This is a genomic window from Mesorhizobium sp. 10J20-29 (genome assembly GCF_054130485.1).
Genome location: NZ_CP199156.1, coordinates 389,917 through 446,963 on the forward strand (window position 1 = coordinate 389,917; position 57,047 = coordinate 446,963).

Below are 57,047 nucleotides of genomic sequence, written 5' to 3' on the forward strand. Positions count from 1 at the left end.
CACGGCCTGGCTCCGGCGGCCAGCGTCGGGCTTGCCGGGCACGGCATCTGCGACCTTCTTCTTGTCCTGCCTGGCTACGGGTTTTCTGGGCATGGAAGTCTCCCTGTCCAAGAAAATTCTGCCTCGCCGACATGAGGCTTCGGCTTTCAACCATAGCACGAATGAAAAAGCCCGGCGCGCGGGCCGGGCTTTTCGAACATTGTCTGCCTTGGCAGGTCAGGCCTCGATAGCCTTGACGATCTCCTCGGTCATCTTCTTGGCGTCGCCGAGCAGCATCATCGTGCCGTCCTTGTAGAACAGCGTGTTGTCGATGCCGGCATAGCCGGAGCCGAGCGAGCGCTTGACGAACAGGCAGGTGCGCGCCTTGTCGACGTCGAGGATCGGCATGCCGTAGATGGGGCTGCTCTTGTCATCACGCGCGGCCGGATTGGTGACGTCGTTGGCGCCGATGACATAGGCGACGTCCGCCTGCGCGAACTCCGAATTGATATCCTCGAGCTCGAACACCTCGTCATAGGGCACGTTGGCCTCGGCGAGCAGCACGTTCATGTGGCCCGGCATGCGGCCGGCGACCGGGTGGATGGCGTACTTGACCTCGACGCCATGCGCCTTGAGCTTGTCGGCAAGCTCGCGCACCGCATGCTGCGCCTGCGCCACCGCCATGCCGTAGCCCGGCACGATGATGACCTTCGAGGCGTTGGCCATCAGGTAGGCGGCGTCGTCTGCCGAGCCCTGCTTGACCGTGCGCTCGATGCCGTCGTCGGCAGCAGCCGCCGTCTCGCCGCCGAAGCCGCCGAGAATGACCGAGATGAAGGAGCGGTTCATGCCCTTGCACATGATGTAGGACAGGATCGCGCCAGACGAGCCGACCAGTGCGCCGGTGATGATCAGCGCCAGGTTGCCGAGCGTGAAGCCGAGTGCCGCGGCTGCCCAGCCGGAATAGGAGTTGAGCATCGACACGACAACCGGCATGTCGGCGCCGCCGATCGGGATGATCAGCAGCACGCCGAGAAGCAGCGAGGCGGCGACGATCAGCCAGAAGACGGTAAAGCTCTCGGTGGTGACGAGCAGCACGATGAGCACCACGAGCGCGATGGCGAGCGCAGCGTTCACGACATGGCGCATCGGCAGCATGATCGGCTTGCCGGACATGCGGCCGTCGAGCTTCAGGAAGGCGATGACCGAGCCGGTGAAGGTGATGGCGCCGATGGCGACGCCGATCGACATCTCGACCAGCGCCTGGCTGTGAATGTCGGCGACGGTGCCGATGCCGAAGCTCTCGGGCGAATACATTGCCGCCGCTGCAACCATCACTGCGGCGAGGCCGACGAGGCTGTGGAAGGCGGCGACGAGCTGCGGCATCGAGGTCATGGCGATGCGCCGCGCGGTGACCGCGCCGACGCCGCCGCCGATGGCGAGCCCGAGCACGATCAGCGCGAAGCCGCCGAGGCTGGGCGTAGCCAGCGCCAGCGTGGTGGCGATGGCGATGGCCATGCCGATCATGCCGTACATGTTGCCCTGGCGGCTGGTCGTCGGATGCGACAGGCCGCGCAGCGCCAGGATGAACAGGATGCCGGAGACGAGGTAGAGGAAGGAGGCGAAGTTGGCGTTCACGTCACTTTTCCTTCTTCTTGTACATCGCCAGCATGCGCTGGGTGACGAGGAACCCGCCGAAGATGTTGACCGAGACCAGCATCAGCGCGACGAAGCCGAAGCCGGTGGCGAGGCCGGATGCCGAGATGCCGACCGCGAGCAAGGCACCGACGACGATCACCGACGAGATGGCGTTGGTAACGGCCATCAGCGGCGTATGCAGCGCCGGCGTGACCGACCAGACGACGTAGTAGCCTACGAAGATCGCCAGCACGAAGATGGCGAAGCGGAAGACGAAGGGGTCGATGGCGCCGCCAGACAGCGCATGTGCGGCGTCGCCCGCGGCGTCGGCAGTGCCCGGCGCGTTGGCGAGGTCCTGGACGCCCAGCCGGACGGCCGCGGCGGCCCGGTCCAGCTGGTCGAGAGCCTGTTCGAGAGCGGTCTTTTCCATCACGCGGTCCCTTTCGGTGCGGCTGGTTTCTTCGCGGCGGCCTTCTTCGGCGCTGGCTTCTTGGTTGCGGCCTTCCCGGGCGCTGCCTTCTTCGGCGCGACATCCAGGCCGGGCTCCGTGCCCTTGGCCGCCTTGGCAACGGCCTTGTCGGCCGGAGCGGCTGCGGCCGGCGCTGCCTTGGCGAAGTTCGCATGCACGACCTTGCCGGCGTCGGTCAGCATGGTCGCCTTGACGAGTTCGTCATCGCGGTTGATCGCGAGTTTCTTTGCTTCCTTGTCGACCAGCGTCTCGACGAAGGCGAAGAGGTTCTTGGCGTAGAGGAGCGAGGCAGACGCCGCCACACGACCCGGCACGTTGAGGTGGCCGACGATCTTGACGTCGTTCTTGGTGGTGACGACCTTGCCGGCCACCGCGCCTTCGACATTGCCGCCGCGCTCGACCGCGAGATCGACCAGCACCGAACCCGGCTTCATCGAGGCGACCATGGCGGCCGAAACCAGCCTGGGCGCCGGCCGGCCGGGGATCAGCGCCGTGGTGATGACGATGTCTTGCTTGGCGATGTGCTCGGCGGTCAGCGCGGCCTGCTTGGCCTGGTATTCCTTCGACATTTCCTTGGCGTAGCCGCCCGCGGTCTCGGCGGCCTTGAACTCCTCGTCCTCGACGGCGAGGAATTTTGCGCCGAGCGAGGCGACCTGTTCCTTGGCGGCGGGGCGAACGTCGGTGGCGGTAACCACGGCGCCCATGCGGCGCGCCGTGGCGATGGCCTGCAGGCCGGCGACACCGACGCCCATGACGAACACCTTGGCGGCCGGCACGGTGCCGGCGGCGGTCATCATCATCGGCAGCGCGCGGTCATATTCGGCCGCGCCGTCGACCACCGCCTGGTAACCGGCGAGGTTTGCCTGCGAAGACAGCACGTCCATCGACTGGGCGCGGCTGATGCGCGGCATGAACTCCATGGCGAAGGCGGTGATACCGGCCTTGGCCATTGCGGCGACTGCCGCATCGTTCCCGTAGGGATCCATGGTGGCGACGACAGCTGCGCCCGACTTGTAGCCCTTCAGCTCGGAATCGGTCGGGCGGCGAACCTTGAGCAAGATGTCGGCCTTGCCGGCGTCGGACGCCTTGCCGATAGTCGCGCCGGCCTTGGCGAATTCGTCATCGGTGATGCGCGAGGCGAGCCCGGCGCCCTGCTCGACCACGACGGTGAACCCCAGGCCGGAAAACCGCTTCACCGTATCGGGTGACGCAGCCACACGCGGCTCGTTGGAATCGATTTCCTTCGGAATGAAGATAGTCTGTCCCACCGCAAAATCCTTTCGGCTGGAACCGGTCCAGCTTACAGCCCGGGCATGGAGGACCGGACTTCAGTCGATATGACCTGATGTCTGGGGTCGGAGCCCCTTAACGCAGAAGGTACCAGCCGACGGCGCAGATGGCTATCAGCAGAACCGAGGCCGAGAAGAAGCCGGCGCTGGTGAAGAAGCCGAACGCCATGGCGATCAGCAGGGCCACGCAGAACAGCGTGATGTATTTTGTCAGCGCGAGAAATCCGGCATAGGTCTTGTTATGCTCGGGATAGTCCATCTTCGCGCCAGTTTCGATGGGTCCGGTCGGCGAGTGGTCAGCCATGAAATACCTCCAGGAAAGCCTCAAGGGCACATAACGAAAAGCCGCCGGGAGGGCAATGCCGCTCAGCGTCCCAACAGGCGATAGGTGTGCGAAAGCGAAAAGGCAGGTGGAGCGACCGCGACCGGGCGGTGCCCGATGAAGCAGGCTATCGGTCGAGGTCACATACCCTCTCAGCGAGACCGCGCAGGGTGGCGCGGTCATGCTCGATGGCGAGCGCTGCCTCTGCCCGTTCAAGCGCCAGCTGCGAATGCCGGATGGCATTGTCACGGAACCGCTCGCCCTCCATCCGGCCAAGCATGAGCAGCGCCTTCTGCAGCCTGATGTGCACCTCGACGACCGACGCCCCGTCGCGCGCGATCGGCGTAAAGATGTCGTCGAAGAGGTCGTCGAGCTCGACCGGACGCACGCGCAGCCTTGGATACACGACCTCCGCCTCGCCGTTCTGATCGGCATGGCCCGACCAGACGGACAGCACGCGCACCGCGCGGCCGATGACGTCGATCGCCGTGCCGGGATCGTTGAGCGCCGTCGACAGCGCACGCGAGGCGATTTCGCTCAGCACGCAGAGACCGAAGCGCGGGTCCTGGTCGAAGGAACGTTCGTCGCCGATCGTGAAGGCCTTGGCCGCCTCGGAGACGCCGTCCTCGTCGAGGCCTTCGCAATAGGCGAGCGGCCGGCTCGGATCGATGAAGGAGCCGGGCAGCGCGACAATATGAACCATGCCCCCGGCCGCCTCGGCGAGTTCCGAAAGCGCGCCCGCGTCGACGTGCTGGACGTAGCCTATCCGGTCGGCGAAGGCCGGCAGGACGGTGTCGGAGGGCGCGGCCTCGGCGTCCAGCCTCATGCCGCCGAGATAGGGCCTCTCGATGCGCCCCCGCATCGCCTTGACGGTAGCGTGTTCGACCTTCTCCGTCGTCTCGCCGACCCGACCGAGCCGCGACAGGTGGTCGATCCAGCGCAGCAGCGTCAGGACAATGACTATGATGACGCCGATGGTGACGATGAAGACGACGACGCGGCCGCCGTCGCCATAGGCCCCTGTGCTGAGCACGACGATGCCGACGACGCTGAACAGGAACGAGCCGATGAAGGTGGCGAGCGCATTCTGCGCCGTGGAATCCTCCATCAGCAGCTTGGTGGCGCGCGGCGACACATTGTTGGTGGCGGCGGTGAAGGCGGCGACCATGGTCGACAGCGAGAAGATGGTGACCGCCAGCATGCTCGACGCGATGATGCCCAGAACGTTGTCGACCGCGTCGGCGCCGATCTTGGTCTGGATGTCGTCGGGAATGTAGGGTTTGGCGAGGATCGCGACGAAGGCGGTCGCCACCGCCAGCACCGAAAACAGCGAGGCGCGAACCCACAGCTTGCGGCCGAACTGCAGCAGCACCCATTCCAGGCGGGAAGTGGTCATCACGCCAGCCAGCGCTTGCGGCGCTTGTAGTGCTTGACATCCTTGAAGGATTTTCGCCCCTCGCCGGCAACGCCAAGATAGAATTCCTTGACGTCCTCGTTCTCGCGCAGCGCCGATGCCTCGCCATCAAGCACCACCCGCCCCGATTCCAGGATGTAGCCGTACTTGGCGTAGCGCAGCGCAACGTTAGTATTCTGCTCGGCGAGCAGGAAGGAGACGCCCTGCTCCTCGTTGAGCTTGCGGACGATTTCGAAGATCTCCTCGACGAGCTGCGGCGCCAGGCCCATCGACGGTTCGTCGAGCAGGATCATCTTCGGCTTCGACATCAGCGCGCGGCCGATGGCCGTCATCTGCTGTTCGCCGCCCGAGGTGTAGCCGGCCTGGCTGGAACGGCGGACCTTGAGGCGCGGGAAATAGTCATAGACGAGTTCAAGGTCGCGCGTGATGGCGGCCTTGCCGTCGCGCCGCGTGTAGGCGCCGGTCATCAGATTGTCCTCGACCGAGAGATGGCCGAAGCAGTGCCGGCCCTCCATCACCTGGATGCAGCCGCGGCGCACCAGATTGTCAGGCGACAGCGACTGCACCTCGGCGTCCTCGAAGACGATGGTGCCCTTGGTGACCTCGCCCCGCTCTGCCCTGAGCAGGTTGGAGATGGCCTTCAGCGTGGTTGTCTTGCCGGCGCCGTTCGCGCCGAGGATGGCGGTAATGCCGCCGGCCGGCACGGTGAGCGAAACGCCCTTCAGCACCAGGATGACACGGTCGTAGATCACCTCGATATTATTGACCGAGAGGATCGGCGCGTCGGGCGTCTGGGCGGTTTGGTTCATGCTTTCTCCAGCTATAACGGCATCGCGCTTCGCGCGGGTGCCGGGAGACGAACGCAGCGGCGGGCGTTTCGATGCACCGTCTCCCGGTCCCGATGGAAAGATCGGCCCCCAACCGCTGCCGGCAAGGGGCCGAAGGCGACTACATCTTGCAGTCTTCGTTGATCGGCCAGGGCGCGTTGGCCTCAGCGTATTTCTTGGCTTCGGCTTCGACCAGCGGCTCGATCACGCTCTCGTCGGCCTGCAGCAGGTCGGACACCTTGACGAACTTCGCCCCGTCCCATTCGAGCATCCAGCCGCCGGCATGGCCGGCGTGGTTGGCGCAGGAGGTCGAGAAGGGCGCGATCATGCCGGTCATGCCGATCTCGGCCAGCTTGGCATCGTCGATCTTCAGGTTTTCCAGGCCCCAGCGAAGCTGCTCGGCGGTGACGACCTTGGTGTCGAAATGCTCCTGGGCGGCCTTGATGCCCTCGACGGTGAACATCGAGATCAGCACGCCGCGCTGGTAGAACACCCAGTCGAACTCACCTTCGCCGATTTCGGTCTTCTTGGGGTCGAGGACGTATTTCTTGATGTCCTGCATGACGGGAGAATCCGACACCGGCACGCTCCACGAGATCGAGCGGTAGCCCTTGCCGGCCTCGCCGACGCTTGCCATGTCGCCGTCGTGACCGGACCACCAGATGCCGACGAACTTGTCCATCGGGAACTTGGTCTTGGCCGCCTCGGTGAGTGCACCGGCGTTCATCGCGCCCCAGCCCCACATGACGACGAAATCGGGCTTCTCGCGGCGGATCTGCAGCCACTGGGCCGACTGATTCTGCATCTCCTTGAGGCCGACCGGGATCGGCAGCAGGGTGAAGCCGTGCTTCTCGGCCAGCACCTCCAGCAGCGGGATCGGCTCCTTGCCATAGGGGTGGTCGAGATGCAGCAGGACAATCTTCTTGCCCTTCAGGTTGTCGAGATTGCCGTCAGAGATGTTCTTCAGGATCATCGACGCACCATCCCAGTAGGAAGCCGGCATGTTGAAGGCCCAATGGAACACCTTGCCGTCCGCCATCGGCGAGAAGCCGTAGCCAGGGGCAAGAATCGGAATCTTGTCGACGTTCGACTTCGGCAGCACCTGCAGCGTGATGCCTGTCGACCAGGGCTGCGTGATGATGCCGGTGGCCTTGGTCTTCTCGTAGCACTCGACGCCCTTTTCGGTCGAATAGCCGGTCTCGCATTCCTCGTAGCCGAGCTTGACGCCGTTGACGCCGCCGTCGCGCTCGTTGAGCATCGTCATGTAGTCGCGCTGGCCGTTCATCAGCGGGATGCCGGTCGCGGCGAACGGGCCGGTCCGGTAGGACAGGTTGGGCAGGCTGACGCTGTCCTCGGACATCGCCGGCGCCGCCGACAGCATGCAGGCGGCAGCGAGGGCCGCCGGCAGCAGGAGATTGGTCCTCAGTCTCTTCATGTCATTTCCTCCACTTTTTTCATTTCACTATCCGGACCGGGCGGATTACCCCGAACCCGGCGGCCGCTGGCGGCCGCCTCTCAGGCTCATCAATGCGGAAACGGCCACATGATGAGCTTCTCCCTGATGATTTGCCAGAAGCGGGCGAGTCCGTGCGGCTCGATGACCAGAATGGCAATGATCAGCGCGCCGACGATCATGGTGTTGAGGTGCTCGACCATGGCCGACGAGATCGGGATGCCGAAGGTCGCCGGCAGCGTGTTGAGGATGACCGGCAGCGCGACGATCAGGATGGCGCCGAGGAAATTGCCGAGCACGGAGCCAAGCCCGCCGATGATGGCGATGAAGAGCACGCGGAATGACAGCGCGATGTCGAAGGCGACCGGCTCGGCCGCGCCCCGCCAGAGGAAGACGAACAGCGCGCCGGCAACGCCGACCACGTAGGACGAGACGGCAAAGGCCGACAGCTTGGCCTTCATCAAATTGATGCCGACGAGCTCGGCGGCGATGTCCATGTCGCGCACCGCCTTCCACATGCGGCCGATGCGCCCGCGCGTGATGTTGATGGCGGCGATGGTGATCAGCGTGACGACACCGAGCACGAAATAATACTGCACGATGGCAAGCGCGTTGGGGCCGAAGACCGGCGTGCCGAACATCTCGACCGTCGGCACCTGGATCGAGCCGGACGAGGCGTAGTTGCAGAGCCACGCCCATTTCTCGAACAGCCAGACGAGGAAGAACTGCGCGGCGAGCGTCGCGATGGCGAGATAAAAACCCTTGATGCGCAGCGACGGCAGGCCGAAGGCGACGCCGACGGCCGCCGAGAAGAAGCCCGACGCAAGGATCGCCACCAGCACGTTCATTTCGGGGAAGATGGTGATCAGCTTGAAACAGGCATAGGCGCCGACGCCCATGAAGGCGCCGGTGCCGAGCGACAATTGCCCGGCATAGCCAGTCAGGATGTTGAGGCCGAGTGCGGCCAGCGAATAGACGAGCACCGGGGTGAGCAGCGCCTTGAAGGTGAACTCGCTCGCCGTCAGCGGAAAGATGACGAAGGCAAACAGCAGGATGACGCCGAGCAGCCAGGCGTCCTGCCGCACCGGGAACAGCGCGTGGTCGGCGGCGTAGGATGTCTTGAACTGGCCGGCGGTGCGGTAGAGCATCTACACTCTCTCGATGATGCGTTCGCCGAACAGGCCTTGTGGCCGGAACAGCAGCACGATGAGGGCCAGGACGAAGGCGAACCAGGATTCGGTGTTGCCGCCGAGAAGCGGCTGGCCCCAGTAGATCTCGAACAGCTTTTCGAGGATGCCGATGGCGAGGCCGCCGACAATGGCGCCGGTGACCGATTCCAGCCCGCCGAGCATCAACACAGGCAGCGCCTTGTAGGCGATGACCTCGAGCGCGAAGGAGACGCCGGCCCGCGCACCCCAGACGATGCCGGTGGCGAGCGCGATGACGCCGGCGATGAACCAGACGATGACCCAGATGGTCGACAGCGAGATGCCGACCGACAGCGCGGCCTGGTGGTCGTCGCCGAGCGCCCGGATGGCGCGGCCGATGCGCGACTTGTTGAGGAAGAGAAGCAGCACCGCGACGAGCACGCCTGCGCCGACGACGGCGGTCAGGTCCTTTTGTTCGATCAGCAGGAAGCCGCCGAATGGCTCGAACTCGAAGCTGCCCGTCGGGATGTAGAGCGCCTCGGTGATCATCACCTTGTTTTCGCCGCCGAAGATGATCTCGCCGAAGCCGATCAGGAACAGCGTGATGCCGATGGTGGCCATGAACAGGATCATGTCCGGCTGGTTGATGAGCGGGCGCAACACAACGCGCTCGACGGCGACCGCCAGCAGGTACATGACGAGCAACGTCAGCGGCAGCGCGAGCAGCGCCGGGACGCCCTTTTCGTGCAGGCCGACCAACGTCAGCGCCGCGAACACGACCATGATTCCCTGCGCGAAGTTGAATATGCGCGAGGATTTGTAGATCAGCACGAAGCCGAGCGCGATCAGCGCGTAGAGCACGCCGGCGACCAGCCCTTCCCACAGGACCTGCAGCAGAAAATCGGGGGCCGCGACCATGTCGGCGAACGGTTTGACGAAAATTGCATCGAGAAGGTTCACAGTATCTCCTTCAGGCGCGCGTGGTAGAGCAGCAGGATCGTCTTGGCTTCAACGATAGCACCGCTGGCGACCATGGCCAGCGCATCGTCGAAATCGATTTCGAGAACCTCGATATTCTCGGTCTCGCCTGCGGCGCCGCCGCCTGCGGTCGGCCGGTCGGCCGGATCGTATTCCGCGAGGAAGAAGTGCAGCCGCTCGGTGACCGAGCCCGGGCTCATGAAGATGTCGAACACGCTTTCGACGTCGCCGATGCGGTAGCCGGTCTCTTCCGCAACCTCGCGGCGGATCGCGTCGCCCGGCGCATCGTCGTCGAGCAGGCCGGCGGCGGCTTCGATCATCTGGCCGTCGGCGACCCCGTTGAGAAAGGCAGGCAGGCGGAACTGGCGGGTCAGCACGACTGTCCGGTGCGCCCGGTTGTAGAGCAGGATGGTGGCGCCGTTGCCGCGATCATAGGCCTCGCGGACCTGCGGCTGCCAGCTTCCGTCCGGCAGGCGCAGTTCGTAGTCGTAGCGTTTGAGGTGATACCAGCCGGACGAGAGTTCCGTGGTGGCAAGCATGCGCACCCCGCTCTCCTCGGCGGGTGGAAAGGTGGTGGCCGCGGTGGGCCTGGGACGCACGCTCAAGACGCCGCCTCCCCGACCGGCGCGGCCACACGCCCGGTGCGGCCGGACCGGCCATGCTGCAAAGGGGTTGGTCCAGCCATCGCCGCCACTATGGCAGGAGCTGCGGGAACAGGCCGATCACGCCGATCAGGATGAGATAGAGCGCGACGATGTAGTTGAGCAGCCGCGGCATGATGAGGATCAGCACGCCGGCGACCAGCGATATCAGGGGTGTTATGGCAAGTTCGGAGAGGACCATTCGCGTTTCCTTCGGTTTCAGTGAGCGACGCCGAGATAGGCGTCTATGACCCGGCTGTCGGACTTGACGGCGTCGGGCGTTCCGTCGGCGATCTTTTCGCCGTAGTCGAGAACGACCACCCGGTCGGAAAGGTCCATGACCACGCTCATGTCGTGTTCTATGAGTGCGATGGTGGTACCGCGCTGCCGGTTCACGTCGATGATGAAGCGGCTCATGTCTTCCTTCTCCTCGAGATTCATGCCCGCCATCGGCTCGTCGAGCAACAGCAGCGACGGCTCCATGGCAAGCGCGCGCCCGAGTTCCACCCGCTTCTGCAGCCCGTAGGGCAGCTTGCCGACGGGCGTTCGGCGGATGTGCTGGATCTCGAGGAAGTCGATGATCTCCTCGACCTTCTCGCGGTGCTCGATCTCCTCGGCGAGTGCCGGCCCGTGCCACAGCATCTGCCAGAAAAGGTTGCGGTGCATGTGCACGGAGCGCCCGGTCATGATGTTGTCGAGAGTCGACATGCCCTTGAACAGGGCAACGTTCTGGAAGGTGCGCGCGATGCCCTGGCGAACCGCGTGATGCGGCCTCATGCCCTTGCGCTCCTTGCCGTGGAACCAGATCGTTCCCTCCTGCGGCGTGTAGAAGCCGTTGATGACGTTGAGCATCGATGTCTTGCCGGCCCCGTTCGGGCCGATGATGGCGCGGATCTCGCCCACCTTCACGTCGAAGGAGATGTCGGTGATGGCCCTGACACCGCCGAAGGAAAGCGAGACGTTGCGGACGTCCATCAGGACCTCGCCGGGGGCGGCACGACTGTCGGCGACTGCCGCCGGGTTGGCCAGGGTTGACGGCGAGTTCATGCCGCTTCCCTGCGCGGCGTATCTGCCGCGGGATAGGTCCTGGCGTCCATGATCCTGACCGTCGCCCGCACCACGCCCTTGCGGCCGTCCTCATAGGTCATCTCGGTCTCCACGTATTTTTCCGTCGAGCCGTCATAGAGCGCCTCGATCAGCGAGCCGTAGCGCTCGGCGACGAAGGAGCGCCTGACCTTCAGCGTGCGCGTGAGTTCGCCGTCGTCGGCGTCCAGTTCCTTGTGCAGCACCAGGAAGCGCCTGATCTGCGCTCCCGACATCATCGGTTCGCGCGACAGCCTCAGGTTGGTGGCATCGACATGGCCGGCGATGATCTCGGCGACCTGCGGATTGCCTGCAAGCTCCTGGTAGGAGGCGTAGGCGATGTTGTTGCGCTCGGCCCAGTTGCCGACCGCCTGCAGGTCGATGTTGATGAAGGCGGCGCAGAAATCGCGGCCGTCGCCGAAGGCCACCGCTTCCTTTATGTCGGGGAAGAATTTCAGCGTGTTCTCGATGTATTTCGGCGCGACGAGTTCGCCCGTCGTCAACTTGCCGACGTCCTTGGCGCGGTCGATGATTTTCAACTGGCCGTCCTTGTCGAAGAAGCCGGCGTCGCCGGTCTTCACGTAGCCGTCGCCTGTCATCGTCTCGGCGGTCGTCTCGTCCTGGTTGAAGTAGCCCGAGAACATGCCGGGCGAGCGGAACTGCACCTCGCCGCTGTCGGAGATGCGGATGTCGACATTGGGCGCCGCCGGGCCGACGGCGTCGGAGCGCACCGCGCCGTCCTTCTGCACGGTGACATAGAGGAATGCCTCGGTCTGGCCGTAGAGCTGCTTGAGGTTGATGCCGAGCGAGCGGAAGAAGGAGAACAGGTCCTGGCCGATCGCCTCGCCGGCGGTGTAGGCGACGCGGATGTTGGAGAAGCCGAGCACGTTCTTCAGCGGCCCGTAGATCAGGACGGAGCCGAGGGCGTAGGACAGCCGGCCCGAAAGCGGCACCGGCCGGCCCTCCAGGATCGCCTCTCCGTAGCGCTTCGCGACGTCGATGAAGTGACTGTAGAGCTTGCGCTTGATCCAGCTGGCGTCCTCCATGCGGATGGTCACGCTGGTGAGCAGTCCCTCGAAGATGCGCGGCGGCGCGAAATAGAAGGTGGGGCCGATCTCGCGCAGGTCCTGCGCCACCGTCTCGGCGCTTTCCGGGCAGTTCATGCACAGTCCGGAGACATAGCCCTGGGCGTAGTTGAGATAGTGGTCGCCGACCCAGGCGAGCGGCAGGTAGGCAAGCACGCTGTCCCGCTCGCTGAGATTGTCGAATGCCGCCGTGTCGCACGCAGCACCCACGGCGTTCCGGGCCTTCAGCATGACGCCCTTGGAGCGGCCGGTGGTGCCGGACGTGTAGAGCATGACGCAGATTTCGTCGCCGTTCGCGGCAGCAATGTCGGCGGCCCAGCGATCTGCCAGTTCGGGTTCGGCCGCGAGCAGCGCCCTGCCGTCCGCCTGCACGTCGGCGAATGCGTGCAGCCCTTCCATGTCGTAGTCCCCGAGGCCGCGCGGCTCATCGTAGATGATGGTCTTGAGGGCGGGGATGCGCTCGGCGCAGGAGTCGATCTTGTCGACCTGCTCCTGGTCCTGGACGACTGCGAAGCGGACACCGGCATGGTCGAGCACGTAGGCCATCTCGTCGGCCACCGCGTCGGCATAGACGGGGACCGGGACGGCGCCGAGCGACTGCGCAGCGGCGAAGGTCCAGTAAAGGCGCGGCCGGTTCGCGCCGATGACGGCGATCTTGTCGCCGCGCGAAAGCCCAAGCGCCTGTAGCCCGAGCGCCAGCGCCCTCACCTCGTCAAGCTGCGCGCGCCAGGTCCAGCTCTGCCAGATGCCGAAATCCTTGTGGCGCATGGCTGGACTGTCGCCCAACCTGTCGGCATTGCGCAGCAGGAATTTCGGAAATGTATCCAGTTCGCCGGCCGAGGCCGCCGCCGCTGTCATACTGCTCCTCCCGTTCCGCATTGTTCGCGGTTATTGCGACCATAATGCCAACGGCAGGCTCACGCGCAAGCCCGTCCTTTGTCCAATACACGCCTGTTGGCAGCCCTCAGGCAGCTTCGCGATAGTATTTCGCAGTCGGCAGGATTGTCAGTGGGCCCAGTTCGCCGCCCGCCGGGCGGGAGAACAGCAGGCGCTGTTCCATCGGCGTCGACTTGAAGAAGGGAAACCGCTTGAAGAAGCGTTCCTTGTTCGCGTGCGCGTTGGTGCGGTAGAGCACGACGCGGTTATAGACACCGGGATAGGAGCGCGGTTCGCTGATCTGCTCGGAGTAGTAGATGCGCTTGTAGAAGCCAGCGTGATCCTCGCGCACCGTCGACAGGCCGTATGGCGCTGCGAAGTGGAAGCAGGCCATAGGTGCCAGGCGCAGCACCACGTAGGGCAGATGCGGATAGATTCGCGTCCAGTCGGGATCGGATGCGAAGCGGCTGGGGCAGACGAAGCTGTCACCGCGTTCGAGCATCGGGCGCACGATATCGCCGAATGCCTTGGTGGACGGCGAAAGCGGTGTTTCCAGCGTGACGTGATGGATGCGCAGCGTGCTGACAAGCCGCTGGTCGACGTAGACGCCGAAGCGATAGACGTTCGGCGCCTCGTCGAGCTCGTCGCTGATCGTCTGGTTCTCGCTGTCGGGAACCATGTCGTTCGAGCGGTATGCCTTGTAGCGAAGCCTGTAGATGTCTTCGAGATCTTCACCCTTGTCGCAGCGCCGGTATTCGGTCCGGGCGAGCAGGCTTTCCACATGGTGGACGAAGGGAGAGGTCCTGGTCTCTTGTACGATGCTTCTGGCTGTGGGTGTCGAAACTGGTACTGTGGTCAATCCACCGGTCATTTTCCCGTCCCTACTCGACCCCATCGATCAGGTTAGGGAATCATTCTAATATGTAAAGATTAAATTTAATTTTCACTCAGTCACGTTACGTTAACCTTAACGCAGCAGTGCCAATACGGCACAACGTCTGCGATTTTTACGTCAGGACTGGCTAGATCAGTCGGCGGTGCCGGCGGAGATGGCGGCGCGCTTGGCGACGCGGATGTCCTTGGCGAACGGCCATACGGTACCGGTCATGGTCTGGATGCCGGCGGCCGACAGGGCCGAACCGAACAGGAAGCCCTGCACGAGGTCGGGCTTGACCTGGAGGGCCAGGATCTTGAGCTGCTCGAAGGTCTCGACGCCCTCGATGGTGACGGTCAGGCCGAGCGGCCGCGACAGGTTCACAATGCCCTTGAGCAGTTCGAGCGAACGGCTGTTCTGGCCGACGTCGATGAGGAAGCTGCGGTCGATCTTGACCTTGTCGAGCGGCAGCTTGTGCAGGTAGCTCAGGCTGGAATAGCCGGTGCCGAAATCGTCGAGTGCGATGCGCACCCCGATCTCCTTCAGCTCCTCGATATAGTCGCGGGTCAGCGACTTGTCGTCGAGCAGCGCGGTCTCGGTGACCTCGATCTCGAGGCGGTGCGGCGCCAGCCCGGTCAACTCGAGCACATGGCGAATCTTCTCCACGACCTGCCGGTTGCGAAAATCCTTTGCCGACAGGTTGACCGAGACGCTGATCTCGGAGGGCCAGCGTACGCATTCGGCGCAGGCCGCGTTGAGGACGAAGTGGCTGATCTCGGAAACGATGCCCATCTCTTCGGCCAGCGGGATGAATACAGCCGGTGAAATCGGGCCGAGGTCTCGGTGCTCCCAGCGGCAGAGCGCCTCGCAGCTGTCGATGCGCATCGTGTCCATGGCAACGATCGGCTGGTAGACGACGCGCAGTTCCCTCGCCTCGATGGCGGCCCTCAGATCGGCCTTCATGAGCTGGCGGTTGCGGAAGGCCGCGTCCATCGCCGCTTCGAACAGGCGCCAGCCGTTCTTGCCGAGTTCCTTGGCCTTGTAGAGCGCCAGGTCGGCCTTGACGATCATCGCGTCGACGTCGGTGTCCTTGACGCGCGACAGCACCGCGCCGCCACTTGCCTGGATGCGCAGGGAGTGGCCGGCGACATCGATCTCGCCCTGCAGACCGGCGAATAGCTGGTCGAGGATGCCGGCCAGATGGCTCTCGTCCTCGACATGGTCCACGAAGACCATGAACTCGTCACCGCCGAACCGGCTGACCTTGACCGAGTCGCTGGCAAAGGCCGCAAGACGCTCCGCGACGGCGTAGATCAGGCCGTCGCCGACCGGATGACCGAGCGTGTCGTTGACGCTCTTGAAGTCGTCGAGGTCGAGCACGGCCAGGCCGCAGCGGCGGTCCTGCTCGCCGGCCAGCATGGCCTCCACGACGATCTCGTGGAAATAGGCGCGGTTGGGCAGGCCCGTGAGGTTGTCGAAGCGCGCCATGGAGCGGATCTTCTCCTCGGCCTCGACGCGCTGCGAAACATCCTCGAAGGTGATGACGCCGAGTTCCTGGCTGCCCTCGCGCGCCGAGAACTCGTAGTGCTGGCCATTCGAAAACGAAACGAGGACCTTGCGGTCCCGGCCTTCGCGCAGAGCGCTGGTCAGTTGCGCCTCGACGTATCGGCAATCCTTGGCAGCGAGCATGCCGCCCGCCACCCCCCGCATCAGCAGGGCGTGGACCGATCGTCCGAGCAGCGCGTCCGGCGAACTCAAGAGCAAAAGTTCTGCCGCCTCGGCATTGGCCACGACGACCCGCCCATCGGGCCCGATCATGACGAGGCCGTGCGACATGGTGTTGAGAGCGCGGTTGAAACGCTGCGCGATGCGCTTGGCCTTGCGCTCCTCGAAGATCGCCGAGAACAGCACGTCGCGCACCGTGTCGGCGTAGCGATGGATGGCGAGCAGGAAGGGTGCCGAGAGGAGGCCGAGCGTGACGTGATAGAAGTCGCCGCGCAGGATGAAGCCGAGCGACATCGGGCAGGTCAGCGTGATGATCAAAATGATCACCATGCGCGGCGAGCCGTAGTTTCGTCCGGCAATGCCGGTGGCCGTCGCCAGCGATATGCAGACCGCCGCCGTCTCGGCAAAACTGTCCTGCACAAAGTAGATGGCGTAGAAGCAGAACAGGCCGAGCGTCAGCCCGTGCATGGCGCCGTACATGATGTAGGTATTTTCGCGCCTGCGCGCTTCCTCGCGCGTCACCAGAGGCGGCAGCGAGGAGTACTTGCGCATGTTGAGCACGCGCACGATGCCGACGCCGATCATGCAGACGACGAAGGCCCCGAAGGCCATGATTCCGGTCTTTGCCCACACCAGGCCGATCAGCGCAGTCTGTGCCGAAATGCCGATCGCCAGCGTAAATCCGTCGCGGAAAAGAGTTTCCACGAACGGAATGTAGACGTCGACCGGCAGGTCCTGTTTTCTCTTTGCAGTCACGACGGCTTCCGTTGTGGGAGTCAATTGCTGCCACAATCGCCTTAAGAAAGGCTTAGAAGGCGCCTCCCGCCGCATGCAACTGGCGCACGCAAGCCATGCAAAACAAAGGAAAGCGGCTGCCGAACCCGGCCGTCCGCTATTCGGCCGCCTGGAGAACCGGCTTTCCGGCGATTGCCGTCAGCCGGTCGACAAGCCGGTCGCGCTCGCCCGCCGCCTTTTCGGCGCTCGCCTGCCGGATATGGCCATAGCCACGGATCAGCGCCGGGACCGAGGCAAGCGCCGCTGCGGCGTCGATCGTCTCCGGCGCCAGCGACTTTTCGATGAGCTCGAGATCGCCCTCGTACTGCGCCAGCAGCGCACGCTCCATGCGTCGCTCGGCCGTGTAGCCGAAGACGTCCAAAGCCGTGCCACGCAGGCGTTTCATCGCCGCCAGCAGGCGGAAGCCCTTCATCATCCACGGCCCGAAGGTCGACTTGCGCGGCATGCCGTCGGCGCCCTTGCGGCCCATGATCGGCGGCGCCAGGTGGAACTCCAGCCGGTCCCAGGCCTGGAACTGTCCCGACAACTGTTTCGCGAAAGAGCCGTCCGTGTAGAGCCGGGCCACCTCGTATTCGTCCTTCATCGCCATCAGCCTGAAGAGCTGGCGCGCGGCGGCTTCGCTCACGAGCGTCGAACCGGGCGCGGACTCTTCCTCGGCGCTGCGGATGGCTGCGATGCGCTTGGTGTAGCGCTCGGCATAGGCCGCGTCCTGGTAGGCAGTCAGGAATTCGGCGCGCCTGGCGACGAGGTCGTCGAGCGTCTGTGACGGCTCGACGCCGTCGGCCTGCCCGGCGACGAGGTCGCGCACGAAGCCTGGTTCGTGCCCGGCACGGCGGCCCCAGCGGAAGGCAGCGACATTCATCGCCACGGCCTGTCCGTTGAGTTCGATGGCCTTTTCAACGGCCTCTGCCGACAGCGGCAGGCCACCATGCTGGTAGGCGATGCCGAGCATGAACATGTTGGCGCCGAGCGAATTGCCAAACAGAGCGGTCGCGGTGCGCGTGGCCTCGAAGAAATGCGCCTTCTCCTCACCGGCCGCGGCGCGGATCGCCTTCTTCAGCCGTTCGACGGGCAGCGAAAAGTCGGCGGAGCGGGTAAATTCGCCCGGCATGACCTCGGCCGTGTTGGCGACGAAGAGCGTGTGGTTCTCGCGCACGGCGGCGAGCACCTTCTTGGCGCCGGAGACGACCAGGTCGCAACCGAGGATGAGGTCGGCCTTACCGGCGGAGATGCGGATGGCATGAATGTCTTCGGGCGTGCGGGCGATGCGCACATGGCTGAATACCGAGCCGCCCTTCTGGGCGAGGCCGGCCATGTCGATCATGCCGCAGCCCTTGCCCTCGAGATGCGCCGCCATGCCGAGCACTGCGCCGATGGTGACGACGCCCGTGCCGCCGACACCGTCGATGATGGAGGCCCAGCCGTCGCGGTCGAGCGAAAACTGCGTCGGCTCCGGCACGCCGGAGAGCGGATCAGTCTGGCCGGCCACGCCCTCGGCCTTGCGGATCTTGGCGCCATGCACCGTTACGAAGGACGGGCAGAAGCCGTTGACGCAGGAAAAGTCCTTGTTGCAGCTCGACTGGTCGATGCGGCGCTTGCGCCCGAACTCGGTTTCGACCGGCTGGACGGACACGCAGTTGGATTTGACGCCGCAGTCGCCGCAGCCTTCGCAGACCAGTTCGTTGATGATGACCCGCTTGTCGGGGTCGGGATAGGTGCCGCGCTTGCGCCGGCGGCGCTTCTCCGCCGCGCAGGTCTGGTCGTAAAGCAGCACGGTAACGCCGGGAATGTCGCGCAGCTCCCGCTGCACCATCTCCATGTCGTCGCGGTGGTGGAAGGTAGAGCCGGCGGGAAACTGCTTGCGGTCGCCGTACTTGTCGGGCTCGTCGGTGACCACCGCGATGCGCTCGACCCCCTCGGCCCGCACCTGGCGCGCGATCATGTCGACGGTGAGGTTGCCCTCATGCGGCTGGCCGCCGGTCATCGCCACGGCATCGTTGTAGAGTATCTTGTAGGTGATGTTGGCGCCCGACGAGAGCGCGAAGCGCAGCGCCAGCACGCCGGAATGGTTGTAGGTGCCGTCGCCGAGATTCTGGAAGATGTGCCCGCGCTTCGAGAAGGGCGCCTGCCCGATCCACTGTGCGCCCTCGCCGCCCATCTGGGTAAAGCCGATGGTCGAGCGGTCCATCCACAACGCCATGAAATGGCAGCCGATACCGGCGCCTGCGATCGATCCCTCCGGAACCTTGGTCGAAGAATTGTGCGGGCAGCCGGAGCAGAAGAAGGGCGTGCGCGAGCCGATGTCCTTGGTGTCGGCGAGCATCGCCTGGTACTGCCTCAGCCGGCTGACATGGGCCGCGATGTCCTCCGACGGGCCGATGGTCTTGAGCACCCGCTCGCCGAGCGCGATGGCGATGTCGTTGGGGTCGAGCGCGCCCTTGGCGGGGAACAGCCAGTCGCCGCGCTCGTCCTTCTTGCCGATGACGGTCGGCTGCATCGCGGTGCCATAGAGGTCCTCGCGCACCTGAACCTCGATCAGCGAGCGCTTTTCCTCGACGACGATGATGGTTTCGAGGCCGCGGGCGAAATCCCTGATGTGTTCGATGTCGAGCGGCCAGGGGCAGCCGACCTTGAACAGCCTGACGCCGATCTGGTTGGCGCGCGCCTCGTCGATGCCGATGTCCTCCAGCGCCTGGCGCACATCGAGATAGCTCTTGCCGACGGTGATGATGCCGATCTTCGGGTTGGCGCCGCCGGAATAGATGGTTCGGTTCAGCCCGTTGGCCCGGATGAAGGCGGCGGCGGCCGCGCGCTTGTACTCGTGCAGCCGCGCCTCCTGGCCGAGGAAATCGATCTCGTGGCGGATGTTGAGCCCGCCGGGCGGCATGTCGAATTCGGGGATGACGATGTTCAGCCGCTCGAGCGAGGCATCGACGGAGGCCGTCGATTCGATGTTGTCCTTGACGCATTTGATGGCCGCCCAGGTGCCGGCGAAGCGCGACAGGGCGAAGCCGTAGAGTCCGTAGTCGATCAGTTCCTGCACCCCGCCTGGATTGAGGATCGGGATCATCGTGTCGACGAACAGAAACTCCGTCGCATGCGCATTGGTCGAGGATTCGGCGGTGTGATCGTCGCCCATCAGGGCCAGCACGCCGCCATGCTTCGACGAGCCGGCCAGATTGGCGTGGCGGAAGACGTCGCCGGAGCGGTCAACGCCGGGGCCCTTGCCATACCAGACCGAGAACACGCCGTCATGCTTGCCTTCGCCGAGAAGCTCGGTCTGCTGCGAGCCCCAGCAGGCGGTGGCAGCCAGTTCTTCGTTGAGGCCGGGCTGGAAGACGATGCCAGATCCGGCGAGCTGTTTCTTGGCGCGCCACAGCTGCTGGTCCAGCCCGCCGAGCGGCGATCCGCGATAGCCCGAGACGAAGCCCGCCGTGTCGAGGCCGGCCAGTCGATCGCGTTCGCGCTGCATCAGGAGCATGCGCACAACGGCCTGCGATCCGGACAGGAAGATGCGTTGCTTCTGAAGGTCGAACTTGTCGTCGAGAGCAACGTCGTGGAGCGTCATTGGCTGGTCCTCTGCGGAAGCCGAACGGACTTCTACGGCTAACGTTAGGTCGCTTTGTGACAGTGTTTCTTTGCTTTCGGGCGGCGTCAAACGAAAACCGGACCGCAAAGGCAATGCGCAATCGAGCAATCGGCCGACCGCGTTGGCGCGCAACAATCGGTCGCCCGGATGCAAGGACTCACAACTTTGTTACGGCGCAGAACCAAGGGAACAAGACCGCCGGCCGGGACCTCCCGCGGCGCTACAAGGGGTTTGGGCAATCAGCAGATTCGACGCTGTCGAGCTTGCCGTCGGGATGGCCGGCCATGTCGGGATTGAGCTCATAGACCGGGCCGATGACCAGCGGCCGGTCGGGCAGGATCGACTGGTCCAGGTTCGACGTCATGGTCACCGCCAGCCGCTGCAGCAAGTCGCCTTTCGGATCCTCGATGCGGATGTCTACGGCATAGGGCCGGTCCTTGACGACGCAAGAGAGCGGGGGGCTGGTCAGCGTCTGGTGGCGCAGTTTCGGCCACAGCTTCTGGCGCAGTTCGAGCGGCTCGCCCCCGGCCGGGTCCTCGAAGTGCACGACGGCGAAATTGCCCTCGCCGAACGGCTGCAGCGCGTCAAGCGTGATGACATAGGTGGCGATGCCGAGCCGGTAGTTGAACTCGAAGAGCTTGCCCTTGACTGCGAACCACTCGCCTTCCCCGCCGCTGTCGCGGCAGGCGGCGAGCGCCAGCAAACCGGCGACGATGGCTGCGGCAAACCGCAAGGTTGACCGACGGTGCTCAGGCATCGGCGGATTCCCGGTTGCGGTGGTAATGCCGCTTCGCCTTGTGGCGGTTGCCGCATACCGCCATGTCGCACCAGACGCGGCTGGCGTTGCGGCTGGCGTCAAGGAACAGCCAGTTGCAGTTCGGGCAGATCTTGACGCGGCCGAGACTGCCGCCCGACAGGAGCGAGAGCGCCGAAACGGCAAGCGCCGCCTCGAAGGCGAGCGGCCGCGACGGATCGCCGAAAGGCATGCCGGGTACGCCGAGCGCGCCCTCCCCTTCTTCGAGGCCGGCGGCGCAGGCGCGCAGCAGCGCCGGCAAATGTGCCGCCTCCATGCTGCCCGACAGCGCGGCCAAACGGAACAGCCGGTCGGACGCCTCGCGGATCGCCAATACCAGCGGCGCAGACCGCTCGGCGTCGTGCACCGCAAGCGGCCTGCCGCCGAGTTCGGCAGCGCGAAAGCTTGAGGCCGCGGCGGCGAAGCGGGAAATCTCCGAGGGATCGTCGAAACGGTCGAAGCTTCGCACGGCATCGCCGCGATGAACCACCGTATTGGTCGTGTCGAACACCAGTGCGCCGCCCGAGAAGCGATGTTTCGTCCAGGAAACCGTCATGCAGAATTATAACCGGCAACAGACGTTTGACAAGTTAGAATACATGGCTCACCCTGACCGCTCGCGCGGCGCTCTCGGCAGCTGGACGGCCATGCACTACTTCCTGCAGCAGTTCCTGAACGGCGTACATTCGGGCGCACTCTATGCACTGCTCGCCTTCGGCTACGTGCTGGCCAACGGCATGCTGAAGCGCACCAACCTGGCGCACGGCCCGGTCTTCGCCTTTTCCGGCCAGCTGCTGATACTGGTCGCCGTATTCGGCTGGCAGGTACTGTGGCTGACCCTGCCGGCAACCATAGCGCTCGGCACCGTCGCTGCGTTCGCCTATGCCGCGCTGGCCGCATGGATCCTGTCGCGCAGCGTTTTCCTGCCGCTCGCCAACGGCTCGCCCAACGCCGTCGTGGTCGCGACCCTCGGCGTCTCTCTGGTGCTGATGGAACTGGGCCGCATCGCAGCCGACACGCGCGACTTCTGGCTGCCGCCGACGCTCGCAACCGCCGTCACCTTCGCGGTCTCGCAAGACGGGTTCAGGGTGACGCTGACTGTCGTGCAGCTGATCGATTGCTCCGTCGCCACCGCCGTAATCCTGCTTGCGGGGCTGATCGTGGCGCGCTCGCGTTTCGGCCGCAACTGGCGCGCCGTCAGCGACGACAGGCTGGCCGCCGCGATGTGCGGCATCGACACGCGGCGCGTCTTTCTCACCGCCGTGCTTGTCGGAGCCATGCTTGCCGCGCTGGCCGGTATCATGGCCGCGCTCTACTACGGCAACATCAGCTTCGACACCGGAATGGTCTTCGGCCTGAAGGTGCTCTTCGTCACTGCCGTTGGCGGCTACCGCGACCCGCTGCGCGCGGCGGTCGGCGCCGCCGGTTTCGGCGTCGCAGAGTCCCTGTGGTCGGGATATTTCCCGCTCGAGTGGCGCGACGCCTGGATGTTCGCCCTGCTTGCCGCGATGCTTGTGCTGCGGGCATCGGACGCTGCTCCGGAGCGCCAACAGGCCCTGTCCTGAGGCATTTTGCCTCGCATTCGGGCAATCTTACCTAACGGCATGCACCAACCGTCTTGACGCCGTGGTGAAAATATTGACGTAGGCACTGCGTGCCGTCATACCGGCTGTTGCGGCGCGTCAGAAGAAACTTGGGAAAACCGGCGCTTCCGCCAGATCGGGGAGGAATGCATGGCAGGGCTGCTCGCTCTATCCAGTGCCATTGATCGCGTGAACGAATTCATCGGCAAATGGGTCTCCTGGCTGATCCTTGTCGCGATCCTCGTCAGCGCCGTCAACGCGGTGATCCGCAAGACCTTCAACATGTCGTCGAACGCCTGGCTCGAACTGCAGTGGTACCTGTTCGGCGCCGCCTTCCTGCTCGCCGCCGCCTACACGCTGCGCCAGAACGAGCATATCCGGATCGACATCATCTACGGCATGTGGTCGCGCCGGGTTCAGCACTGGATCGACCTCTTCGGGCACGTCTTCTTCCTGATGCCCTTCGTCGTGCTGATGATCTTCTACTTCGTCCCCTACGTCTCCCTGTCCTACAGGATAGGCGAGGTGTCGACCAATTCCGGCGGGCTGATCCTGTGGCCGGCAAAGATGCTGCTCTTGATCGGCTTCGTGCAGCTCGGCTTCCAGGGCATTTCCGAGATCATCAAGAAGATCGCCATCATGACCGGCAAGATGGATGACCCGACCCCCTTCATCTCGGCGCACGAGCAGGCCGAGATCGAAGCCAAGGCGCTCGCCGGAGACCTCCGTTCATGATCGAGTTTGTCGCGCACAACATGGCGCCGATCATGTTCCTGTCGCTCATCGTGTTCATGCTGCTCGGCTATCCGGTGGCATTCTCGCTGGCCGCCAACGGGCTGATCTTCTTCTTCATCGGCGTCGAGCTGGCGCCCTATTCCAACGAGATCTCGCTGGCCTGGCCGCTGCTCTACGCATTGCCGGAGCGGTTCTGGGGCATCATGTCGAACGACACGCTGCTCGCCATTCCCTTCTTCACCTTCATGGGCATCGTGCTCGAACGATCCGGCATGGCCGAGGACCTGCTCGACACGATCGGCCAGCTGTTCGGCCCGATCCGCGGTGGTCTTGCCTATGCCGTCATCCTGGTCGGCGCGCTGCTTGCGGCCACCACCGGCGTGGTTGCCGCCTCGGTCATCGCCATGGGCCTGATCTCGCTGCCCATCATGCTGCGCTACGGCTACGACCGCCGCATCGCGACCGGCGTCATCGCCGCGTCCGGTACGCTGGCGCAGATCATCCCGCCCTCGCTCGTCCTCATCGTCCTGGCCGACCAGCTCGGCCGCTCGGTCGGCGACATGTACAAGGGCGCCCTGATCCCCGGCCTCGTGCTCACCGGCCTCTATCTCGGTTATGTCGTTCTGATGTCGATCATCCGGCCGAAGTCCATGCCGGCACTGCCGAAGGAGGCGCGCACGCTTGGCTCGGGCGTCGCGTCGCTGTTCGTCGCCATGGCCGTCACCGTCATGGTGACCTACGCTGCGACACAATTGCTGAGCGGCTGGGCCGGCAACAATGCCGGCATCTGGGGCGCTGCCTCCGGCATCACCGTCATCTACGCGGCGGCCGTCGGCGACAAGGGGCTGGGCTTCGGCATCATGTCGAGGCTGACCCAGCAGGTCATCATCGTGCTGATCCCGCCGCTAGCGCTGATCTTTCTGGTGCTCGGCACGATCTTCCTCGGCATCGCCACGCCGACCGAGGGCGGCGCCATGGGCGCCGTCGGCGCGCTCGCCATGGCTGCCGGCAAGCGCCGCCTGTCGCTCGACGTCGTCAAACAGGCGCTCGCCTCGACGACGCGGCTGTCCTCCTTCGTGCTGTTCATCCTGATCGGCGCACGCGTATTCTCGCTCACTTTCTACGGCGTCAACGGCCATATCTGGGTCGAGCATCTGCTGACCTCGCTGCCCGGCGGCAATGTCGGCTTCCTGATCGCCGTCAACATCCTGGTCTTCTTCCTCGCCTTCTTCCTCGACTTCTTCGAACTGGCCTTCATCATCGTGCCGCTGCTGGCGCCCGCCGCCGACAAGCTCGGCATCGACCTGATCTGGTTCGGCGTGCTGCTCGGTGTCAACATGCAGACCAGCTTCATGCATCCGCCCTTCGGTTTCGCGCTTTTCTACCTGCGCTCGGTCGCTGCGCGCGTGCCCTATCTCGACCGGGTAACCGGCAAGAACATCCAGCCGATCACCACGGGGCAGATCTACTGGGGCGCCGTGCCCTTCGTCTGTATCCAGGTCATCATGATCGGCCTCGTGATCGCCTTCCCGGAGATGGTGATGCACTACAAGGGCAAGGTCGTCGATCCGGGCAGCGTCGAGATCGTCGTGCCGCCCTTCGGCGGCGGTGGCGGCCTCGGCGACGGCGGCTTCGGCCTTGGTGCGCCATCCTTCGGCGACCCACCGCCGGCCGATCCGGCGGCACCGGCCGATCCCGCGGCGCCGCCCCCGATCGACATGTCGAAGCCGCCAAGCTTCAACTGAGACTTCGCCGGCCTTGGGGCCGGAAACAAAAAACCCCGGAGCTCGCTCCGGGGTTTTTCTTGTCGGGTCGGGTCGATCCGATCAGAGCTTGCCGTTGCGCTGCTGGATCATCATGAAGGTGTCGTAGGTGTATTCCGACAGCTGCGCCCAGAGATAGGCGTCCTTCTTGAACGCCTGCTGGTTGTCGTAGATCTTCTTGAACATCGGGTTGCTGGCGTTGATCTCTTCATAGGTCGAGATCGCCGCGTCGTAGCAGGCCGACAGGATCTCCTGGCTGAACGGCTTGAGCTGCGCACCGCCCGCCACCAGCCGCTTGATCGCCGCCGGATTCTTGTGGTCGTAGCTCGCCATCATGTCGCAATTGGCCGCCTCGCAGGCCGAGGCCAGCACCGCCTGGTAGCTCTTCGGAAGCTCGTTCCACTTGCCGAGATTGACCATGGCGTGCAGCGCCGAGCCGCCTTCCCACCAGCCGGGATAGTAGTAGTAGGGCGCGACCTTGAAGAAGCCGAGTTTCTCGTCGTCGTAGGGGCCGACCCATTCGGCGGCGTCGATCGTGCCCTTCTCGAGCGACGGGTAGATGTCGCCGCCGGCGATCTGCTGCGGCACCAGCCCGAGCTTCTCCATGATCTTGCCGGCAAAGCCGCCGACGCGCATCTTGAGGCCCTTGAGATCTTCGACGGTGTTGATTTCCTTGCGGAACCAGCCGCCCATCTGGGCGCCGGTGTTGCCGCAGGGCATGCCGTAGAGGCCCTGCGTGGCGTAGAACTCGTTCATCAGCTCGTTGCCGCCGCCATAATAGAACCAGCCATTGTTCTGGCGTGCATTGAGGCCGAAGGGGATGCAGGTGCCGAAGGAATAGGTTGGGTCCTTGCCCCAGTAATAATAGGAAGCGGTGTGGCACATCTCCACGGTACCCGCGGCCGCAGCATCCGCTGCCTGTAGGCCGCCGACCAGCTCGCCGGCCGCGAAGACCTGGATATCGAAGTTGCCGTCGGTCGAATCGCGCACGAAGTTCGCCATCGTCTCGGCAGCGCCGAAGATGGTGTCGAGTGCCTTTGGAAACGACGACGTGCAACGCCACGACACTTTCGGCATAGACTGTGCAATCGCCGGCGCTGCCAGCGCCGTGGCTGCCGCGGTACCCGCACCGGCAAGACCGGCTTTCTTGATAAATGAACGACGATCCATGTAACCCTCCCAGATCGGTTGCTGGCGTCCGAGATCCGATGTTTCGGTTGTTCCCTCGCCATCGACCAATCAATGCATGCAGGACCCCGCAAGTCCAGCCGCATGACGGAACCCGCGGACCGGGGCGCAAGAAAAAGGCCCAGCACCTTTCGGAACCGGGCCTCTTCTATATCTGGACCGCAGCAGAAGGCCGCGGCAGCTCTGACTAGAGCTTGCCGTTGCGCTGCTGGATCATCATGAACGTATCATAGTTGTACTCTGCGATCTGCGCCCACAGGTAGTGGTCCTTGCGGAACGCTGTGATCGAATCCCAGATCTTCTTGAAGCCGGGGTTGGTCGACGTCATCTCGGCATAGACCTCGTTGGCCTTGTCGAAGCAGGCCGACAGGATCTCGGGGCTGAACGGACGCAGCTGCGCGCCGTTTGCCACCAGGCTCTTCACCGCAGTCGGGTTCAGGTAGTCGTACTTCTGCAGCATGTTGGCGTCGGCCGCCTGGGCGGCGGTGCGCACCAGCGACTGGTAGTTCGCCGGCAGGCTCTCGAACTTTTCCTTGTTGAACATCAGGTGGACGGTCGGGCCGCCTTCCCACCAGCCGGGGTAGTAGTAGTAGGGCGCAACCTTCTGGAAGCCGAGCTTCTCGTCGTCATAGGGGCCAACCCATTCTGCAGCGTCGATGGTGCCCTTCTCGAGTGACGGATAGATGTCGCCGCCGGCGATCTGCTGCGGCACGACGCCGAGCTTTTCCATCACCTTGCCGGCGAAACCGCCGATGCGCATCTTGAGGCCCTGCAGGTCGGCCACCGTGTTGATCTCCTTGCGGAACCAGCCGCCCATCTGCACACCGGTATTGCCACCTGGGTAGCCGACCAGACCCTGGGTGCCGAGGAACTCGTTGAACAGCTCGATGCCGCCGCCATGGTAGTGCCAGGCGTTCATGCCGCGCGCGTTGAGCGCGAAGGGAACGGCAGCACCCAGCGCCCAGGCAGGGTCCTTGCCCCAGTAGTAGTAGGAGACGGTGTGGCAGGCCTCGACCGTTCCGGCTGCGGTAGCGTCAGCCGCCTGCAGGCCCGGAACCAGCTCGCCGCCGGCAAAAACCTGGATCTCGAAATTGCCGTCGGTGGCTTCCGACAGCATCTTCGAGAAGACCTCGGCACCGCCATAGATGGTGTCGAGCGACTTCGGGAAGGACGAGGTCAGGCGCCAGGTGATTTTCGGGTTCGACTGCGCGATAGCGGGTGCGGCAAGCGTGGTGGCGGCGGCGGCGCCGGCGCCGGCCAGGCCAGCCTTAGTGATAAATGAACGACGGTCCATGCATTTCCTCCAGATGATTGGGTGCCCGGCGCGGGTGGGATTTGTGAGCGCCAGATCGTCGGCATCAATGCATGCCGAAAGCGGCTAAGTCTAGCGCAGAATGCCGGCAAGGACGGCGTTGGAACGATTGAAATTGCAGGACAAACCCGCCCGTACGACTTTCGTCTAAGCTCTGCCGCAACGGCAGGAACCGCAGTCTTGGAACGGACGGCGAAATAGCCTAAATAAGAGGCAGAAATCGGCCCTGCCGCGCCCAACAGGAAATCCACATGATCCAGCCCCTCGTCGCCGTGTCGACCGACGTCCGCCACGTCGACAACTACACTTGGCACGCCGCGCCGCAGCAATATCTCGAGGCGGCAATTTCCGGCGCCGGCGTCTTCCCGGTGCTGGTGCCGTCTTTCGGCGACCGGCTCGACCTCGACCAACTCCTGGACTCGGTCGACGGCGTCATGCTGACCGGCTCGAAGTCAAATGTGAACCCCGAACTCTATGGCGGCGACGCAAGCGAGGCCAACGGCCCCTACGATCCCGACCGCGATGCGACGACCCTGCCGCTGATCCGCAGGGCGATCGAGCGTGGCGTACCGCTGCTCGCGATCTGCCGGGGCATCCAGGAACTCAACGTCGCGCTCGGCGGCACCCTGGCCACCGAGATCCAGGAGCGCGAGGGAGCACTCGACCACCGGGCGCCCGTATCGGACAACCAGGACGAACGCTTCGCGATCCGCCAGAGCGTCTCGATCAAGCCAGGCACGTGCCTGGCGGGCGTCTTCGGCGCCGGCGAGATCATGGTCAACTCGGTGCACCGCCAAGGCGTCGACCGGCTCGGAGACCGGCTGGAGATCGAGGCCGTCGCCGACGACGGCACGGTCGAAGCAGTGTCGGTAAAGGGTGCGCGCGCCTTTGCCGTCGGCGTCCAGTGGCACCCGGAATACTGGGCCGCCACCGACAGCAATTCGGCGAAGATCTTCAAGGCATTCGGCGAGGCGGTCCGGGCGCACGCCATGGCCAGGGTCGGCGCACGCACCGCGGCGGAATAGGCTTCAGCCCGCCACGCGCACCTCGACCGGTCCGCCTCGGGATGCCGGCTGCGGGAACAGCTTCTTGACCATCATCCCGATCTCTTCGGCAGTGTGGCCTTCAGCCACCTCCAGAAAGTGAACGCCAGCCTTGCGCAGCGCCTCGCGCTTGATGGCGTCGCGCGCGGCAGCGCTGCCCTGATGATGCCCGCCGCCCTGATACTCGATGGCAGCAACCGGTTCGCCGTAGGGTCCCATAATCAGGATATCGACGCGCTTGCTGTTTATCGAGGCAAACGCCTTGCTGTCATTCGAGCCGATGACTTCGCCGAGGCTGGTCTGCGACAGTACCCGGCAGCCGTTGCGCTGGGCTTGCACTTCCGACTCAACGATCCGGAAGACCCTGTACTCCGACTTGCTCATCACCTTCTTCTTAAAGAAATCCGCGCTCATGACATGTCTGAGTTGGCTAGCCGAGTCGCCCAGCGACGTGTCCGGCACGGAGCTGGGAAACGCTCGCCCGCGCCATGACTTCGCAGTAAGGCCTTTTCGCTCGCGCTGGGTGACGAATAGAAACAACGCGATGAACGCCACGGCCGCCAGTGCGCCGAGTAGCAGAAAATCCAGCTGGAACGAAGATCCGTCGACCTGAATAACCATGACCGCTCAAGATAGGCGGCCTGCGTTATCTTTAACTTTGCATTTTTGCTTCAATTCGATCCATTGAAGACTGTTACTACTGCCTACCGCCCTTTCGGCTTCACGTCCGCTGTCTCCGGCACGGCGGTAATGGCGCGGCCCTTCGTGAACCAGCTCTCAAGATTGTCGGCGACAAGGTCGGCCATTGCGTTGCGCGTATGCACCGAGGCTGAGCCGACATGCGGCAGCAGCGACGCGTTGGGCAGGTCGAGCAGCGCCTTGGGCACGTGCGGCTCGTCGGCGAAGACGTCGAGGCCGGCTGCCAGGATGGTGCCGTCGGCGAGCGCCTTGGCTAGCGCCGTCTCGTCGACCGTGGTGCCACGCCCGATATTGACGAACACGCCGTTCGGTCCCAGCGCCTTCAGCACCGTCATGTCGACGGCCTTAAGCGTAGAGGCGCCGCCGGGCACCACCGAGATCAGCGTGTCGACGGCTTCGGCGAGCGATACCAGAGTCGGATGGTAGTCATAGGCCAGTCCCTCGACCTGCCGACGATTGTGATAGGCAACGCTCAGCCCGAAGGCTTCAAGCCGCCTGGCGATGGCTTGGCCAATGCGGCCCATGCCGAAGATGCCGGCGCGGCGGCCGCGCAGCGTGGCGCCGGTCAGCGGATAGGCGCCCTCGCGCTCCCAGCGGCCGGCGCGCAGATAGGCCTCGGCGCGCGGCAGTTCGCGTACCGTGTTGATGAGCAGTCCAAGCGCGGTATCGGCGACCTCCTCGGTCAGCACGTCGGGCGTGTTGGTCACCATGACGCTGCGGGTGGCCGCATGGCGGGCGTCGACCGAATCGTAGCCGACTCCGAAACTGGCGATGATTTCGAGGTTGGGCAGCGCATCGATCAGGGCGGCGTTGACACCACCGAAATTGGCAATGCCGCGCACGCTGCTCGCCATGTCGGGTGTGACGAGCGCCGGGTCGCCACGCGCGATGCGCGCCAGGGTGAAGCTGCCGGGAATGCGCTTGGCCGCCTGTTCGGAGAGGCCGCCGACGCCAAGGACGGTGATTTCACGAAGGCTGGTCGGACTGGTCATGCACGCTCCACTGGGTTTCCGGTCGATTGCCGGACATGCAGTTCCGGCTTGATGAGTTCCTGCGAGGCACGCACCGACTGGCCGCCGAGCCTGTCGAGCAGCGCCCGCGCCGCGCGGCGACCGACTTCGCGCTGGCCGTTCCAGACGGTGGTGAGCGCCGGCGTCGCGATCGCAGCTTCCTCCAGATCGTCGTAGCCGGTGACCGAAATGTCCACCCCCGGAACGAGGCCGGCGCGCGCGATGCCGTTCATCAGGCCGATGGCGACGAGGTCGTTCCAGCAGCACGCGGCGGTGGGGCGGTCCTTCAGCGCCAGGAACTGGCCTGCCGCCTCGAAGCCCGCCTGTTTGGTGCGCGGGCCGGGAATGCGCCAGGATGGCTTGACCTCGAGGCCGGCGGTTTCCATCGCCGCGACGTAGCCCTGGTAGCGGTCGCGCCCAGTCGAGGTCTGGTCGGTGCCGCCGATCATGGCGATGCGCTTGTGGCCAAGCGAGATGAGGTGGTTGGTAGCAAGCCCGGTACCGTAGGAATCATCGCCGCGAAAGACCGGCACCTGCGCGCCCTCGACGGTACGCGCGATCAACACCGCCGGCAGGCCGTTCTCCTCGGCCATGACGATGTCTTCGGGCGGCGTGCCGATGGCCGGCGACATGATGACGCCGTCGGCTCCAAGCTGCAGCAGCGTGTCAACGAAGGTGCGCTGCTTTTCGAGCTGGTCGTAATGGTTGGACAGGATGAAGGTCTGCCGGCTGCGGTCGAGCTCGCTTTCGATCGAGCGCAGGATCTCGGCGAAGAACGGGTTCATGATGTCGTGCACGACGACACCGACGATACCCGAACGCGAGGTGCGCAGGCTGGCGGCCCGCCGATTGTAGATGTAGCCGATGAGGCGTGCGTGGTCCTTGATGCGGTCGCGCGTGCTGTCGGCGACGAGCGGGCTGTCGCGCAGGGCCAGCGATACGGTCGCCGTCGAGACGCCAAGCGCGTCGGCGATCGTGGAAAGCTTGATCTTTTGTGCCAGTGCGCCCTCCAGGCCTGCCCGCCGACGATCGGCTTTTAAACAGTTTAAAGTCGGGCTTATGCCATCGAACAGTGCAGGGTCAAAGCTTTTTTGCCAGGTCGCTGTCCTCGGCGTTGGGTGCTGTACGGCTCTGCAGCCTCAGCCGGTGCTCGCGGTGGACGATGTAGAGGCCGCTCGCCACGATTATCGTGGCACCGCCGATCGTCCAGAGATCGGGCAACTGGGCGAAAAACAGGAAGCCGAAGGCGATCATCCACACCATCTGCATGTAGGGATAGGGTGCCAGCGCCGTGGTGGTCGCCTGCTTGTAGGCGTTGATCAGAAACCAGTGACCGAAGCCGCCGAACAGGCCGAGCGACAGCAGCACCAGCCAGTGAAAGGCGTCGGGCGGCAGCGATGCGGTGAAGGGCACGACAGGCAGCATCATCACGACGGGCGCCAGCGCCGAATAGAAAATCAGGCTTTCGGCCGATTCAGTCGCCGTCATGTGCCGGGTGGTGATGACATAGAGGCAGTAGCTGAGCGTCGCGCAGAGCGCGTAGACATGGCCGATCTCGAAGGCCGCATAGCCCGGACGCGTGATGACCAGCACGCCGGCGAAGCCGGAGCCGATCGCCGCCCAGCGCCGCCATCCCGCCCACTCGCCGAGCAGCGGTCCGGCCAGCGCCGTGATGACCATCGGCGCGAAGAAGAAGATCGATGTCGTCTGCGCCAGCTGCAGCGTGTTGAGCGCGAGGAAGTTGAAGAAGGTCGATCCGAACAGGAAAACGCCGCGCAGCATCTGCATGCGCAGGCTGCTGGTGCGGAACATTGCCGTGTTGTTCCAGGAGCGGAACAAGAGCAGCACGAGCGAGACGTGAACGACGAAGCGCATCCACGCCACGAAGGGCGCCTGCATGCCCGACAGCACCAGATATTTCGCGCCGCTGTCCAGGCAGGCGAACAGGAAGACGGCGCCAAGTATCAGGAAGATCGCGGCTGGCGGCGTCGCAGTATCGGATGAGATTTGGGGAGGCTTCAAAGACCGGGTCGCATTCTGACGTTACCCAAGGCTTTTCTGCCATGCCGGAGCCGGCTGCAAGCGCAAACGGAGATTTCCTTTGCGAAAAGGCCGCTTAATCGTCGCTGTCGTCCTCGGCGTCTGCCTCGTCGAACTCGGCATCCGACAGGTTCGCCTCGATGCGTGCAAGCAGCTTCGACAGAGCTTTCTGGTCCTTCTTGTCCAGCCCCTTGAGCGCCTGTTTCTCGGTCTTGCGCAGCGACTTCTCGATCGCCTTGATGGTCTCGCGGCCGGATTCGGTGAGGAAGATGTGCGCCTGCCTGGCATCCTGGTCCGAAGCCTTCTTGTCGAGAAAGCCCTGCGCCTGCAGCCGATTGATGGTCTTGGTGATGGTCGGCGGGCGCACGCCGAGCCGGCTCGCCAGCTGGCCGGGCGTCTGTCCGTCGTCTTGGTTGAGCGCGATCATGATCTGGTCCTGCCCGGCGTAGAAGCCATGCGCCAGCAGCCTTGCGGCAAGTGCGGTTCGCGACAGTCGGGCGGCCGAATGCAGCCGGCTCATTGTTGCGCCCTTGTTGTGCTTGGCCATCTGGTTCCCCCGTTCAGCGCGCCAGGCGCCGATTGGCGCCATCATCCGCGATCGCTTTCCTGCCGACGCACCCACACTACCCGGGACGACGTTGCGAAAACCACTTTGCCGGCAAGGCAAATTGCAATCGCAGAGCCTAATGCCAGACGCAGATAACAGTTAGATGACAAACGAAAGACGGGTTCTGCTTTTCCACCGCGCGCTGCGGTCGTCGTTCAGGCGTTCTGTCCGGCTGACCAGCCGGACGCCCAGGCCCATTGGAAATTATAGCCACCGAGCCATCCCGTCACGTCGACTACCTCGCCGACGAAATAGAGACCGGGCACGGTCTTCGCCTGCATCGTCTTCGAATCGAGATCGCGTGTGTCGACGCCCCCGAGCGTCACCTCCGCCGTGCGGTAGCCCTCCGAGCCCGCCGGCTTGACGCGCCAGCCATTGACCGCCTCGGCGACCTTGCGCAGCGCCTTGTCGGGCAGGTCGGCCATGTTCCCGGCAAGCCCGAACTGCTGCGCCAGCACCTGGGAGAGCTTTTTCGGCAGGTGCTCGGCAAGGGCGGTCTGGACAGCCTGGCGGCCATTCCGGGCTCTTGCGGCGCGCAGCGCCTCGAACACGTCGACCGAGGGCAGCATGGCGATCGCGATCTCGCCGCCCTCTCGCCAGTAGGAAGAGATCTGCAGGATGGCCGGGCCGCTGATGCCGCGATGCGTGAACAGGATCGCTTCCGAAAAGGAAGTCTTGCCGCAACTGACCCGCGCTTCCTCGACAGCGATGCCGGTGAGCGGCTTCAGCCGCTCCAGCGTGTTGGGGTCGAAGGTCAGCGGCACGAGCGCCGGCCGCGTTTCGACGATGCGCAGGCCGAACTGCCCGGCGATCTCGTAGCCCAAGCCGGTGGCGCCCATCTTCGGGATCGACTTGCCGCCGCAGGCGACGACGAGCGATGAACAGGCAATTTCACCATCGGCAAGGATGACCGAGAAGCCGGCTTCGGTTTTCCCGATGCGCCCGACGGTGATGCCGAGCCTCAACTCCGCGCCGTATCGTTCCATTTCACCGCGCAGCATGGCGATGATCTGCGTCGCCGAGCCGTCGCAGAACAGTTGCCCGAGCGTCTTCTCGTGATAGGCGATGCCATGCGCCTCGACCAAGGCGATGAAATCGCGCGGACGGTAGCGCGACAGCGCCGAAATGCAGAAATGCGGGTTCTGCGACAGGAAGTTCTTCGGACTGGCATGGATGTTGGTGAAGTTGCAGCGGCCGCCACCCGAAATGCGGATCTTCTCGCCCGGTGCCGCGGCATGTTCGACGACCATCACCGAGCGGCCGCGTTTGGCAGCCTCGATGGCGCACATCATGCCAGCAGCACCCGCGCCTATGATCAGGACGTCGACCGTCTCCAATTCCGCAACCTCGCCTTCTTTCGTTCGCATGACCGCGCCGATGGCCGCCTGACCCGATCCGCGGACCGCTTTGGCTGATGCAAAAGCGGCGTCGCCACACTATATGAAGCGTCTGTTCGCAAGAGGCTCCCATGACCGAATCCCAGACCCAAATACCCGTAACCGTGCTCACCGGCTATCTCGGCTCGGGCAAGACGACGCTGCTCAACCGCATTCTGTCGGAAAACCACGGCAAGCGTTACGCGGTGATCGTCAACGAGTTCGGCGAGATCGGCATCGACAACGAGCTGATCGTCGAATCGGACGAAGAAATCTACGAGATGAACAATGGCTGCGTCTGCTGCACGGTGCGCGGCGACCTGATCCGCGTCGTCGAGGGCCTGATGCGCCGGCCCGGCCGCTTCGACGCCATCGTGGTGGAGACGACTGGCCTCGCCGACCCGGTGCCGGTGGCGCAGACCTTCTTCATGGACGAGGACGTGCGCACCAAGACCAAGCTCGACGCGGTCGTCGCGCTGGTCGACGCCAAGCACCTGCCGTTGAGACTCAAGGACTCGCGCGAGGCCGAGGACCAGATCGCCTTCGCCGACGTTGTCGTGCTCAACAAGACCGACCTGGTGACGCCCGAGGAACTGGCCGATGTCGAGGCGACGATTCGCGCCATCAACCCGACGGCGAAGATCCACCGCACGACGCGCGCCGGAGTCGCTCTCGACCAGGTACTCGATCGCGGCGCCTTCGACCTCAGCCGGGCGCTCGAGAACGACCCGCATTTCCTCGACGGTGATCATGACCACACGCATGGCGACCACGACCACGTGCATGACGAGAATTGTGGCCACGACCATCACCATGAGCACGGCGACGCTTCGCCGATCCACGACGTGACGGTGCAATCGGTGTCGTTGCGCGGTGGCGAGATGGACCCGAAGAAGTTCTTCCCCTGGATCGAGAAGATCACCCAGATGGAAGGCCCGAACATTTTGCGGCTGAAGGGCATCATCGCCATCAAGGACGATCCGGACCGCTATGTCATCCAGGGCGTCCACATGATCATGGAGGGCGACCACCAGCGCCCCTGGAAGGACGGCGAGAAGCACGAGAGCCGACTGGTCTTCATCGGCCGCGAGCTCAGCACCGAGCGGCTGCAGCGCAGCTTCGAAGCCTGCCAGGCGTGATCCGGAACGATGCCGACAGTCGCTCCGCTTGATCTCGACGGCCATTGCGTCAGGGCCGTCTTCCTCCACGACGTGCCGCATTTCGCGCTGGCCGACGGCACCATCCACCGGCTCGATCACGGCCACAAGTGGCAGGAGGTGCATGACGGGCTGCTTGCCGCCACGCTCGACCAGCCGAAAGGGCGGCTGATCACCGGCGGCGAGGACGGCAAGGTGTTTTCGTCCGCTGGTGACACGAGCGAGCTGCTCGCCGAGGTCGGCTGCAAATGGATCACCAGCGTGGCGAGTGGCCCGCAGGGCGCCATCGCCTACGCCACGGGCAAGACCGCCTTCGTGCGCTTCGCCGACGGCAAGGTGAAGGAATTCCAGCATCCGCGCTCGGTCGAAGGACTGGCCTTCTCGCCCAAGGGCATGCGCTTCGGCGTCGCCCGCTACAATGGCGCGACCCTGCATTTCCCTGCGACCGACGGCAAGCCCGTCGAGCTCGAATGGGCCGGCGCCCATACCGACATCACCTTCTCGCCGGACGGCAATTTTTTGGTCACCACCATGCAGGAGAACGCGCTGCATGGCTGGAAGCTCTCCGACGGCAAGCACATGCGCATGAGCGGCTACCCGGCCAAGGTGAAGAGCCTGTCGTGGAGCGCCAAGGGCAAGTGGCTGGCAAGCTCCGGCGCGCAGGCGGCGATCGTCTGGCCGTTTTCCGGCAAGGACGGCCCGATGGGCAAGGCACCGCTCGAACTTGGCACGCGGGGTAACGCCATGGTGACGGCGGTCGCCTGCCACCCCAGCCAGGATGTCGCGGCGATCGGTTATGACGACGGCATGGTCATGGCGGTGCGCTTTGCCGACCTTAAGGAAGTGTTGCTGCGGCGCCCCGGCAAGGGCGCCATCACCTCGATGATGTGGGACCGCGAGGAGCGTCGGGTGGTTTTCGGCTCGGAAACCGGCGACTGCGGCGTGATCGACATCGCCGGCTAGCGCAGCCACTGATGCCTTCCTGCCCTGCGACCCCGTCGCGTCCGCCCCCGATTGCCGCGCGGCGCGGCAAGGGTTAGGAAAAGGCCGGCATTGGGGGAAACCATGAAGGCAAAGAGCACCGGCCTGGGCGGCGTCAGCCGCGTCCGCATCGAGGAACTCCGCGCCATGGAAGCGGAAGTCTTTCGCCGCGCCCGGCCTAAATCCGAAGTCGCGACGGCCGGCGGCATCGACGGCTATCTAGACGGCGTGCCGATGCACTGGATGAACGACTGGCCGACGCCCTTCCCGATCCTCGTCGAGCGCGCCCGCGGCGCCTCGATCACCGACATCGACGGTAACCGTCTCGACGATTTCTGCTTCGGCGACACCGGCTCGATGTTCGGCCACTCGCCGCCGCCGGTCTCCCGCGCCATAAGGCGCCAGGCCGGCCGCGGTCTGACCTACATGCTGCCGAGCGAAGACGCGCTCGCCGTCGGCCGGCTGCTGCCAAAAGTCTTCGGGCTGCCGAAATGGCAGATCGCCACCACCGCGACCGACGCCAATCGCTTTGCGCTGCGCGTCGCCCGCGCGGTCACCGGGCGACCAAAGATCCTCGTCTTCAACGGCTGTTATCATGGCGCGATCGACGAGACGATGGTCAGCCTGAAGGATGGCAGGGCGGTCAACCGAAAGGGTCTGGCCGGCGAGTTCCGCGACCTGACCCAGGGCACGAAAATCGTCGAATTCAACGACCTGCCGTCGCTCGAAGCAGCACTTGCCGACCGCGACGTCGCCTGCGTCATTACCGAGCCGGTCCTGACCAACTGCTGCATGGTGCAGCCTTTGCCCGGCTTTCACGACGGCCTGCGTGCACTGACCCGCAAGACCGGCACGCTGCTGCTTATCGACGAGACGCACACGATCTCCACCGGCCTTGGCGGCTACACGCGCACGCACGACCTGCAGCCGGACCTCTTCGTGCTCGGCAAGCCGGTGGCCGGCGGCGTTCCGGCGAGTGTGTGGGGCATGAGCGCGGAACTGGCGAAGCGCTTTGCCGCCTTCGAGAAGGTGCGAGAACCCGGCTTCTCCGGCATGGGCACGACGTTGTCGGCCAACCCGCTGCAGTTCGCCGCCATGCGCGCGACCCTGGAAGAGGTGATGACGGCAGGCAACTACGCACATATGGAGCGACAGGCCGCGCGCCTTGAAAGGGGTCTTGCTGCCGCTGTGAAGGCAAACGGCCTGCCCTGGCATGTCGCAAGAGTCGGCGCACGCGTCGAGTTCATCTGCGCGCCCGGTCCGCTGCGGAACGGAACCGGGGCGGATGCCGCGCATGCTCCGGCGCTCGAGGCGGCGATCCATGTCGCACTGGTCAACCGCGGCGTGCTGATCGCGCCCTTCCACAACATGATGCTGGTTTCTCCGGCGACGGGCGCCCGCCAGATCGACCGGCTGGTCACCGCCTTCGGCGATATTGCGGCAAAGCTCGCCGCGTGAGAGAAGGCCAGGACCAACAGAGTGACATCATGAGTTCCCCATCCGGTTCGACGCTGCAGGAAGCGCAGGAATTTCTCGACGCCCATCCCGAGATCGAGGCATTCGACATCGTGCTTACCGACTCGAACGGCGTCGGCCGCGGCAAGATCATCCGCCGGCATGAGTTGAAGAGCCTTTACGAGGGCGGGCGGCATCTGCCGATCTCCGTGCTCGGTCTCGACATCACCGGCGAGGATGTCCACGAGACCGGCCTGATCTGGGATTCGGGCGATGGCGACCTGCGTGGCTGGCCAATCCCCGGAACGCTGAAGCCCCTGCACGGCACATCGCCGGCGCGCGGGCAGGTGCTGCTGTCAATGTACCAACTCGACGGCACGCCGATGAGCTCGGACCCGCGTCATGCGCTGGCGCGGCAGATCGAGAAATTCGCCGCGAGGGGCCTGCACCCGGCCGGCGCCTTCGAGTTGGAATTCTTCCTGCTCGCCAACGAGCTTGACGCCGACGGCCGCGTGCAGCCGGCGGGCGCGGTGATTGACGGCCGCAAGAGCAGCAAGACCGAGGTCTATTCGGTCGACCACCTGCACGGCATGGAGCCGCTCTTCTCCGACATCTATGCGGCCGCCAGGCTGCAGGGCATACCGGCCGAGACGGTGATCTCGGAATATGCGCCTGGCCAGTACGAGCTGACGCTCAACTACCGCAAGAACATCATGCAGGCCGCTGACGACCTGGTGCTGCTGAAGCGCCTGGTGCGCGCGCAGGCGCGCAGGCACGGCGTCACCGCCTGCTTCATGGCCAAGCCGATCGAGAAATACGCCGGCTCGGGCATGCATCTCCACGTCTCGCTGCTCGACGACAAGGGCGCCAATGTCTTTGCCGAGAAAGATGGCGAGGAGTGGTCGCCGACGCTGCTTCACGCGCTCGGCGGCCTGACGGCGACGATGGCCGAATCCATGCTGGTCTTTGCCCCGCATGCCAATTCCTGGCGCCGCTTCGTGGCGCAGTCCTACGCGCCAATCGCGCCGACCTGGGGCGTCAACAACCGCTCGGTGGCGCTGCGCGTGCCGGCCGGCGACGTCAAGAACCGCCGCATCGAGCACCGGCCCTCCGGCGTCGACGCCAACCCTTATCTGGTCGCGGCCACCGTTCTAGCCGGCATCGCCAAGGGCCAGGCCGAAAAGCTAGATCCGGGTCCGGTGACGACGGGCAACGGCTATGAGGCCGAACCCTCGGCCGCAAATTCGATGCCGCCGGACTGGCGCTCGGCGATCGAGGCCGCCAAGGCCTCGGCCTTCCTCAAGCAGGCGCTGGGCGAGGACATGCACCGCACCTTCACCGCCATCAAGCACGCCGAATACCTGCGCGTGGCGCGCACGATCAGCGAACTCGACTACCACCTCTACCTGCACGAGGTGTGAATTCGTCGCACTGTGTCAAATGTTATGGCATCGGCCGGCTTTAGAACATATCATGAACGAATGGCCCCACTCCCGATCCGCGAAAAGCTCGCAATCCTGTCCGACGCCGCCAAGTATGACGCCTCCTGCGCCTCCTCGGGCGCGGCAAAGCGCAACTCGCTGAAATCGGGCGGCATCGGCTCCACCGAGGGCACCGGCATCTGCCATTCCTATGCGCCGGATGGCCGATGCATTTCGCTGCTGAAGATCCTGCTGACCAATTTCTGCATCTATGATTGCAGCTACTGCATCAACCGCTCCTCCTCGAATGTGCGGCGCGCCCGCTTCAGCGTCGAGGAAGTGGTGAAGCTGACGATGGATTTCTACCGCCGCAACTACATCGAGGGCCTGTTCCTGTCGTCCGGGGTGGTGCGCTCGCCAGACGAGACAATGGGCGAGATGGTGGAGATTGCGCGCCGCCTGCGCGAGGTCGAAAAGTTCGGCGGCTATATCCACCTGAAGACGATCCCCGAGGCCTCGCCCGAGCTGATCGAGGAAGCCGGCAGGCTCGCCGACCGCCTGTCGATAAATGTCGAGCTGCCGACCGACGAGGGCGTCAAACGGCTGGCGCCGGAGAAGAAGCCGGAGACCATCCGTCTGTCGATGGCCAACCTGCGCGCCAAGATCGAGGAAAAGCGCGAACCCACCATGCGCACGAAGAAGCGCGAGCGCTTTGCGCCGGGCGGCCAGTCGACGCAGATGATCGTCGGCGCGGATGCCACCGCCGACGCCGGCATTCTGGCCACCAGCGCCAGGCTCTATGGCAGCTACCGGCTGCGCCGCGTCTACTATTCCGCCTTCAGCCCGATCCCGGACTCCTCGTCGGCCCTGCCGCTCAAGAAGCCGCCGCTGATGCGCGAGCACCGGCTCTACCAGGCCGACTGGCTGATGCGCTTCTACGGCTTTTCGCAGCCCGAAATCCTCGCGGGATCGCCAGACGGCATGCTCGACCTCGAGATCGACCCGAAGCTCGCCTGGGCGCTGCGCAACCGCGGCCAGTTTCCGGTCGACGTCAACCGCGCCCCCCGCGAGCAACTGCTGCGCGTGCCGGGCCTGGGCACCAAGACGATCGCCCGCATCATCGAGACGCGCCGCCACCGCCGGCTGCGGCTGGAGGATGTCGGTGTTCTCTGCGGCTCCATCGGCAAGGTGAGGCCCTTTATCGAGGCCGAGGGCTGGTCGCCGGGCGGCCTGACCGACGAGACGCATCTGCGCCGGCGCCTCGTCGCGCAGCCGACGCAGCTGTCGCTGTTCTGACCATGCAGGAGGCGCTCTCCCTCGCCCGTTTCCGCGTGGCACTCGACGGGCCGGCCGATTTCGACGGCTGGCGGCGCGCCGCGCGCCGGCTGGCGGCGGAGCGCGTACCGGGCGGCGAGGTCGAATGGAGCGTCGGCGGGACGGCGGACGCACCGTCGCCCCTGCTGGACAATGCCCACCCGTCGGCGGCGCTGTCGGTGCCGCGCGAGTTCGTCACGCGGGCCGAAACGGTAATCTGTCACAGCGATCCCGAGCGCTTCGCCTATCTCTATCGCATGCTGCTGAGGATCGTCGCCGAACCCAACCTGATGAAGATCGCCTCCGACTCGGATGTCAGGCGCTTCGAGGCGATGGAAAAGTCGGTGCGCCGCGACACCCACAAGATGCGCGCCTTCGTTCGCTTCCGGCGGATCGGCGCGGAAGGGACGGAGCGCTACGTCGCTTGGTTCGAGCCGGATCATTTCATCGTCGAGCGCAACGCGCCCTTCTTCGTGCGCCGCTTTACCGGCATGCGCTGGACCATCCTGACACCCTACGCCTCGGCCGATTGGGACGGCCAGCGCCTGGCCATCGGACCGGGAGCTTCAAAGACCGACGCGCCGCCCGATGACAGCGCCGAGGACCTGTGGCGCACCTATTTCCGCTCGATCTTCAACCCGGCGCGACTCAAGGTGAAGGCGATGCAGGCCGAGATGCCGAAGAAATACTGGCGCAACCTTCCCGAGGCTTCGCTCATTTCCGGCATGATCGCCGGCGCCGAGGACGCCGCACGGGAGATGATCGAGAAGATGCCGACAACACCCGCACCGCATCACGCCAAGCTCCAGGCAAGGCACTGGCCGGCACCCGGGCCGGACGACGGCAAGGGCGACGGCGCCGAGGCGACCACGCTCGAAGAATTGCGCGAGGCCGCGAAAGGCTGCCGGCGCTGCCCGCTCTGGCGCGAAGCGACGCAGACCGTGTTCGGAGAAGGCCCCGGTGCGGCGCGCGTCGTCTTCGTCGGCGAGCAGCCGGGCGACCAGGAGGACATTGCCGGAAGGCCCTTCGTCGGTCCGGCCGGAAAACTGTTCGACGCGGTGCTCGACGAGGCCGAACTCGACCGCCGTCAGACCTATGTCACCAATGCGGTGAAGCACTTCAAGTTCGAGCCGCGCGGCAAGCGGCGCATCCACTCCAAGCCGAATGCCGGCGAGATCAGCGCCTGCCGCTGGTGGCTGGACAAGGAACTGGCGCTGATCCGCCCCGAGCTGGTGGTGGCGCTCGGCGCCACGGCCGCACAGTCGCTGCTCGGCAAGGCGGTACCGATCACCAGGATGCGCGGCGAGGTGATCGAGCGCGACGACGGTCTGAGGATTTTTCTCACCGTCCACCCCTCGTTCCTGCTGCGCATTCCCGATCCGCGCGACAAGGCGGCGGAACATAAGCGCTTCCTGGCCGACATCCGCGCGGTCGAGCAACTCATGGCGGCCTGACGCTCCTAGGCGTCACGTCATCGCGGCAATCAGCCGGTCATGGGCGGCCTGCACGGCCTTCTTGTCATGCGCCTCGGCGATGTCGACCTTGCGGCCGGACGGCAGGGTCAGCGTGCTCTTGAAGTAGGCATCGCCGTCGGAATCTTTCTCCTCGGAGAACACCGGTGGGGCGAGCTTGCGCAGGGAGAAGCGCTCCTCGCGCAGGCGCCAGGCCCAGCGTTCGCGCACCACGACTTCGTTGAGGACGATCGTGACCTGCACCCGCGGCATCGCGAAGAAGAAGCGGCAACCGCCGACGCTGAACAGCCAGAACAGCGCCATGATGCCGAGCTCGACGGGAGGGCTGAACTGGTTGAAGCCGCCTTCCCGGATGAAGAGCCATGTGAACAGGACCAGCATGCCGGTCCAGATGGCCATGAAGACCCATCCGACCACCGCCATGTTGTTGCGCCATTCCAGCCTGGCAGGATGCGCGCTTGCAGTTCTGGCCATAGACATAGCCGGATTATGCCCCAGGGGCGTTAATTCCGGCCTTCAGAACCCGTTCTCATCGTATCAGAATTGCTCGCAGATCGTTTACATTCGTGCCCGTCGGGCCGGGCACGAACAAGTCGCCGATGGCGTTGAAAGCAGTCCAGGCATTGTTGCCGGCCAGCATCGCCTTGGCGTCGACGCCCGCCGCGCGCATGCGCGCCACCGTCGTGCCGTCGGCAAAGGCGCCGGCATTGTCTTCCGAACCGTCTATGCCGTCCGTGTCGGCGGCAAGCGCCGATATGCCGTCGAGACCGGCGATGCCGATAGCGAAGGCGAGCAGGAACTCGCTGTTGCGGCCGCCCTTGCCCCTGGCCCTTAGCGTCACCGTCGTCTCGCCGCCCGACAGCAGCATCACCGGCTTGCGGAAGGGCCGGTCGCGCCCGACGATCTCGCGCACGATGGCGGCGTGCACGCCGCCGACCTCGCGCGCCTCGCCCTCGATGGAATCCGACAGGATGACCGCCTCGATGCCCCGGCGCTGCGCTTCTGCTGCCGCGGCCTCGAGCGAAACGCTGGCCGACGCGATCACCTGGACGACGTTCTGTGCTAGGCGCGGGTCATTGACGGCAGGCGCATCGGCTGCCGGCGAATTCAAATGCGCCATCACGGCATCCGGCAGCTTCATGCCGTAGGCCGCGACGAAGCCGAGCGCATCGGCGCGGCTGCCGATGTCGGGAATGGTCGGTCCGGAGGCGACAAGCGCCGGATTGTCACCTGGTATGTCCGACACGACGAGCGACACGACGCGAGCCGGATGGGCCGAGGCGGCGAGGCGTCCGCCCTTGATGCGCGAGACATGCTTGCGGATGGTGTTCATCGCCGCGATCGGCGCGCCGGAGGCGAGAAGCGCCTCGTTGACGGCGATCTCGTCGGCGAGCGTCAGCCCCTCGGCCGGTGCCGGCAGAAGCGCCGAGCCGCCGCCCGAGATCAGGGCGACAACGAGATCGTCCTCGGTCAGCCCCTCGACTGTTTCGAGCAGGCGGCGCGAGGCCTCGAGCCCTGCGGCATCGGGCACCGGGTGCGCCGCCTCGATGATCTCGATGCGCTCGCAGGGTGCGGCATAGCCGTAGCGCGTCACCACCAACCCCTCGAGCGGCCCATCCCAGGCATTTTCGAAGGCCGCCGCCATCTGCGCCGATCCCTTGCCCGCGCCGATCACGATGGTGCGACCCTTCGGCTTGGCCGGCAGGTGATCGCGGATGGTGCGCTCCGGATCGGCCGCCGCGACGGCGGCGTCGAAGACGGCGGTAAGGAATGTCTTCGCTTCGATTGTCACTGCGACAGGCCTGTACGGGTGCTCATTCGTCGTCCGCCTCCGGCGGCAGGGCGAGTTCCTGCCGCGCAATGCCAAAGTGGTCGCAGAGCGTGTCGACGATGACGCCGTGGTCCTGGCGCTCTGGCAGGCCCGATACGGCAATCACGCCGATGATGCCCGCGCCCTTCACCGCAACCGGGAAGCCGCCGCCGGCAAGTACGTAGTCCTTGATGTCGATGCCCTCGCCGGGCTTGAAGCTGCGGTCCGGCCGCTGCTGTTCCAGCACCATGCGATAGGTGCTCTTGAGAAAGCGCTTCACGACATTGATCTTGCGCCGCGCCCAGTCGGGGTTGGAGGCGGTCGAGCCGGGCAGCGCAGCGTAGAAGAGCGGCCGGTCGAAGGTGCGAATGTCGATGACGATGCCAAGATCTTCGCTGAGCGCCCGATCGCGGATGGTCGAACCGATCGTGAAAGCCGTCGCCTCGTCGAAACGCTGGAAGACGAGGCGCTTCTCCTGCTCGGCGATTTTCGTGAGATCGTCTTCCGTGGACACGCTGCCTCCTCGATAACGCTGCCCGGCCGCGGCGCGGCCAGTCCGGTCAAGGGCATAAAGCAGGTGATCGGCGCGTCAAGTCCTGCTTCAGTTGATCGACGAGCCGAGCGTGCTCTTAGCAGGCCGGCCCGCGACATAGACCTCGGCCACGGCGCGGTCGTCGCCCAGCGTCTGAAGCAGGAATAGCTCCTCGGCGAGCGTGCCGACCGTCTCCATCCGGAGCCGCATGCCGGGCGTGGCAGCGGAATCGAGCACTACGATGTCGGCGTCCGTGCCCGGCTCCAGCGTGCCTGCCCGGTCCGCGATCGACAGCGCCTCGGCATTGCCGCGCGTCAGCTGCCAGAAAGACGCCAGCGGGTTGAGCTTTTCGCCGTTGAGCGCGATCACCTTATAGCCCTCGTCCATGGTGCGCAGCATGGAATAGTTGGTGCCGCCGCCGACATCGGTCGCCGCGGCGATGCGCAGCGGCTTTTGCCTGGTGCGGTAGCGCTGGTAGTCGAACAGGCCCGAGCCGAGGAAGAGGTTCGAGGTCGGGCAGAACACGGCGACCGAACCCGCATCGGAGATGGCATCTGCCTCGCGTTCCGACAGGTGGATGCAGTGGCCGAACAGGCTGCGCTGCCCGAGCAGCCCGTAGTGCTCGTAGACGTCGGTATAGTCGCGCGACCAAGGGTAAAGTTCCTGCGTGAAGGCGATCTCGGCGTGGTTTTCCGACAGGTGCGTCTGTACGTGCAGGTCGGGATGCTCGCGCGCCAGCGCGCCGGCCATCTCCATCTGTTCGGGCGACGAGGTGATGGCGAAGCGCGGCGTGATGGCGTAGAGCCCGCGCCCGCGTCCATGCCATTCCGCGATCAGCGCCTTCGAGTCGTCATAACCCGATTGCGGCGTGTCGAGCACGGCCACGGGCGCGTTGCGGTCCATCATCACCTTGCCGGCGATGACCAGCATGTCGCGCTCCAGCGCCTCGGCGAAGAAGGCCTCCGCAGAGGCCTTGTGCACCGAGCAATAGGCCGCGACCGTCGTCGTGCCCTGGCGCAGCATCTCGTCGAGAAAGAGCCGCGCGATACGTCGCCCGTGCTGCGGATTGGTGAATTTCGACTCTTCCGGAAAGGTGTACTTGTTCAGCCAGTCGAGCAGTTCGGCGCCGTAGGAGGCGATCACCTGCATCTGCGGGAAATGCGCATGCGCGTCGATGAAGCCCGGCAGCAGGAGATGCGGCCGGTGGTCGACCGTCGCAACGCCCTCGCCGGCCCGGGCGGCAACCTCGCCATAGGCGCCCACCGCGACGATCTTCCCGTCGCGCAGCAGGAGCCCACCGTCCTCCTCATAGGCATAGGCACCGTGGTCCTCGGCATTGTCCGGCCAGCGCAGGAAGGACAGCGTGCGGCCGCGCAGGATCAGGTCGGTCATGCTGTCACCGCGCCTCTTCGAACCAGGCGACAAGCAGCGCGCGTTCCTTCGGCGAGATCTGCGTCACGTTGCCGGGCGGCATGGCATGGCTGCGGCCGGCCTGCAGGTAGATCTCGCGCGCGTGATTGGCGATTTCGGCATCGCTCTCCAGCACCACGTTCTTCGGTGCCTGGTAGATGCCGTCATAGGACGGCTCCATCGCGTGGCACATTGCGCAGCGCCCGAGCACAGTGTCACGCACCGACGGGAAATGCGCCGAGGCGACGAAGGGCTCCGCGGAGGCGGCAAGCTTGGTCTCGCCGGTCAGGATCTTCGGCGCGGTGGACAGCCACATGATGACGATGAACAGGATGCCGGCGACCAGCCAGGTCCAGTGCGGCGTGCCGTCGCGCCGGTGCACCGTGTTGAAATAGTGCCGGATCAGGACGCCGATGATGAAGATCAGCGAGGCGATCACCCAGTTGAACTCCGTCGCGAAGGCGAGCGGATAGTGATTGGACAGCATCAGGAAGATGACGGGCAGCGTCAGGTAGTTGTTGTGCAGCGAGCGCGTCTTGGCGATGCGGCCGTATTTCGGGTCCGGCTTGCGGCCCGCGATGAGGTCGGCAACGACGACCTTCTGGTTGGGGATGATGATCAGGAAGACGTTGGCGGTCATGATCGTCGCAGTGAAGGCGCCGAGATGCAGGAAGGCGGCGCGGCCGGTGAACAGCTGCGTGTAGCCCCAGGCCATGAACACCAGCACGACGTAGAGTACCAGCATCAGCCAGGTGTCGTTCTTGCCGAGCGGCGACTTGCAGAGCTGGTCGTAAATCAGCCAGCCGATGCCGATCGATGCCATCGAGATCAGGATCGCGACGGGCGCCGACACATCGAGCACGTTGCGGTCGATGAGGAAGAGATCGGCACCGGCGTAATAGACGACAGCGAGCATGGCGAAGCCCGACAGCCAGGTGGCGTAGGATTCCCATTTGAACCAGGTCAGGTGCTCGGGCATCGACGCGGGCGCAACGAGGTATTTCTGCACATGGTAGAAGCCGCCGCCGTGCACCTGCCATTCCTCGCCATAGGCGCCTTCCGGCATGCCCGGGCGCTGAACGAGGCCGAGGTCAAGCGCGATGAAGTAGAAGGACGAGCCGATCCAGGCGATGGCGGTGACCACATGCAGCCAGCGCACGCCGAAACTCAGCCATTCCCAGAAAATCGCGAAATCGTTCATCGCAGCATCCCCTATGCAGCCCGACTTTACGGGCTGGAGTCCAAACGGAAAGAGGGGACATGCACGATGACTTTCAAAAAAAAATGGAAAATACTGTTCGGCGAAGCGGCAATGCGCAAGGAAGCCCGTCGGCATGGCCTATCTCGACAATATCGCGGTGTTTGTAAGGGTGGTCGAACTCGGCAGCCTGTCGTCGGCGGGCCGCGACATGCGCATATCCCCGGCGGTCGCCTCCAACCGCATCAAGGAACTGGAAAAGCACCTCGGTGTCAGGCTGTTCAACCGCACGACAAGGCAATTGATGCCGACCGAGCAGGGCACGGTGTTCTATGCCGGCGCCAAGAACATTCTCGACGCAGTGACCGAGGCGGAGGCCGCCGTCAGCGCATTGTCCGGCCAGCCGCGCGGTACCATCCGCGTCACCGCACCGCTCGGGCTCGGCCGCCGGCTGATCGCCTCGGGTATCCCCGATTTCCGCGACAAGTATCCCGACATCGAAGTGCGGCTTCGCCTGTCGGACCATGACGTCGACATGATGAAGGAAGGCATCGACGTTGCCTTCCGCCTTGGGCGGCTGGAGGATTCCAGCCTCCGCATGCGCGGCATCATGGATTGCGAGCGTGTGCTGGCCGCGGCCCCCGGCTACCTCGCCGCACGCGGCGAGCCGAAGATTCCGCAGGACCTGATCGGCGACAGTCACGATTGCCTGATGCTGCGCTATCCCGGCATGCGCGAGCATTTCTGGGTCTTCAACATGCCGACCGGCCAGCAGAAGTTCGAGGTGCGCGGGCCCTATGATTCCGACGATGGCGACGTGCTGACCGGCTGGGCGCTTGCCGGGCGCGGTATCATCAACAAGCCGCGCTTCGAGATCGAACCCTTTATCCGCGACCAGCGGCTGAAGGTCATCCTGGCCGACACGCCGCCAACGCCGGTGCAGCTTGCAGCGGTCTATCCGCACAAGAAGCTGCAGGACCCCAAGGTGCGCCTGCTTCTCGACTTCATGGCCGAGCGCTGCCAGCGCCTGATCAAGGACCTTTTGGCGGGACGTTGACTGAAGGAACCAATCGGCCGCCAGCGGGTTGGTGCAGGCCGCCCGGATAATTGCATTCGTGCGTACGTGCCGCGTTGCGCCGCGTGACGGGAGGACAGCGCCTCCAGGCCGCACCAATCAAGGAGCCATCCAATGGACACCATCCCACCAAGAACGATCTCAAGTCGAATGCCCGGATGCAGTCGATCGAAATCCTCAACGATCGGCTCGCCGATTCCATCGACCTGGCGTTGCTGACCAAGCAGGCGCACTGGAACGTCAAGGGGCCGAACTTCATCGCCATCCACGAGATGCTCGACACCTTCCGCAAGGAGATCGACGGTCACGTCGACACCATCGCGGAGCGCGCCGTGCAGCTGGGCGGCACCGCGCACGGCACCACGCAGGAAGTCGGCAAGTCGACCGGGCTGAAGCCCTATCCGACCGACATCCACAAGACCAAGGATCACCTCGCAGCCCTCATCGACCGCTACGCCACGGCCGCCAAGCTGGCGCGCAAGTCGATCGACGAGGCCGACGAGGCGGGCGATGCCGACACCGCCGACATCTTCACCGCCTATTCGCGTTCGCTGGACAAGCTGCTGTGGTTCCTCGAGGCGCACACCCAGGAACCGAACTAGGCAAGAGGCAGCCGCGCTTCAGGGCGCGGTCAGGGCGGTCAGGATTTCGGCGGCGGCAAGTGCGGCAATGACCGCCGGCCGCTTGTCGGCGACCCTGTCGCCGCCGATCGGCGAGACGAGACGGGCAAAGTCCGCCTCGTTGCCGCCAGCCTCGCGAAAATACCAGTTCCTGAACGTTGCCTTCTTGGTCTTCGACCCGATCATGCCGACATAGGCCGCGTCCGCGCGTCCGAGGGCCGCGGCGACGATCAGGAAATCGAGCGCGTGGTCGTGCGTCAGCACCACGAAGGCCGAACTCGCGGGCGCGTTACGCACCATCTCTTCCGGGACAGCCGTGAGCCGGGTCTCAACCCCGTCGGGCATGTCCTCGAGCGCATCCGCGCGCGTCTCCACCACGACCGTGTTGAGCGGCAGCAGATCGAGCGCCGAGGCCAGTGCTCGGCCGACATGGCCGCCGCCGAACAGATAGACATGCGGCCGGCTGGCATCGCCGGCACCGGCCGCAGCGACCAGTTCGACCCTGGCACTTTCGTCGGCCATTCTGATCGACACCTCGACTCGCCCGCCGCAGCACTGTCCGATTTCCGGCCCGAGCGGCACGTCGAGCGACAGTGTCTCCGCCGCTGGTCGGTCGCCCGAAGACGCTAGCATCTCGCGGGCCTTGTCGATCGCCATGAATTCGAGCTGGCCGCCGCCGATCGTGCCGAAAATGCGGTCCGGCGACACAAGCATCCAAGCGCCCGCGTCTCGCGGCGCGGAGCCCCTGACCGACGCGACCTCGACGAGCGCCGCGACAGGCGACACGTCGAGGAAAGCGCGCAGTCTGTCGGCGACCCGGCTCATTTTCCGGCGGCTTCGCGCCTCAGCCGCTCGACCGCCATCAGCACGCGCTCCGGCGTCGCCGGCGCGTCGAGGCGCGGGCAGATCCGGTGGTCGGCGACGCTTGCAACGGCGTCCGACAGAGCATGCAGCACCGACATTCCAAGCATCAGCGGCGGCTCGCCGACAGCCTTCGACCGGTGGACGGTGTTTTCGTGGTTCTCGCTCCAGTCCGCCAGCGTGACGTTGAAGATCTTTGGCCGGTCGGAGGCGAGCGGGATCTTGTAGGTCGATGGCGCGAAGGTGCGCAGCCGTCCCTTGTCGTCCCACCACAGCTCCTCGGTCGTCAGCCAGCCCATGCCCTGGATGAAGCCGCCCTCGACCTGGCCGAGATCGATCGCCCGGTTCAGCGAGCGGCCGGTCTCGTGCAGGATGTCGGTGCGCTCGACGACATATTCGCCGGTCAGCGTGTCGATCGAGACTTCAGAGCAGGAGGCGCCATAGGCGAAGTAGTAGAAGGGATGGCCCTCGCCCTTGTCGCGGTTCCAGTGGATTTTCGGCGTTTTGTAGAAGCCGGCGGCCGACAGCTGGATGCGCGCCATATAGGCTTGGCCGACCAGCTCGGCAAAGCCGATCTCCTGGTTGCCGACGCGCACCCGGTTGGGCAGGAACTCGATTTGGTCGAGCGGGACCTGGTACTTGTCGGACGCGAAGTCTGTAAGCCGGTCGCGTATGGTGCGCGCCGCGGCCTTGGCCGCCATGCCGTTAAGGTCGGCGCCGGAAGAAGCGGCTGTCGCCGACGTGTTCGGCACCTTGCCGGTGGTCGTCGCGGTGATCTTCACCTGGTCGATGTCGATCTGGAACTCTTCGGCCACGACCTGCGCCACCTTGACGTAGAGCCCCTGCCCCATCTCGGTGCCGCCATGGTTCAGGTGCACCGAGCCGTCGGTGTAGACATGCACCAGCGCGCCGGCCTGGTTGTAGTGCGTTGCGGTGAACGAGATGCCGAACTTCACCGGCGTCAGCGCCAGGCCGCGCTTGATGATGCGGCTGTTGGCGTTGAAGGCGTCGATCTCGCGCCGGCGGCGCGCGTAGTCCGCGCTCTCCTCAAGCTCGGAGACGACGCGCTGGATGACATTGTCCTCCACAGGCTGGTGGTAGGGCGTCACGTTGCGCTCGGTATCGCCGTAGAAATTGCGCTTGCGGATCTCGAGCGGATCCTTGCCGGTGGCAAACGCAACCTCGTCGATGACGCGCTCGGCGCCGATCATGCCCTGCGGACCGCCGAAGCCGCGAAAGGCGGTGTTGGACACCGTGTTTGTGTAGAGCGGCGCCGAGACCGCCTTCACCGCCGGCCAGAAATAGGCGTTGTCGCAGTGAAACAGCGCCCGGTCGGTGACCGGTCCGGACAGGTCGGACGAGAAGCCGCAGCGCGCGGCGTAGAGATACTCGACGCCGAGAATGTTGCCGTCGTCGTCGAAGCCGACCTCATAGTCGATCATGAAATCGTGCCGCTTGCCGGTCGCGGTCATGTCGTCGTCGCGGTCGGGACGAATCTTTACGGCGCGGTTGAGCTTCTTGGCCGCGACGGCCGCGAGTGCCGCGAACTGGTTGCCCTGAGTCTCCTTGCCGCCGAAGCCGCCGCCCATGCGGCGGATCTCGACCGTCACCGCATGGCTCGGCACGCCCAGCACGTGGCTGACCATGTGCTGCACCTCGCTCGGATGCTGCGTCGAGGAGTAAACGGTGACGTCATGGTCTTCGCCGGGGATGGCGAAGGCGATCTGGCCCTCGAGGTAGAAATGGTCCTGACCGCCGAGCCGCATGCGGCCCTTCAGCCGGCGCGGCGCCTTGGCGATGGCCTTGGCTGCGTCGCCGCGCTTCAGCGTCAGCGGTGCCGTCACCTGCTTCGCCTTGGCGGGATCGAGACCGGCCACGTCGATGATCGCCGGCTTTTCCTTGTATTCCACCCTGGCGAGGCCGCAGGCGCGGCGAGCCTGCTCGCGCGTCTCGGCGATGACGCAGAAGAGCGGCTGGCCGAAGAACTGAACGGTGTCTGTCGTCAGCACCGGCTCGTCGTGGCGGCCGGTGGGCGAGATGTCGTTGACGCCTGGGATGTCGTGCCCGGTCAACACGTCGACGACGCCCGGCGCCGAACGCACCGCCGACAGGTCCATCTTCCTGATGGTGCCGTGAGCTACCGTCGACAGGCCGAGGCAGCCATGCAGCGTGCCGGCCGGCTCCGGCATGTCGTCGATATAGACCGCCTGCCCGGAGACATGCTTGTGCGCGGAATCGTGACGCTGGTCGGTGGCGACGCCGCCGCTGATTTTGCTGGCCTTGAGGTCGGGTGCCGCGTGCTTGTTCATGGCCATGCCCTCACGCCGCAACGCTTCTAGAGACCTGGACCGGCGCCTTGGTGCCGGTGGTCTCGACGAAGAAGCGCCTGAGCAGGTTTTTTGCTGCCAGCGAGCGGTACTCGGCCGAGGCGCGCATGTCGGTCAGTGGCGAAAAATCGACATCGTAGGCGCCAATCGCCGCTTCGACGGTGGCTTCCGTCCAGGGCTTTCCGAGGAGCGCTGCCTCGACGGCGCTCGCCCGCTTCGGTGTCGCCGCCATGCCGCCATAGGCAATGCGGATCGCGCCGACCGTGCCGTTGTTCGCCAGCGTCAGGTGGAACGCGCCGAGCACGGCGGTGATGTCCTCGTCGCGCCGCTTGGTGATCTTGTAGACGGCAAAATGCACCCTCTTTGCCGGCACCGGTACGTGGACGGCCTCGACGAACTCGCCGGGCTTCCGGTCCTGCTTGCCATAGGCGATGAAGTATTTCTCGAGCGGGATCGTTCGCCGCTTCTTGCCGCGCCTGAGCGTCAGGCTGGCGCCCAGCGCGATCAGCGGCGGCGGGGTGTCGCCGATCGGCGAGCCGTTGACGATATTGCCGCCGATCGTTCCCATGTTGCGCACCTGGTCGCCGCCGATGCGGTCGAACAGCGGCCCGAGCGCCGGGATGCGCTTCGACAGCATGGCGAAGGCGTCGGTATAGGTTGCGCCGGCGCCGATGCTGATGACGCCGCTCTCCTCCGAGAGGCCGCAGAGGCCGTCGAGATTGCCGACGAAGACGGCCGGCGAAATGCGGCGCATGTGCTTGGTGACCCAGAGCCCGACATCGGTCGAACCGGCGACGATGGTGGCCTCCGGATGGTCCTTGAGGATCTTGGCGAAATCGTCGGCATCCGCCGGCACGACCAGCCGGTCGGCGCCTGCACCTATGTCGACACGCGACCCGTCGTCGAGTGCTGCAAGCCGCGCGCTGATTGCCTTGCGCTCGGTGGCGAGCGGGTCCTTCGCCGCCTTGCCGTAGCTCGAGATGGCGCGCGCGGCGCGCATGATCGCCTCGTAGCCGGTACAACGGCAGAGGTTTCCCTGCAGCGCCTTCTCGATCGCCGCGTCCGTCGGATCGGGCGACTTCATCCACAGCGCGTAGAGCGACATGACGAAGCCCGGCGTGCAGAAGCCGCATTGTGAGCCGTGGAAATCGACCATCGCCTGCTGCACGGGATGAAGTCCACCGTCCGTGCCGCGCAGATGCTCGATGGTGACGACGTGACAGGCGTCGAGCGAACCCATGAAGCGGATGCAGGCATTGACGCTCTCGTAGACCAGCCTGCCGCCCGACAGCCTGCCGACCAGCACCGTGCAGGCCCCGCAGTCGCCTTCCGCGCAGCCTTCCTTGGTGCCGCGCAGCGAGCGGCGAAGCCTCAGATAGTCGAGCAGCGTCTCGTCCGGCGCAACCGACGACAGCGCCACGTCCTCGCCGTTCAGGATGAAGCGCAGTTCGTTGCGTGTCTTTGGCTTGGCCATGGCTCTAGCTTCCCCGGTAGGTCGAATAGCCGTAGGGCGAAACGAGCAGCGGTACATGATAGTGGCGCGCCTCGGCCATGCCGAAGCGGATCGGGATGATGTCGAGGAAGGCGGGCTCGGGCAACTCGGCGCCCTGGCCGCGCAGATAGTTGCCGGCGGCAAAGACCAGCTCGTATTCGCCGGTTTCGAAGTCGTGGCCCTCGAGAAGCGGGGCATCGCAACGCCCGTCGGCATTGGTGACGACCGTCTTCAGATGCGTGCGCTCGCCGCCCGAAAGGCGGAAGAGCTCGATCCCGAGGCCCGCCGCAGGCAGGCCGGAAGCGGTATCGAGAACGTGGGTCGTCAGGCGTCCGCCCCCTGCATTCGACATTCGGCAGGTCCTCCCTTGTTCCGTCAATGCACGATTGTGCGTCAATTAAAGGCCATGCATAAGTCCGGGTGAAGCCAAGCGCCACAAAAAGACTTTCAAAAATTTCGGGGGAATTCTTTCCCCTGTCCCACGACTATCCTCGAAAATCGAGAGACCGGCCCGAGCCGGCGACGGAGGAATATGCGTTACTACCGAGACATGCGTGGCTATGGGCGCACCCCGCCCGATCCGCAATGGCCGGGCGGTGCGCGTGTCGCCGTGCAGTTCGTCGTCAACTATGAGGAAGGCGGCGAGAATTCCATTCTGCATGGCGACCAGGCCTCGGAAGCCTTCCTGTCCGAAGTGGTCGGCGCCGCGCCCTGGCCCGGCATGCGCCACTGGAACATGGAATCGATCTACGAATATGGCGCCCGCGCCGGCTTCTGGCGCCTGCACCGCATGTTCACGCAAGCCGGCGTTCCGGTCACCGTCTATGGCGTCGCAACCGCGCTTGCCCGCTCCCCCGACCAGGTCGCGGCGATGCAGGAGGCAGGCTGGGAGATCGCCTCGCACGGCCTGAAATGGATCGACTACCGCGACCATTCGGCCGCCGACGAGGCGCGCGACATGGAAGAGGCGATCAGCCTGCACCGCGAGGTGACCGGCGAGCGGCCGACCGGCTGGTACACCGGCCGCACCTCCATCAACACGGTTCGGCTGGCGGCGGCCGAAGGCGGCTTCGCCTATGTCTCGGATACCTATGACGACGAGTTGCCTTACTGGCTCGACCATGACGGCCATGGCAACGAGATCCCGCCGCAGCTGATCATCCCCTATACGCTCGATGCCAACGACATGCGCTTCGCGACGCCGCAGGGCTTCAATTCCGGCGACCAGTTCTTCGCCTATCTGAAGGACAGCTTCGACACGCTCTACGCCGAGGGAAAGTCAGGTCGGCCGGGCATGATGAGCATCGGGCTGCACTGCCGGCTGGTCGGGCGACCGGGCCGCGCGGCTGCGCTCAAGCGTTTCATCGAATACGTCAAGGGCCACGAGAAGGTCTGGCTGCCGCGCCGCATCGACATCGCCCGCCACTGGCAGAAGCATCATCCCTACCGCGCGCCGGAACTGCGTCCCTCGCGCATGCCGGAAGACGAGTTCGTGCGGCGCTTCGGCAGCGTCTTCGAGCATTCGCCCTGGATCGCCGAGCGGGCCTACCGGCTGGAACTGGGCGCAGCGCACGACACCGCCGGCGGATTGCACAACGCGCTGGCGCGGATATTCCGTTCGGCCAGCGAGGCCGAGCGCCTCGGCGTGCTCAACGCGCATCCCGATCTTGCCGGCAAGCTGGCGGCAGCAAGGCGCCTGACGCCTGAATCGACGAGCGAACAGGCCTCCGCCGGCCTCGACGCGCTGACCGACGAGGAGCGCCGCCGCTTCACTGACCTCAACGCGACCTATGTAGCGCGCTTCGGCTTCCCCTTCATCATCGCGGTCAAGGGAAAGACCAAGGACGACATCCTCGCCGCCTTCGAGACGCGCATTGGCAACGACCACGCCACCGAATTCGACACCGCCTGCCGCCAGGTCGAGCGCATCGCAAGGCTCAGGCTCACAGACATGCTGCCTTCCTAGGAAAGATCAGATGGCCGGTCCCCAGTACATCGCACCGCAAGGCGGTCACCCGCCGCAGACACAGCTTCTGACTGGCCGCGCCGTGTTCACCGAAGCTTATGTCGTCATTCCCAAGGGGGTGATGGGCGACATCGTGACCAGCGCCCTGCCCTTCTGGGACGGCACGCGCGCCTGGATCCTGTCGCGTCCGCTCTCGGGCTTCGCCGAGAGCTTTGCGCAATACGTCATGGAGGTCGCGCCGGGCGGTGGCAGCGTTCGGCCGGAACCGGACGCCGGTGCCGAAGGCGTGCTGTTCGTCATGGAGGGCGAAGTCACCGTGACGCTCGGCGGTGAGGCCCACCGCCTGCAGCCTGGCGGCTATGCCTACCTGCCGCCGTCATGCGGCTGGACCCTGCGCAATGATGGTGCCGCGCACGCCCGCTTCCACTGGATCCGCAAGATCTACGACCGCGTCGACGGCCTCGACGTGCCGGAGCCGGTGTTCCGCAACGAGCAGGACATCATCCCCCTGTCGATGCCGGGCACCGCGGGACGCTGGGCGACGACGCGCTTCGTCGATCCGGACGATCTGCGCCACGACATGCACGTCAACATCGTCACCTTCGAGCCCGGAGGCACGATCCCCTTTGCCGAGACTCATGTCATGGAGCACGGCCTCTACGTGCTGGAGGGCAAGGCGGTGTACCGGCTGAACCAGGACTGGGTCGAAGTCGAGGCCGGCGACTACATGTGGCTGCGCGCCTTCTGCCCGCAGGCCTGCTACGCCGGCGGCCCCGGAAAATTCCGCTATCTGCTCTACAAGGACGTCAACCGCCACATGAAGCTCGGCGCGCCGGTCCAGCGGTTCGGCGGCTGACATGGGCTCACCGTCCCGCGTCATCACCGCCCGGCCGCTGACCCGCGAGAAGTTCGCCGAATTCGGCGACGTCATCGATACCGAAGGCGGCCTGCACTATCCTATCAATGGCGGCATGACCGAGCGCTTCCACGCGCTGGCGCGCCCCGAGGCGGCGGGCCCGGACGGCCACGTGCTGATCAACATCTTCCAGGGCCAGCCTTATCGGCTCCCCCTTGCGATGCGCATGGTCGAGCGCCATCCGCTCGGCAGCCAGGCCTTCATTCCGCTGTCGCCGCAGCCATTCATCGTCGTCGTCTGCCATGACGAGGCGGGCAAGCCGGGCGAGCCGCATGCCTTCGTCACCGCGCCGGGGCAGGGCGTAAACTATCCGCGCAACCTGTGGCACGGCGTCCTGACGGTCATCGGCGAGCCGCAGGATTTTCTTGTCGTCGACCGCGGCGGCGACGGCGTGAACCTCGAGGAGCACGTCTTCTCCGAGCCCTATGAAATCCGTCTCCCCGGGAGCCTCTGACGATGGCCGAAGTGTCGCTGATCGACCGCCTGCTCGATGTCATCGAGCAGGATATCGTGCCGAAGACGTCCGAGGGGGTGGCGCATGGCAACAAGCTGTTCGGCGCGGCGATCCTGCGCAAGGACGACCGCTCGCTGGTGCTCGCCGAGACCAACAACGAGACCGAGAACCCGCTGTGGCACGGAGAGATTCATTGCCTGAAGCGCTTCTACGAGATGCCCAGGGCCGACCGGCCCGAGACGCGCGACTGCATCT

Annotated in this window: 52 protein-coding genes (2 of these 52 only partly in view); 16 read left to right on the forward strand and 36 right to left on the reverse strand. The window is 65.1% G+C overall.

The features are described from left to right. From ACT2BZ_RS01915 to ACT2BZ_RS02005, 19 genes are all read right to left on the reverse strand, one after another. Positions 1-93, reverse strand: partial view of a hypothetical protein gene (locus ACT2BZ_RS01915; RefSeq protein WP_457938886.1) — the beginning only. Its footprint begins 1,326 nt before the window's first position; the window shows 93 of its 1,419 coding nt (coding positions 1-93); it begins with the start codon at positions 91-93; the stop codon falls past the left edge of the window. 123 nt (positions 94-216) lie between these two features. Beyond that, positions 217-1,614: an NAD(P)(+) transhydrogenase (Re/Si-specific) subunit beta gene (locus tag ACT2BZ_RS01920; protein WP_457938888.1), complete on the reverse strand. Its 1,398-nt coding sequence runs from the start codon at positions 1,612-1,614 to the stop codon at positions 217-219. Position 1,615: 1 nt separating this feature from the next. After that, complete coding sequence (locus tag ACT2BZ_RS01925) at positions 1,616-2,044, reverse strand: proton-translocating transhydrogenase family protein (protein ID WP_457938889.1); 429 nt, start codon at positions 2,042-2,044, stop codon at positions 1,616-1,618. Continuing rightward, positions 2,044-3,351 (reverse strand): Re/Si-specific NAD(P)(+) transhydrogenase subunit alpha, encoded by a 1,308-nt coding sequence (locus tag ACT2BZ_RS01930; protein ID WP_457938890.1) that lies wholly within the window; start codon positions 3,349-3,351, stop codon positions 2,044-2,046. The genes ACT2BZ_RS01925 and ACT2BZ_RS01930 overlap by 1 nt, the downstream gene beginning before the upstream one ends. A 97-nt stretch (positions 3,352-3,448) precedes the next feature. After that, entirely contained in the window at positions 3,449-3,676 is a 228-nt protein-coding gene (locus tag ACT2BZ_RS01935; RefSeq protein ID WP_457938891.1) for an aa3-type cytochrome c oxidase subunit IV, read from the reverse strand. A gap of 145 nt (positions 3,677-3,821) precedes the next feature. Then, positions 3,822-5,090 (reverse strand): DUF2254 domain-containing protein, encoded by a 1,269-nt coding sequence (locus tag ACT2BZ_RS01940; RefSeq protein WP_457938892.1) that lies wholly within the window; start codon positions 5,088-5,090, stop codon positions 3,822-3,824. Continuing rightward, positions 5,090-5,917, reverse strand: coding sequence for an ABC transporter ATP-binding protein (locus ACT2BZ_RS01945; protein ID WP_457938893.1), 828 nt, complete (start codon positions 5,915-5,917; stop codon positions 5,090-5,092). Before ACT2BZ_RS01945 ends, ACT2BZ_RS01940 begins: the two co-directional genes overlap by 1 nt. Before the next feature lie 139 nt (positions 5,918-6,056). Next, positions 6,057-7,370 carry an ABC transporter substrate-binding protein gene (locus ACT2BZ_RS01950; protein ID WP_457938894.1) on the reverse strand — a complete coding sequence of 438 codons (1,314 nt, stop codon included), beginning with the start codon at positions 7,368-7,370 and terminating at the stop codon, positions 6,057-6,059. Positions 7,371-7,459: 89 nt separating this feature from the next. Further along, on the reverse strand, positions 7,460-8,536 hold the full coding sequence (locus ACT2BZ_RS01955; protein WP_457938895.1) for a branched-chain amino acid ABC transporter permease: 1,077 nt from the start codon (positions 8,534-8,536) through the stop codon (positions 7,460-7,462). Then, positions 8,537-9,454: a branched-chain amino acid ABC transporter permease gene (locus ACT2BZ_RS01960; protein ID WP_457941446.1), complete on the reverse strand. Its 918-nt coding sequence runs from the start codon at positions 9,452-9,454 to the stop codon at positions 8,537-8,539. Between the two features lie 38 nt (positions 9,455-9,492). After that, positions 9,493-10,053, reverse strand: coding sequence for an NUDIX domain-containing protein (locus ACT2BZ_RS01965; RefSeq protein ID WP_457941447.1), 561 nt, complete (start codon positions 10,051-10,053; stop codon positions 9,493-9,495). Between the two features lie 154 nt (positions 10,054-10,207). Beyond that, entirely contained in the window at positions 10,208-10,357 is a 150-nt protein-coding gene (locus ACT2BZ_RS01970; protein WP_457938896.1) for a DUF3096 domain-containing protein, read from the reverse strand. A 17-nt stretch (positions 10,358-10,374) separates the two neighbouring features. Beyond that, positions 10,375-11,202, reverse strand: coding sequence for an ABC transporter ATP-binding protein (locus ACT2BZ_RS01975; RefSeq protein WP_457938897.1), 828 nt, complete (start codon positions 11,200-11,202; stop codon positions 10,375-10,377). After that, on the reverse strand, positions 11,199-13,181 hold the full coding sequence (locus ACT2BZ_RS01980) for an AMP-binding protein (RefSeq protein WP_457938898.1): 1,983 nt from the start codon (positions 13,179-13,181) through the stop codon (positions 11,199-11,201). Before ACT2BZ_RS01980 ends, ACT2BZ_RS01975 begins: the two co-directional genes overlap by 4 nt. Positions 13,182-13,287: 106 nt before the next feature. Further along, positions 13,288-14,058, reverse strand: coding sequence for an N-acyl amino acid synthase FeeM domain-containing protein (locus ACT2BZ_RS01985; RefSeq protein ID WP_457938899.1), 771 nt, complete (start codon positions 14,056-14,058; stop codon positions 13,288-13,290). Positions 14,059-14,226: 168 nt separating this feature from the next. Next, a complete protein-coding gene (locus ACT2BZ_RS01990) occupies positions 14,227-16,554 on the reverse strand; it encodes a putative bifunctional diguanylate cyclase/phosphodiesterase (RefSeq protein ID WP_457938901.1) in 2,328 nt (775 codons plus the stop codon). A 136-nt stretch (positions 16,555-16,690) separates the two neighbouring features. Next, positions 16,691-20,161, reverse strand: coding sequence for an indolepyruvate ferredoxin oxidoreductase family protein (locus ACT2BZ_RS01995; protein ID WP_457938903.1), 3,471 nt, complete (start codon positions 20,159-20,161; stop codon positions 16,691-16,693). Between the two features lie 241 nt (positions 20,162-20,402). Continuing rightward, positions 20,403-20,939: a hypothetical protein gene (locus ACT2BZ_RS02000; RefSeq protein WP_457938905.1), complete on the reverse strand. Its 537-nt coding sequence runs from the start codon at positions 20,937-20,939 to the stop codon at positions 20,403-20,405. After that, positions 20,932-21,531 (reverse strand): CGNR zinc finger domain-containing protein, encoded by a 600-nt coding sequence (locus tag ACT2BZ_RS02005; RefSeq protein ID WP_457938907.1) that lies wholly within the window; start codon positions 21,529-21,531, stop codon positions 20,932-20,934. Before ACT2BZ_RS02005 ends, ACT2BZ_RS02000 begins: the two co-directional genes overlap by 8 nt. 91 nt (positions 21,532-21,622) lie before the next feature. Between ACT2BZ_RS02005 and ACT2BZ_RS02010 the strand changes: the two genes are divergently transcribed. The 3 genes from ACT2BZ_RS02010 (at position 21,623) to ACT2BZ_RS02020 (ending at position 25,038) form a co-directional block, all read left to right on the forward strand. Further along, positions 21,623-22,540 carry a branched-chain amino acid ABC transporter permease gene (locus tag ACT2BZ_RS02010; RefSeq protein ID WP_457941448.1) on the forward strand — a complete coding sequence of 306 codons (918 nt, stop codon included), beginning with the start codon at positions 21,623-21,625 and terminating at the stop codon, positions 22,538-22,540. A 168-nt stretch (positions 22,541-22,708) separates the two neighbouring features. Next, a complete protein-coding gene (locus tag ACT2BZ_RS02015; protein ID WP_457938908.1) occupies positions 22,709-23,293 on the forward strand; it encodes a TRAP transporter small permease subunit in 585 nt (194 codons plus the stop codon). Further along, positions 23,290-25,038, forward strand: coding sequence for a TRAP transporter large permease (locus ACT2BZ_RS02020; RefSeq protein WP_457938909.1), 1,749 nt, complete (start codon positions 23,290-23,292; stop codon positions 25,036-25,038). Before ACT2BZ_RS02015 ends, ACT2BZ_RS02020 begins: the two co-directional genes overlap by 4 nt. Positions 25,039-25,119: 81 nt before the next feature. On the opposite strand, the gene ACT2BZ_RS02025 is transcribed toward ACT2BZ_RS02020, so the two are convergent. Both ACT2BZ_RS02025 and ACT2BZ_RS02030 read right to left on the reverse strand, forming a co-directional pair. Continuing rightward, positions 25,120-26,226, reverse strand: coding sequence for a TRAP transporter substrate-binding protein (locus tag ACT2BZ_RS02025; protein ID WP_457938911.1), 1,107 nt, complete (start codon positions 26,224-26,226; stop codon positions 25,120-25,122). Positions 26,227-26,431: 205 nt separating this feature from the next. Further along, positions 26,432-27,538 carry a TRAP transporter substrate-binding protein gene (locus ACT2BZ_RS02030; RefSeq protein WP_457938913.1) on the reverse strand — a complete coding sequence of 369 codons (1,107 nt, stop codon included), beginning with the start codon at positions 27,536-27,538 and terminating at the stop codon, positions 26,432-26,434. 269 nt (positions 27,539-27,807) lie between these two features. Here ACT2BZ_RS02030 and ACT2BZ_RS02035 point away from each other — a divergent pair, with 269 nt between their 5' ends. Beyond that, on the forward strand, positions 27,808-28,581 hold the full coding sequence (locus ACT2BZ_RS02035) for a gamma-glutamyl-gamma-aminobutyrate hydrolase family protein (protein ID WP_457938914.1): 774 nt from the start codon (positions 27,808-27,810) through the stop codon (positions 28,579-28,581). A 3-nt stretch (positions 28,582-28,584) separates the two neighbouring features. Here ACT2BZ_RS02035 and ACT2BZ_RS02040 read toward each other — a convergent pair whose 3' ends face one another. From ACT2BZ_RS02040 to ACT2BZ_RS02065, 6 genes are all read right to left on the reverse strand, one after another. Further along, complete coding sequence (locus tag ACT2BZ_RS02040) at positions 28,585-29,220, reverse strand: DUF2726 domain-containing protein (protein WP_457938916.1); 636 nt, start codon at positions 29,218-29,220, stop codon at positions 28,585-28,587. An 83-nt stretch (positions 29,221-29,303) separates the two neighbouring features. After that, positions 29,304-30,290 carry a 2-hydroxyacid dehydrogenase gene (locus ACT2BZ_RS02045; protein WP_457938917.1) on the reverse strand — a complete coding sequence of 329 codons (987 nt, stop codon included), beginning with the start codon at positions 30,288-30,290 and terminating at the stop codon, positions 29,304-29,306. Next, positions 30,287-31,309, reverse strand: a complete 1,023-nt coding sequence (locus ACT2BZ_RS02050; protein WP_457941449.1) for a LacI family DNA-binding transcriptional regulator — start codon at positions 31,307-31,309, stop codon at positions 30,287-30,289. Before ACT2BZ_RS02050 ends, ACT2BZ_RS02045 begins: the two co-directional genes overlap by 4 nt. A gap of 79 nt (positions 31,310-31,388) precedes the next feature. Beyond that, positions 31,389-32,330 carry a DMT family transporter gene (locus tag ACT2BZ_RS02055; protein ID WP_457938918.1) on the reverse strand — a complete coding sequence of 314 codons (942 nt, stop codon included), beginning with the start codon at positions 32,328-32,330 and terminating at the stop codon, positions 31,389-31,391. 94 nt (positions 32,331-32,424) lie between these two features. Next, the gene (locus ACT2BZ_RS02060; protein WP_457938920.1) at positions 32,425-32,895 is read right to left on the reverse strand and encodes a MarR family winged helix-turn-helix transcriptional regulator; all 471 of its coding nucleotides are present in this window, start codon (positions 32,893-32,895) and stop codon (positions 32,425-32,427) included. Positions 32,896-33,110: 215 nt separating this feature from the next. Then, a complete protein-coding gene (locus ACT2BZ_RS02065; RefSeq protein WP_457941450.1) occupies positions 33,111-34,292 on the reverse strand; it encodes an NAD(P)/FAD-dependent oxidoreductase in 1,182 nt (393 codons plus the stop codon). A gap of 131 nt (positions 34,293-34,423) precedes the next feature. Between ACT2BZ_RS02065 and ACT2BZ_RS02070 the strand changes: the two genes are divergently transcribed. The 6 genes from ACT2BZ_RS02070 (at position 34,424) to ACT2BZ_RS02095 (ending at position 42,113) form a co-directional block, all read left to right on the forward strand. Beyond that, entirely contained in the window at positions 34,424-35,470 is a 1,047-nt protein-coding gene (locus ACT2BZ_RS02070; protein WP_457938921.1) for a CobW family GTP-binding protein, read from the forward strand. Positions 35,471-35,479: 9 nt separating this feature from the next. Then, entirely contained in the window at positions 35,480-36,451 is a 972-nt protein-coding gene (locus ACT2BZ_RS02075) for a WD40 repeat domain-containing protein (protein ID WP_457938923.1), read from the forward strand. A gap of 102 nt (positions 36,452-36,553) precedes the next feature. Continuing rightward, the gene (locus ACT2BZ_RS02080; RefSeq protein WP_457938925.1) at positions 36,554-37,927 is read left to right on the forward strand and encodes an aspartate aminotransferase family protein; all 1,374 of its coding nucleotides are present in this window, start codon (positions 36,554-36,556) and stop codon (positions 37,925-37,927) included. A gap of 29 nt (positions 37,928-37,956) precedes the next feature. Beyond that, positions 37,957-39,345, forward strand: a complete 1,389-nt coding sequence (locus ACT2BZ_RS02085) for a glutamine synthetase family protein (RefSeq protein ID WP_457938926.1) — start codon at positions 37,957-37,959, stop codon at positions 39,343-39,345. 60 nt (positions 39,346-39,405) lie between these two features. Continuing rightward, the gene (locus ACT2BZ_RS02090) at positions 39,406-40,641 is read left to right on the forward strand and encodes a putative DNA modification/repair radical SAM protein (RefSeq protein WP_457938928.1); all 1,236 of its coding nucleotides are present in this window, start codon (positions 39,406-39,408) and stop codon (positions 40,639-40,641) included. A gap of 2 nt (positions 40,642-40,643) precedes the next feature. Next, positions 40,644-42,113 (forward strand): UdgX family uracil-DNA binding protein, encoded by a 1,470-nt coding sequence (locus tag ACT2BZ_RS02095; protein WP_457938930.1) that lies wholly within the window; start codon positions 40,644-40,646, stop codon positions 42,111-42,113. A gap of 12 nt (positions 42,114-42,125) precedes the next feature. Here the strand turns inward: ACT2BZ_RS02095 and ACT2BZ_RS02100 are convergent, their stop codons facing one another. From ACT2BZ_RS02100 to ACT2BZ_RS02120, 5 genes are all read right to left on the reverse strand, one after another. Further along, on the reverse strand, positions 42,126-42,605 hold the full coding sequence (locus tag ACT2BZ_RS02100) for a hypothetical protein (protein WP_457938932.1): 480 nt from the start codon (positions 42,603-42,605) through the stop codon (positions 42,126-42,128). Between the two features lie 55 nt (positions 42,606-42,660). Beyond that, a complete protein-coding gene (locus ACT2BZ_RS02105) occupies positions 42,661-43,923 on the reverse strand; it encodes a glycerate kinase type-2 family protein (RefSeq protein ID WP_457938934.1) in 1,263 nt (420 codons plus the stop codon). A 22-nt stretch (positions 43,924-43,945) separates the two neighbouring features. Continuing rightward, positions 43,946-44,455, reverse strand: coding sequence for a heme-degrading domain-containing protein (locus ACT2BZ_RS02110; RefSeq protein ID WP_457938936.1), 510 nt, complete (start codon positions 44,453-44,455; stop codon positions 43,946-43,948). An 87-nt stretch (positions 44,456-44,542) separates the two neighbouring features. Then, on the reverse strand, positions 44,543-45,865 hold the full coding sequence (gene guaD / locus ACT2BZ_RS02115; RefSeq protein ID WP_457938937.1) for a guanine deaminase: 1,323 nt from the start codon (positions 45,863-45,865) through the stop codon (positions 44,543-44,545). A 4-nt stretch (positions 45,866-45,869) separates the two neighbouring features. After that, positions 45,870-47,084: a urate hydroxylase PuuD gene (locus ACT2BZ_RS02120; RefSeq protein ID WP_457938938.1), complete on the reverse strand. Its 1,215-nt coding sequence runs from the start codon at positions 47,082-47,084 to the stop codon at positions 45,870-45,872. A gap of 133 nt (positions 47,085-47,217) precedes the next feature. Here ACT2BZ_RS02120 and ACT2BZ_RS02125 point away from each other — a divergent pair, with 133 nt between their 5' ends. Beyond that, positions 47,218-48,138, forward strand: a complete 921-nt coding sequence (locus ACT2BZ_RS02125; protein WP_457938939.1) for a LysR substrate-binding domain-containing protein — start codon at positions 47,218-47,220, stop codon at positions 48,136-48,138. A gap of 176 nt (positions 48,139-48,314) precedes the next feature. Then, positions 48,315-48,758 (forward strand): DNA starvation/stationary phase protection protein Dps, encoded by a 444-nt coding sequence (gene dps, locus ACT2BZ_RS02130; RefSeq protein WP_457938941.1) that lies wholly within the window; start codon positions 48,315-48,317, stop codon positions 48,756-48,758. Between the two features lie 18 nt (positions 48,759-48,776). On the opposite strand, the gene xdhC is transcribed toward dps, so the two are convergent. From xdhC to uraH, 4 genes are read right to left on the reverse strand one after another with little or no spacing between them, the layout of a single operon-like run. Then, positions 48,777-49,601 (reverse strand): xanthine dehydrogenase accessory protein XdhC, encoded by an 825-nt coding sequence (xdhC, locus tag ACT2BZ_RS02135; RefSeq protein WP_457938943.1) that lies wholly within the window; start codon positions 49,599-49,601, stop codon positions 48,777-48,779. Then, a complete protein-coding gene (gene xdhB, locus ACT2BZ_RS02140; protein ID WP_457938944.1) occupies positions 49,598-51,946 on the reverse strand; it encodes a xanthine dehydrogenase molybdopterin binding subunit in 2,349 nt (782 codons plus the stop codon). Before xdhB ends, xdhC begins: the two co-directional genes overlap by 4 nt. A gap of 10 nt (positions 51,947-51,956) precedes the next feature. Then, a complete protein-coding gene (xdhA, locus tag ACT2BZ_RS02145) occupies positions 51,957-53,438 on the reverse strand; it encodes a xanthine dehydrogenase small subunit (protein WP_457938946.1) in 1,482 nt (493 codons plus the stop codon). A 4-nt stretch (positions 53,439-53,442) separates the two neighbouring features. Then, the gene (gene uraH, locus ACT2BZ_RS02150) at positions 53,443-53,808 is read right to left on the reverse strand and encodes a hydroxyisourate hydrolase (protein WP_457938948.1); all 366 of its coding nucleotides are present in this window, start codon (positions 53,806-53,808) and stop codon (positions 53,443-53,445) included. A 180-nt stretch (positions 53,809-53,988) separates the two neighbouring features. On the opposite strand from uraH, the gene puuE reads away from it, so the two are divergent. The 4 genes in view from puuE to ACT2BZ_RS02170 are tightly spaced (at most 10 nt apart) and all read left to right on the forward strand, a layout consistent with a single transcriptional unit that may run on beyond the window. Further along, positions 53,989-55,422 (forward strand): allantoinase PuuE, encoded by a 1,434-nt coding sequence (puuE, locus tag ACT2BZ_RS02155; RefSeq protein ID WP_457938950.1) that lies wholly within the window; start codon positions 53,989-53,991, stop codon positions 55,420-55,422. A 10-nt stretch (positions 55,423-55,432) separates the two neighbouring features. Beyond that, positions 55,433-56,278 carry a bifunctional allantoicase/(S)-ureidoglycine aminohydrolase gene (locus ACT2BZ_RS02160; RefSeq protein WP_457938951.1) on the forward strand — a complete coding sequence of 282 codons (846 nt, stop codon included), beginning with the start codon at positions 55,433-55,435 and terminating at the stop codon, positions 56,276-56,278. A 1-nt stretch (position 56,279) separates the two neighbouring features. Further along, complete coding sequence (locus ACT2BZ_RS02165; protein WP_457938952.1) at positions 56,280-56,792, forward strand: ureidoglycolate lyase; 513 nt, start codon at positions 56,280-56,282, stop codon at positions 56,790-56,792. 2 nt (positions 56,793-56,794) lie between these two features. Further along, on the forward strand, positions 56,795-57,047 hold the beginning of the coding sequence (locus tag ACT2BZ_RS02170) for a nucleoside deaminase (RefSeq protein ID WP_457938953.1). Its footprint extends 341 nt past the window's final position; the window shows 253 of its 594 coding nt (coding positions 1-253); it begins with the start codon at positions 56,795-56,797; its stop codon lies beyond the right edge, outside the window.

Excerpts from the sequence above, each read along its gene's own strand:
- ACT2BZ_RS02040 (WP_457938916.1), bottom strand. The coding sequence starts at position 29,220 with ATGGTTATTCAGGTCGACGGATCTTCGTTCCAGCTGGATTTTCTGCTA.
- ACT2BZ_RS02125 (WP_457938939.1), top strand. The coding sequence starts at position 47,218 with ATGGCCTATCTCGACAATATCGCGGTGTTTGTAAGGGTGGTCGAACTC.
- ACT2BZ_RS02010 (WP_457941448.1), top strand. The coding sequence starts at position 21,623 with ATGCACTACTTCCTGCAGCAGTTCCTGAACGGCGTACATTCGGGCGCA.
- ACT2BZ_RS02120 (WP_457938938.1), bottom strand. The coding sequence starts at position 47,084 with ATGAACGATTTCGCGATTTTCTGGGAATGGCTGAGTTTCGGCGTGCGC.
- ACT2BZ_RS02000 (WP_457938905.1), bottom strand. The coding sequence starts at position 20,939 with ATGCCTGAGCACCGTCGGTCAACCTTGCGGTTTGCCGCAGCCATCGTC.
- ACT2BZ_RS01975 (WP_457938897.1), bottom strand. The coding sequence starts at position 11,202 with ATGAACTCGCCGTCAACCCTGGCCAACCCGGCGGCAGTCGCCGACAGT.
- ACT2BZ_RS02165 (WP_457938952.1), top strand. The coding sequence starts at position 56,280 with ATGGGCTCACCGTCCCGCGTCATCACCGCCCGGCCGCTGACCCGCGAG.
- ACT2BZ_RS02160 (WP_457938951.1), top strand. The coding sequence starts at position 55,433 with ATGGCCGGTCCCCAGTACATCGCACCGCAAGGCGGTCACCCGCCGCAG.
- ACT2BZ_RS02030 (WP_457938913.1), bottom strand. The coding sequence starts at position 27,538 with ATGGACCGTCGTTCATTTATCACTAAGGCTGGCCTGGCCGGCGCCGGC.
- ACT2BZ_RS02020 (WP_457938909.1), top strand. The coding sequence starts at position 23,290 with ATGATCGAGTTTGTCGCGCACAACATGGCGCCGATCATGTTCCTGTCG.
- ACT2BZ_RS01965 (WP_457941447.1), bottom strand. The coding sequence starts at position 10,053 with ATGCTTGCCACCACGGAACTCTCGTCCGGCTGGTATCACCTCAAACGC.
- ACT2BZ_RS01925 (WP_457938889.1), bottom strand. The coding sequence starts at position 2,044 with ATGGAAAAGACCGCTCTCGAACAGGCTCTCGACCAGCTGGACCGGGCC.
- ACT2BZ_RS01950 (WP_457938894.1), bottom strand. The coding sequence starts at position 7,370 with ATGAAGAGACTGAGGACCAATCTCCTGCTGCCGGCGGCCCTCGCTGCC.
- ACT2BZ_RS01995 (WP_457938903.1), bottom strand. The coding sequence starts at position 20,161 with ATGACGCTCCACGACGTTGCTCTCGACGACAAGTTCGACCTTCAGAAG.
- ACT2BZ_RS02095 (WP_457938930.1), top strand. The coding sequence starts at position 40,644 with ATGCAGGAGGCGCTCTCCCTCGCCCGTTTCCGCGTGGCACTCGACGGG.
- ACT2BZ_RS02060 (WP_457938920.1), bottom strand. The coding sequence starts at position 32,895 with ATGGCCAAGCACAACAAGGGCGCAACAATGAGCCGGCTGCATTCGGCC.
- uraH (WP_457938948.1), bottom strand. The coding sequence starts at position 53,808 with ATGTCGAATGCAGGGGGCGGACGCCTGACGACCCACGTTCTCGATACC.
- guaD (WP_457938937.1), bottom strand. The coding sequence starts at position 45,865 with ATGACCGACCTGATCCTGCGCGGCCGCACGCTGTCCTTCCTGCGCTGG.
- ACT2BZ_RS02100 (WP_457938932.1), bottom strand. The coding sequence starts at position 42,605 with ATGGCCAGAACTGCAAGCGCGCATCCTGCCAGGCTGGAATGGCGCAAC.
- ACT2BZ_RS02005 (WP_457938907.1), bottom strand. The coding sequence starts at position 21,531 with ATGACGGTTTCCTGGACGAAACATCGCTTCTCGGGCGGCGCACTGGTG.
- ACT2BZ_RS01970 (WP_457938896.1), bottom strand. The coding sequence starts at position 10,357 with ATGGTCCTCTCCGAACTTGCCATAACACCCCTGATATCGCTGGTCGCC.
- ACT2BZ_RS01980 (WP_457938898.1), bottom strand. The coding sequence starts at position 13,181 with ATGACAGCGGCGGCGGCCTCGGCCGGCGAACTGGATACATTTCCGAAA.
- ACT2BZ_RS02080 (WP_457938925.1), top strand. The coding sequence starts at position 36,554 with ATGAAGGCAAAGAGCACCGGCCTGGGCGGCGTCAGCCGCGTCCGCATC.
- ACT2BZ_RS01960 (WP_457941446.1), bottom strand. The coding sequence starts at position 9,454 with ATGGTCGCGGCCCCCGATTTTCTGCTGCAGGTCCTGTGGGAAGGGCTG.
- ACT2BZ_RS01945 (WP_457938893.1), bottom strand. The coding sequence starts at position 5,917 with ATGAACCAAACCGCCCAGACGCCCGACGCGCCGATCCTCTCGGTCAAT.
- ACT2BZ_RS02075 (WP_457938923.1), top strand. The coding sequence starts at position 35,480 with ATGCCGACAGTCGCTCCGCTTGATCTCGACGGCCATTGCGTCAGGGCC.
- dps (WP_457938941.1), top strand. The coding sequence starts at position 48,315 with ATGCAGTCGATCGAAATCCTCAACGATCGGCTCGCCGATTCCATCGAC.
- ACT2BZ_RS02035 (WP_457938914.1), top strand. The coding sequence starts at position 27,808 with ATGATCCAGCCCCTCGTCGCCGTGTCGACCGACGTCCGCCACGTCGAC.
- ACT2BZ_RS01940 (WP_457938892.1), bottom strand. The coding sequence starts at position 5,090 with ATGACCACTTCCCGCCTGGAATGGGTGCTGCTGCAGTTCGGCCGCAAG.
- xdhC (WP_457938943.1), bottom strand. The coding sequence starts at position 49,601 with ATGAGCCGGGTCGCCGACAGACTGCGCGCTTTCCTCGACGTGTCGCCT.
- ACT2BZ_RS02070 (WP_457938921.1), top strand. The coding sequence starts at position 34,424 with ATGACCGAATCCCAGACCCAAATACCCGTAACCGTGCTCACCGGCTAT.
- ACT2BZ_RS02090 (WP_457938928.1), top strand. The coding sequence starts at position 39,406 with ATGGCCCCACTCCCGATCCGCGAAAAGCTCGCAATCCTGTCCGACGCC.
- ACT2BZ_RS02085 (WP_457938926.1), top strand. The coding sequence starts at position 37,957 with ATGAGTTCCCCATCCGGTTCGACGCTGCAGGAAGCGCAGGAATTTCTC.
- ACT2BZ_RS02045 (WP_457938917.1), bottom strand. The coding sequence starts at position 30,290 with ATGACCAGTCCGACCAGCCTTCGTGAAATCACCGTCCTTGGCGTCGGC.
- ACT2BZ_RS01935 (WP_457938891.1), bottom strand. The coding sequence starts at position 3,676 with ATGGCTGACCACTCGCCGACCGGACCCATCGAAACTGGCGCGAAGATG.
- xdhA (WP_457938946.1), bottom strand. The coding sequence starts at position 53,438 with ATGGCCAAGCCAAAGACACGCAACGAACTGCGCTTCATCCTGAACGGC.
- ACT2BZ_RS02015 (WP_457938908.1), top strand. The coding sequence starts at position 22,709 with ATGGCAGGGCTGCTCGCTCTATCCAGTGCCATTGATCGCGTGAACGAA.
- puuE (WP_457938950.1), top strand. The coding sequence starts at position 53,989 with ATGCGTTACTACCGAGACATGCGTGGCTATGGGCGCACCCCGCCCGAT.
- ACT2BZ_RS01955 (WP_457938895.1), bottom strand. The coding sequence starts at position 8,536 with ATGCTCTACCGCACCGCCGGCCAGTTCAAGACATCCTACGCCGCCGAC.
- xdhB (WP_457938944.1), bottom strand. The coding sequence starts at position 51,946 with ATGAACAAGCACGCGGCACCCGACCTCAAGGCCAGCAAAATCAGCGGC.
- ACT2BZ_RS02025 (WP_457938911.1), bottom strand. The coding sequence starts at position 26,226 with ATGGATCGTCGTTCATTTATCAAGAAAGCCGGTCTTGCCGGTGCGGGT.